Source organism: Corynebacterium sp. KPL2838 (assembly GCF_040225455.1).
GTDB lineage: Bacteria > Actinomycetota > Actinomycetes > Mycobacteriales > Mycobacteriaceae > Corynebacterium > Corynebacterium rhinophilum.
Genome location: NZ_JBEHFT010000005.1, coordinates 55,767 through 112,001, shown reverse-complemented (window position 1 = coordinate 112,001; position 56,235 = coordinate 55,767). Strand labels below are relative to the sequence as shown.

Here is a 56,235-nt window from a genome sequence, read left to right as displayed (position 1 = left end):
CATGGTGACCAACAGGACGGTCAGGGCGATAACGGCTAGCTCGTGGTGGAAGGCGAAGACGCCGGTAGGAATGGATAGAACCAGCGCCAAGGTCACCAGGCCGCGCATGCCGGACCAAGTCATCAGCAGCACCTCCTGCATCCGCAGCGGGGCAACGTGCGGGCGCCCGCGCGAGACGTTGAGGCGGTAGTAGAAGAACATCCACACAAAACGCACCACGAAGGCCACCAGCGAGAGGATCACGCCGACCATGACGGAGTGCCACAAATCCGAGCCGACCTCCGCGATGGCCGTATTAACCGTCAGCCCGATTAGGCCGAACGCGACGCCGGTAAACAGCAGCTCCATGGTCTCCCAGAAAGACTGGCCGGAAAGCCGGTCCTCGGCCTGGATATCAGCGCGCGAGTTGAGCTCGACGGCGGCGATGACCACGGCGATAACACCGGAGGCTTTTAATTCCTCGGCCACGAGGAAGGTGGCGAAAGGAACCACCCAGGTCAGGGCGTTGCGCGCGACCACATCGTGGACGCGGGTAATAAACAGCGCCGTCAGCCGCCCGATGAGCCAACCAATGGCAAGCGCGACAACGGAAGAATAAAGGAAGCTCAGCACACCGCTACCAAAGGAGATATCGCCGCCCTGGGTCACGGCGGCGAGCGCGAGGTGGAAGGCGACGATGGAGGCGGCATCGTTAAACAGCCCCTCCGTTTGCAAGGTGGTGATGATGCGGCGCGGGATGCCGGCGGGCTCGGCCACCGCGTCCACGGCCACGGGGTCCGGCGGGGCGATGGCCGCGCCGATGAGAATGGCGGCGGCGATGCTAATCCCCGGCAGGAATGCGTAGGCGGTCGCGCCCACGGCCAGGGTGGTGGCGACGACAAGCAGCACGGACAGGCTCAGGATGGTCACCCACTGCCCGCGAATCACGCCCCAGGACGTGCGCCGCGCCAGCGCCCACAATAGCGGCGGCAAGAAGATGGGAAGGATGAGCTCGGTGGGGATGTCGAATTGCGGCAGCCCCGGCACGAAAACGGCGCAGGCGGTAATAATCGTCAGCAGCGCGGGCCAGGGCAGCCCGACCCTATCGCCGATCGCAACGACGAAGACGGTCAGCAGCATGAGCCCGATGAGAACCAGTAAAACTTCCATGGGCTCGATAGTATTACGGCCGCCAAATATACGGCTCGCGGCTCAATTCCTCCGGCCGGAATTGCGCGAGGAGCTCGGCGGCGGTCTCTGCCTCATAGCCCAAAGACTGCGCCAGCTGCTTGACGATACCCCTCGGCTCCCCCATCTCCCGCATCGTCACCGCACCATCGCGCTTGGCCAGGCGCTTGCCCGCGGTATTCAGGACCAGCGGCACGTGCACGTAGCTCGGCGGTGCAATCCCCAATAAGGAGGCCAGGTAGGCCTGTCGCGGGGCGGAGGATAAGAGATCATCGCCGCGGACCACCTGGTCGATGCCCTGGTAGGCATCATCAACGACCACCGCCAGGTTATAGGCCCAGCCGCCGTCCTGCCCGCCGCGGCGCAGGATAAAATCATCGACGTCACCGGTGTAATCGCCGTGCAGGGCGTCGTGGATGGTGAAGGTGGAGACGTCTGCGCGCAGGCGCAGCGCCGGCTGACGGTTCTCGGCGGCGAGCTGGGCGCGTTTGGTGGCACGTTGGGCATCGGAAAGCGCGCGGCAGGTGCCCGGGTACTGGCCCGGAATAGCGTGCGGGGCGCGGGAGGCTTCGCGGATATCCTTGCGCGAGCAGTAGCACTCGTAGACCGGCAGCTTCTGGAGCGCCGCGGCATAGGCGGCCTCGCGATCCTGCTGGTAGATGACCTCGCCATCCCACTCCAGCCCCAGGGCCGCAAGGTCCGCAAGCTGGCGCTCGGCCGCCGCGCGGGAGGAGCGCTGCTTATCGATGTCTTCCACCCGCACCACAAACCTGCGCCCCGTCGACCGCGCGTAGAGCCACGCCAGAAGCGCCGTGCGCAGGTTGCCAAAGTGCAGATCGCCAGAAGGGCTCGGGGCGTAGCGGCCCGCCCCGGTGGTCGCGGAATTCATATTCCCAGCATACGGTTTGGCACAATAGTGGGCATGGAAAAATCCCCCTCCTCTCAAGTGCGCTTTATCCCCGTTCATTCCACTCTCTACCCCTGGCTCGTCACGATTTTCGTCGTGACGTTTTTGATTTCTAATATCAACGCCACCAAGGGCGTCCAGCTCGGACCGCTCGTGACCGATGGCGCCTTCTTCCTCTTCCCGCTGGCCTATATCGTGGGCGACGTTTTATCCGAGTGCTACGGCTTCAAGTCCACCCGGCGCGCCATCTACATCGGCTTTGCGATGGCCCTGCTCGCCGTGGTGTGTTTCTACATCGCCATCTGGCTGCCCGCGGCGGATTTCTATGAGGGCCAGGAGGCCTTCGCCGCCACGCTGGGCCTGGTGCCGCGCATCGTTTTGGCCTCCCTAGCCGGCTACCTGGTGGGCCAGCTGCTCAACGCATGGACGCTGACCGCGATGAAGAAGCGCAGCGGTGAAAAGGGCCTTTTCTCCCGGCTGATTGCCTCCACCGTGGTGGGCGAGTTTGGCGATACCTTGCTGTTTTGCGCCATCGCCGCGCCCGTCATCGGCATCGACACCACGGGCGGTTTCATCAACTACGTGGTGGTGGGCTTTGTGTGGAAGACGCTGATTGAGGTCGTCCTCTTGCCCATAACCTCCACTGTTATCAAGCTGGTGAAAAAGCGCGAAGATTACCGCGCCTTCGACGCCGCGTAGTAGCGGCCCAGGAATTCATCGCGGTAGTCCTCGTAGTAGCCGCCGTTGATGGCGGCGCGGATATTATCAACTAGCCGCACCATGAATTCCACATTGTGGATGGTGCACAGCGTGCCGGCCAAAAATTCCTTCGCCTTGAGCAGGTGGTGCAGGTAGGCGCGCGAGTAGTTCTCCGTGACGTAGCCGCCAAATTCCTCGTCGATGCCCTTGAAATCCCGCTTGAACCGCGCATTGGTGAGGTTCAAGCGGCCATCGAGGGTGTAGACGCCACCGCGGCGAGCCAGGCGGGTCGGCGCGACGCAATCGAAGGTATCGGCGCCGGCTTCGACCGCGGTGAAGATGTCATCGGGTTCGGAGATGCCGAGCAGGTGGCGCGGTTTATCGTCCGGTAGTTCGTCGCAGACCCAGCCCACGATGGTGCCCAGGTTCTGCTTTTCCAGCGCGCCGCCGATGCCGAAGCCGCCGAAACCGCGCTGGCCCTTCTCCCGCGCGGCGCGGTCCAGGTCCAAGAGCCCGCGGGTGGCCTGGCGGCGCAGGTCCTCGTATTGCGCGCCCTGCACCACGCCCCACAGTGATTGCTTCGGGCGGTGGTAGCGCTCGCGGGTAAGCCGGTCATGTTCCTCTAGGCACCGCTGCGCCCACCGGTGCGTGCGGGCCACGGATTCTTCCTGGTAGGTGCGCGAATCAATGAGCGTGGTCAGCTCGTCAAAGGCGAACATGATGTCCGCGCCCAGCCCGTGCTGAATCTGCATGGATTTTTCGGGCGTAAAGCGGTGCTTGGAGCCATCGATAATCGAGCGGAAATCCACGCCTTCCTCATCTACCTTGGCCATGCGCTCCCTTTTTGCGGCGCGGATATCCTTCTCGGTGAGATCCGCCAAGTCCATGGCGATGACTTTTTTAAACCCCACGCCCAAAGACATGACCTGGAATCCGCCGGAATCGGTGTAGGTCGGCCCGTGCCAGTTCTCGAATTTCGCCACGCCGCCGGCCTCATCCACGATGTCATGGCCCGGCTGCAGGTAGAGGTGATAGGCATTGGACAAAATCGCCTGCGTTCCGGTGGCGCGAATCTGCTCCGGCGTCAACGTCTTCACCGTGGCCTTGGTCGCCACTGGGGTAAACGCCGGGGTGGCGATATCGCCGTGCGGGGTGTGGATAATACCGCTGCGGCCATGCTTGCCGGGGCCTTCGGGCAGGCGCTTATCGATGTCGAAACTTAAGTCCTTCATTCCTTATTTTCCTCTTCTTCCCTGGTCTTCTGACCGTCATCCGCGTGTTGTGCTTCCCATTCTTCCTCAAGCGCGGTGCCTTCGATGTCTACGGTGGGCAGGATCTTATCCAGCCACTTGGGCATCCACCACGTAGCACGGCCCATGAGGAACATGGAGGCGGGGACGAGGGTCATGCGGACAAAGAAGGCATCGAAAAGCACGCCCGCTGCCAAGGCAAAGCCGAAGATCTGGATGAACGGCAGCGGCTGGTTGATAAAGGCCACGAAGACCGAAATCATGATGATGGCGGCGGCCGTCACCACGCGCGCGCCCTGGGTAAAGCCGGTGATGGTGGCCTCATCGACAGCGCTATAGGGCCCCGCCGTGCCCTTCGGATGCCGCGCGATGTGCTCGCGCATGCGGGTGACCAGGAATACCTGATAGTCCATGGCCAAGCCGAAGGTCACGCCGATGAGGAAGATCGGCATGAACGATAGCAGCGGGCCGGGGCCTGGGACGAGGCCCCACAGGCCGTCTTGCCATACCAGCACCGTGAGTCCAAAGGCGCCGCCGACCGAAAGCAGGAAGCCGAGGCCCGCTACCAGCGGCACCAAGAGGGAGCGGAAGACGACGAGCAGCAGCACGATCGCCAGCCCCACAACAATGCTCAAGTAAGGCGCCATCGCATCGCGCAGGCGCTCGGTAATGTCCAACTGCACGGCAGTCAAGCCCGTCAGGCCGATTTCGGTGCCGGTGGTGCCTTCGATCTCCTTGGTGGCAGAGCGCAGCGCGTGCGCGACATTAATGGTTGCGGCTTCCGTTGGCGAGGTTTCCGGGGTCACCATGATTTGTGCCGCGCGCTGGTCCTCGCTGAGTGCAACGATTTGTGCGTGCTTTACCCCGCCGAGCGTCTTCAGCTGATCCGCGGTGTAGAGGAAGGACGCCAGCGCTGCCTTATCTTCGGCGCTGGTCGGCGCGGCGGCGTCTTCCTTATCCTCGACCTCTGCGACGGGGGCGATTTCCGGCTCCGCTGGCTGTTCGCCGGGCTGATCCGCGGGGTGTTCCGCTGGCTGGTCGCCAGGCTGGTCAACAGGGTGTTCTGCGGGGTGATCACCGGGCTGGTCGGCTGGCAGGTCCGTCGGCTGATCGGGCGCCTCGTCGGGCGCGGGCTCAGGCGCGTTGTCAGGCGCATGATCCTCCGGGTTATCGGCGGGCGGCTCGCCGGCGCCTTTTTCGGGTTCGCCATCTCCGCCCTGGGCCGCCACCAATGGGGCGAGTGCGGCGGAATCGGCGTTGATGGTGTGGGCATCGACAACCGCGAGGAACGGCCCGTTGACGCCGGGGCCGAAGCCCTCGGCCATCAGGTCGGCAGCCTTGCGCTGGGTGGTATCGGGATTCGAGGTGGTATCGGCAGGCAGCGCCAGCTCCATGTGGAGCACGGGGGCGGTCATGGCGCCGAGGGAGAGGACGACGAGGGCCATCGCCAAGCCGGGCACCTTTTGTACCAGTCGTACCCAGCGATGGCCCATGGTTGGGCCGCGGCGCACCTTTCCCTTGCGGGAAGGGTTGCCGGCCACGCCGGGGATGCGGCCGCTAAACGCCTTGTCCCCCAAAAGCCCGAGCATCGCGGGGATGAGCGTGAGGGAGACAAGGACGGCGATAGCCACGGTTGTCGCGGCGGAAAGCCCCATCGCGGTGAGGAATTCGATGCGCGCAATGAGCAGGGCAAAAAGCGCGGTAAAAACGGTGGTTCCGGCAAAGACCACGGAAGAGCCCGCCGTTCCTGCCGCCATACCGGCTGCTTCTGGGGCGGACATGCGGGCCCGCTCGGCACGGTAGCGGGACAGGATAAACAGCGCATAGTCGATGCCCACCGCCAGGCCAATCATGATGGCCAGCACCGGCGTCATATTGTTGAGCTCTATCCAGTGCGTGGTAATCAGCATGCCGCATGCACCCAGGCCGACCCCGATGACGGCGGAAATCAGCGGCATTCCAGAAGCGACCAGGGAACCGAAGGTAAAGATGAGAACAAGGAAGGCCACGCCAAGACCGATGATCTCGGAAGTGGAATTGACCCGAATCTCATCGCCAAACCCGGCGCCGCCGGCCTCAACGGTAAGCCCCTGCTGCCTGCCGATGTCCATCGCTTCCGTCACGATGTCCTTATCGGCCTGATCCACGCTATAGGGCGATTCGGCATCAAAATCGAAGGTGGTATAGGCAATGGTCTCATCCTCATTGACCATGGCGAGGTTATCGGCATCGGCACGCGCGGACGATTCCGGCAGCCCCATCTCCGTGAACTGGTGGACGACCTCATCCTGCAGCCGCGGCGAAACCTCAAGCGGGTTGCCAAAGCGCATGGTATCGCCCATCTCCAGGTTGTCCTCGAGGTGGGAAATGACCGCGTTGATGGCCTTTTCATTGGCGGGATCCGAGAGCTTTTGGCCCTCCGGGGCTTGGAAGACCAAGTTCACCGATGGGGAGTTGGCGGGGTTTCCGCCTTCCGGGAAAAGGTCCATCGTCTTGTAAGTGGCATCGATGGACGGGGTGCCTTTGATAGCGAACTCGCTCGTCATCGGTTTCATCAACAAGGCGGTAGCGCCGCCGGCGGCGGCCAGTAGGACCACCCAGGTGACGATGACCTTCCATTTATTGAGGAATGACCAGCGCCCGAGCCGGTAGAGGAGTTTAGCCACGGGAAAATGTACCTTCGCATTCGCGTAGTCGGACGGATTTAGCTTCGCCCTAGTGTAGTTGCCGTGCCCCTTATTCCCTATTATTTAGCCGCCATACAGCCCGTATTCACAGACGATGCCAAGGCGGCGGACCAAAAAGAACCGTGGCCATTTAATGCAGTCAAGGACTAGATCGGGTGGCCACGGCGGAGCGGCGTAGACAATGCAGCCGCGAGAGAGCGCTCGCTGTTTAAACGAACTTCGACAAGCTCAGACCAGGAAGGACGAGGTCAGAGAAGAAAGCGCTGATTTTCTTTACCCGCTCGATAATAGCCGCGACGGTCTCGCCTAGTGTGCCGAAGGAAGAACCGTGGAAAGAAGAACCATCGGCTGCAGCGTTGTCGCCCGAAGGCTTCTTTTCTGGGGTTACCTGGTCAGATGGTTTAGGGTTTTCGGAGGCACCGTCGAATGCCACGGTGAGATCCGAGTTGGCATCGTCAAGCGGTTGCCCCACCGGGTACTTGCCCAAGAAGATGTCGGAGCCCGTCTGGGTCAGCGAGGTGGGGGCATCAGTTGTGGCATAGGTCTTGCCGGTTTCCGGTACCAAGGACTCAGTTAGCGTGAAGGTAGAGATTGCGGCGTCATCGCCAGACAATTCAACCGGCTTGTTCTTAAGCGGGCCCGAGGCGCCCGTAAGCTTATAGTCCGCAGTGATGGTGGCGTTTTGGCCTGCTACTTCTACCTTGATATCCGAGAATGTGAGATCGACACCGTAGGAACCATTAGGGCCAAAGCCTGGATAGCCCTGAATGTGCACGGTTCCCTGAGTGCCAATAGTGCCGTTTCCCTCAGCATCCAGCGTGGTGTGGGACGCATCGACCGGGAAGGTGAAGTCCTTTCCTATCTTCTCCGCACCGTCGGTGGTATTGATTACGCCTTTGGCAAGCGGGCTGGTGTCCACGTGGTGAATGAAAGACTCCTTGATGGGCCAGTTCAATTGGCCAGATTCCACGGCGGGGACAGTGGCTGGAGCCTCATCGGCAGAGGCTACTGGGGTGGTGACGGCGCCGAATGCAACCGCTCCAGCGGCGATGACGGATATTGTTTTCATGAATTTCTCCTCTTGAGAGCAATGGTGAAGCTTTACCTAAAGGATTAGGCGAGCCTTACCTTAATTGGAAAATTAGAAAAAGTAAATCAGTGGCGCTTATCAAGCTCGGCGAAGATCCCCGAGTTGAAAGCAAATGCGCGCTGCGCCTCCGAGAGCAAAGCCTCGCGCTGTTCCGCGGTCAGCATGAGGCCGTCAAGGCGTTCGCGGTACCCCTTGCGGTACGGCGGAATCTTGCCAATGGCGCTGAAGTCATAAAAGTTCAGCGCATCCGGTTCGATGTCATAAAGGGCGCCGAGGCGCGCGGCAATCACCTGGCCGCCGGAGACGTCACCGAGATACCGAACATAGTGATGGGCCACCACTTCTACCGCACTGCCGGACACCTCTTCTAGGCGGGCAACGTAGGATGCTGTGGCCGGCAGGATCCGGATCTTTTCACGCCAGTCGGCGCCTACGAGCGCCGCCAGATCCGCCTCCAGAGCGAAGCGCCGCTCAAGGCGTGGATCTGCCACCGCACCGGCGATTGGAGTATGTGCCACACTACGGACTGCACGCTCCAGAGACTCATAGACAAACCACAGCTGACCACTTAAATCGGCGGCGGCCCCAGCGCTCAACTGGCCTGACATGAGTCGCTGCATAAACGCCGAGCCCTCCGCATTCTCATGGGCGTGGGCGGTCTCCTCACGCAATGCGACGGATAACGGTTTCTTAAGCGTCACAGTCACTGACTTCCTCCAAAGTAATGCTTACCTAATGTCTCAATATAAATTTAAGGTTAGGCAATCCTTATTTACAAGGCTTGTGGGAAGAAATCAACCAAAAGAACTAACTCCCTACCCCACCGCCTGCGGTGCGCGCGGCTTCGGGATGCGGCTGCCGACACCGCCCGCGCCGCTGACCCCCTATTATCGGATCAGCAGCTTGTTATCGGTGGAGTAGAGCACGCACGCTCTCAAGGGCGCCCGACTTTATAAACGCCTGCCCAAGAATGGCAAACATGCTGCCAATGGTTGCCACGCCCAAGATGTAGTTCCACACCTTGGCGAAACTAGAACCGGAGGGAGTGTCCTTCTCTGGCTTATCAGTTCCCGGCTTCTTAGACTCCGAAGTCTCAGGGCTCTTTGGAGTCTCCGGCTTCTTCGGCGGTGCCGGGGTCTGTGAGGTCGCTGGTGGCTGCGGAGCTGGATTGTCCTTCGGTGGCTGACTTTGTGGCTGCTCTTCCTTTTCCGGCGCAGCTACCGGCGGCTGCAGAGCAGGTTCGTTCTGCGGCATTTCATCCTTCTTTTGGCCGCAACCAGGAGAAACCTTGAGGGTTAGGTGGGCATCATCAAGCTCAGGCTTGTTCTCTGAGCTATACATGCCCATGAAAAGTTGGTCTACGCCCTCGATTTTTCCATCTTTTGTCCCCTGCTGCTCCTTGTACCGCACATCGCTGACAGAAAGGGTCAGCGTGTCTCCCTCCTTGGTCCATCGCGCCGTGCCGTGGCCAAAGATCCCATCCCCAGTGCGCTTATTAGCGTCGATGTGGTCGTCCACGGTGTATTGAAGCATATTCTTACCCTCTACGTGATAGACCTCGTAGCCGGAACCGAGCTGGGCTTCATTACCGGAGGTCTTGATGAAAGGTGCCACTACCGTGGAATGCAGAGCTCCGTGGTGACCGGTGAACGTTATCGAGGAGTCTTTGCTCTCGATATTGGACGACACCACATTGCCCTCCTCATCTACCGTTACCGTAGAGGTTTCAGGATCGACCTCGAAGCCGAAAGAGAAATCCTTCCCCTTAGGATCACCGGTTTGCGTCACTGGGCCACTAGTGGACCAATCACCAGCAGCGAAACCGGTTTTGAGATAGGAACGCCACGAGTACTTGATGCCCCAGTTCAAGGACCCGGATTCGATGGTGCAGGTTTCTTCCGCAGAAGCGTGTGGCACGGTAAGCGCGGTCGCCGCGAGAGCGGTGACCACTACTTTCTTAAACATGGAAATCCTCCAATTTATGCGAGAAGAGTGGGTTAATGGTGGGCGTGGCACGTTGTGGATGTACCTGCAGCCCATCGACGGATATCGGCCAGCCATACACTTGAGACAATGTGGGACTGGTAAAGACCTCATCTACGCGCCCTTGGGCTGCTGCTCCCCCGCACGACAGACATACGAGATGATCGCAATATGCTGCTGCCGCGTTGAGGTCGTGCAGCACCACGAGGACGGCGACGCCTGCCTCGCGAGCAAGGGCTTTCACTGAGCCCAGCAGTTGTTCTTGGTGCCGGATATCCAGCGCGGCCGTTGGCTCATCGAGCAAGATAATCGGGGTGTTTTGAGCAAGCACCCGTGCGAAGGCCGCGCGGGCGCGCTCACCACCAGACAACGTGCTGATGTCTCGGCCCGCTAGGTGCGCGACGCCGGCGGCATCGAGGGCGGCGTCAATAAAGTCATCGTCGAGGTCTGCGTAGGCAGTTCCTTCCCACGGGCGGCGCCCCATCGCAACGACATCGCGAACAAGGAATTCGAAGGACACCGAGACGTCTTGAAGCATCACCGCACGCGTGCGCGCGAGCTCTCGCGCTGGCGCCTTGGGCGATAACCCACCCACGGTGATCTCACCGGAATAGTCGATGTCCCCAGCCACGGCAGCTAGGACGGTGGATTTGCCGGCGCCGTTCGGACCGATAAGTCCTGTAACTTCGCCCGCTTGAGCGGTGAAGGATACCTGGTCCACGAGGGTGTGCTCCCCCACGCGAACGGTTAAGTCTTTAGCGTTTATCATCAGTGCACTCCTTTGCGCATCATGCGACGCAGCAAGATGAAGAACGTTGGCCCACCCACCAGGGCGGTGAAAATGCCGATGGGAAGATCCGCAAAAGGAATCATCGTGCGCGCTGCCACGTCGGCGAAACCAATGAGTACAGCGCCGCCAAGGGCGGAAGCCGGCAGCAGGATGCGGTTTTCTGGTCCGACGATGCTGCGCAGCAGGTGGGGAACGATAAGTCCCACAAAGCCAATGAGGCCGGCGAAGGAAACGGCCGCGGCGGTCAGCACTGCCGATGCCACGATCGCCACGATGCGCAGCCGCGGCACGTTCACGCCGGCATGTGCGGCGGCGCGCTCGCCGAGCGCGAGGACGTCCAACTGCTTGCCCAGGCGCAAGGCCACTGCGAGGCCAACCACCACGATGGGCAGTACCGCCCAGACGTGTTTCCACTGCGAGCCGTTGAGGGAGCCCATCTGCCAGAAAATGATCGCTTCGCGGTTGGCGGTCGGCGCCAAGTACACCATGAAAGAGATGATGGCGTTGCATACCGCATTGATAGCGATGCCGGTGAGAATCAGGTGTACCACGGCCACGCGCCCGTTGTAGCGCGCCAGCTGATAAATGATGAAGGTAACCAGTAACGCGGTCAGGAAGGCTGCCGCGGGAACAGTAAAGGTACCGAAGAACTCGATATTGAAGACAATGACCACGGCCGCACCAACGCCCGCACCAGAGGTAACGCCGATAATGGAGGGTTCTGCCAAAGGGTTGGCGAACACCGCCTGCATCAGCGTACCGGCCACGCCCAAGGCCGCGCCCACCACAAGCCCTAATACCAAGCGCGGTAGGCGGATGTCCCACACCACGCTTGCGGTCAAGGAATCCTCACCGTGCCCGGCTGCCAAAATGGGGAAGAGATCAGACAGCGGTACATAGTATTGCCCCAGCACGACGGAGATGAGCGCCGCGAGCACGGTGAGAATCCCCAGGAGTACGAATACCCAAGTGCGCTGCGTGCGGCGGCGCGCGAAGGTGTCCGTGCCCTTACTCATTGTCCGGGTCATACACAGCCTTTGCTAGCTTCACCAGCGTTTGCCCTGTCATGGGACCAAATGCCAACGATTGGCCGTCCGGGATAGTCACGATGCGCTTCTTCTGGCCGGCGGTGGTCTGAGCAACGCCGGGCCGCTCCAGCAAGCCGTCAATGCCGCCGGTGGATTCCAGGCCATTAGTCATCATGATGATCACCTCTGGATTGATGCGCGCCAGCGCCTCAGCATTAGCAGGTTCTGCATGGGAAAGGTTGTTTTCTGCAGCCAGATCCACGCCGCCGATGCCTTCAATCAGGTCTTGCGCACCGGTACCGTCACCCATGATGAAGAAAACGCCGCCGTTTCCGCGCGCATAGAGAAACGCCATGCGCATCGGATCATCGGGAACCAACTCTTTGATGGCTCCCTTTGCCTCGTCGATTTCCTTGGTAGATCGTTCGGCTAGCTCGCGTGCTTCGTCGGGCAAGCCGAGGGCATCGCCAAGCGTGGTGATGTCCTCGCCCACCGAATCGATGGTGCGCTCAGGTTCCATCACCACGGTGGTGACACCCGCCGCCCGGATTTGATCGATGGCATCGCGCGGGCCAATGGAGTGATCCACAATGACGAGCGTCGGCTGCAGCTCCAGCACCGCCTCCACGTTGATATTGTGGCCGCCTTCGGTCACCACCGGGAGATCCGCCAGGTTGGGCTCGGTAGAAGAAACTGTGCGGCCGACGATATTATCCGCAAGCCCCAAGCCGCTAAGAGTCTTGGTATAGGTGCCATAGATATCCAACGCGAGGATGCGGGAGGCATCGGTGACAGTGACGTCATTACCATCGGCATCGGTAAGCTCCACCGGAAGCGCCGGCTCTGCCTTATCAGTAACCGGCTCGATATCGTCAAAATCCTTGACATCGCTGACACCTTCAAAGGATCTGGGGTCCGAGAGATCGGCGGGATCCGGTAGCTGATCGGTATAGCTTCCCTGCACACCGCACGCGGTAAGGCTGAAGATGCACAGGAATGGCACGAGGAAACGAAGAACGAGTTTCACGGCAATCTTTCTAAGAGTTGTTCATGACAAGCCGGCTGGTGGAGCCACCGGCGATGATCAATCCGACGATGAAGAGCAGTAGATAGGTGGTCGGGTTATCTAGGCCCCCGCCGGGAGACGTCGCGGACTTGACCTTGAATTTGTTCGATCCGTCCTCGTATCCCTGCCCCGAGTCACCGGCTAGCGCTGAGTCCCCGGCTGCGGCATGCGCGCCGCCTTTGGAACCAGAGCTGCCCTTTCCGTTTCCGCCCGCGCCTGATCCGTCGGATCCGGAACCTGAGCTAGAACTGCCGCCACCGGATACGGCGCCGCAATCAGCGCTTCCGCCCAAGGTGGCGTGGAAGCTCAGCGGATCCAACTGGGTGCCTGGTTCATAGAACTCAGCGAGTGCCTGGGAACCGGCCTCAGAAAGCGATACCGCAGCTTCACCGGACACTTCGTCCGTGCCGACGTCGAGGGAATTAAAACTCAAGGTGCCAATAACAGTGCGCCCAAAGTCTTTCTTCTTGCCTTCCATATTGGAAGAGCGCACGTCAGCGATAAGCTCGCCAGAATTGCCGTTGAAGGTGATTTCCAGATTGGCGATGTTGAGGTCCAGCTTGCCGTGGTGCCCGGTGAACTGCATGCTTCCGCCATATTGCACGGAGCCCGCGCCATCTTTTACGGCACCGGAGTTACCCGTGAATTGGAAACGTCCATTGTCATAGCCAACACCAGAGAGATCCCATCGGCCTTGGGCAATGGATCCGGTGATATAGGACTGGAAGGATTTCTTTAACCCCCACTGAGCAGTGGCTTGCGTAACCCCAGTGGCCTCACAGACGGCATCGCCCCCGCCAGATGCTTCCGCACCTGAATTACCTGAGCCCGGGGCACCGGAGTTCGCAGTTCCAGAGTGCGCAGGACCAGATCCCGCTGCTTTGCCAGTTCCTGAGGCACCGCCGCCTCCGCCCGAACCAGAGTTACTCGGTGATGAATTTCCCGCTGCAGAGTTAGTAGAAGCCGAGTTTCCTCCAGTGGAGTTCGACGTACCCGAAGCAGAACCATCCGAATTCGAGTTCGATCCGCCCCGATTGTTGAAAGACTCCAACTCATCCAGGAACGCCTGGGTATTGCCCATGAACGTAGTAATCCCGTTCATCGTGTCATTGGTTTCAGACAGGATGTCCATGGCTTCCTTGTTAAAGCCCGTGAAGGAACCCGTAATGGACGTCAAGGGACGCTTCTCACCGGAACCGGAGCCAGATCCGGAACCAGATCCGGAGCACGAGCCATCAAGCGCAATGCTGCCAGAGGACGGATCTAAGGCTTCGCCTGGCTGGTAGAAACCGGTGAAAAGCTTGGCCCCGCCGGAGGTCAGAGTGGCAGATCCAGACAAATCAACCTTTCCGGCACCATCTTTGACGGGGTTGGCCAGATTAATGGTGGCGATTACCTCATCATTGCCTTGGATCTTTTTACCGCGGCTGAGTTCTTGGCGGTTCATCTCATAGGAGACGTAGTCCACGGAAATCTGCGCTTGCTTACCAGAGGCCTTGACCTTGAAGTCCGACATCGTCATGTCCAAGACCCCATCGTGACCGGTAAAGTTCAGCGTTCCATTGAACGGAATCGTGACGTTTCCACCAGACGCATCGGGCTTTCCTGCAGTAAAGACGAACGCACCATCGCCCTGTTCGTCGCCTGTAAATCCAATGCCGTTGGCACCCCATCCACCGTGGGCGATATTGCCTTTGACGTAGCTGCGGAATGACTGCTTGATGCCCCATTTCCATGTACAGGATTCATCTGCGTGGGCAACCGGGGCAGAAGACAAAAGTGGGGCGAATGCCGCGACGAGGAAAGCAGCGACGATAATACCGAATGCCGACTTCCACAGTTTTCCAATCATGTTGAGAACCTTGTTTTCGTGCCTAAAAATGTTATAGGCTAAGCTTGCCTAAGTGAAGTAAGTGTATCCTGACCTAACTTCTTTTGATTGTCAATAAACCACCCCCTATAAGAAACAAAAATGCACAACGACCCCCGCAAAGACATCTTCAACAGTATCTATCCAGATGTCGATCCCACACAGAACTTCCCACTCACGATCGGTGAACGCTTGTCCTTAGCGCTTTCCGTCGGCGTATTCATGTTCGGCGGCGTAAGCGGCAACCTGCTCATTGCGGGTATCGGTTTGGCCTTTGTGGTCGCCTGTTCCTTGGCGCTTGCACGTAAAACGCCGCGCCGCATCCGTGCAGAGGCGCGCAGCCGATTCCCCCGGGAACCGTGGGCCGAACAACCCAGCCTTCTCGTACCCGCCGTATGGATCGTCATCGCAGTAATCGCTGCCCTGGCGTGGTGGTTCACCCCCGTGAAATACCTCGCGTGGAGCGCGGGCGCCATGGCCGTCATCGCTGCCGTCGTGACGTGGTTCCTCCCCACCCTGCAGCGCCGCCGCGCGCGGGCTGCGCGCACAAAGCACGACGCTTAAGTCACCCCAAAACTCCCCGCCGAAGAAAACTAAAATAAGCCCCAACCTGCATCAACAGGTCGGGGCCTTGCGCGGTGGCGGCGGGATTTGAACCCGCGGTTGGGGGTTACCCAACAATCGCTTTCGAGGCGATCACCTTCGGCCGCTCGGACACGCCACCGCGTTCCAGATTACGGGAGGACCCCCGATGCAACAAAATCGCCGCGCCAGCACTAAGCCAGCGCAGCGATTTCGCTATAAAGGACTATAAAATTAGTCCTTCTTCAGGCCACCGATGATGTCGTTAGCCTTGTCCTTGATGCTGTCAGCAGCATCGGACAGCTTGTCCTTAGCCTCGGAAGCGACCTGATCGGCCTTGCCCTCGTTGGCTACGTCTTCGTTACCGGTTGCCTCGCCGAAAGCTTCCTTTGCCTTGCCTGCGAGGTCGTCCTTCTTGTTTTCCAAATCGCCCATTTTCTCTCTCCTTAAATGAGTCGCTTACAGTGCGACAGCTACTATACCCACTTTTCGCGCAATGTGGTGAAAAATTTTTCTAGCAACGCCACGCAGTCCTCTTCAAGCATGCCGCCGCGGACCTGTGGGGTAAAGGGTGCGGTGGGGGCACGCAGGACATCGACAAGCGAGCCACACGCACCCGTCTTCGGCTCAAAGGCGCCAAAAACCAGCGAGCTCACCCGCGCGGCTTGCAGGGCACCGGCGCACATGGCGCAGGGCTCCAAGGTGACCACGAGCTCGCAGCCGGTCAGGCGCCACCCATCGCCGTGGACGCGCACCGCCTGGCGGATAGCCTCGACCTCGGCGTGGGCGGTGGGATCGCGCAATTGCTCGCGGCGGTTGACGCCGGTGGCGAGCTCGCGGCCGGTGGCATCGTAAAGCACCGCCCCAACCGGCACATCGCCGGCGGGGGTCTGGCGCGCCACTGCGAGGGCGCGCTGCATGCGTTCCTGCGCGCGCTGCAGGGGCTTAGGCGTTATCAATGACGTCTTCTAGCTCATCCCCAAAGCCCAGGTCGCCGGCAATGCGCAGGAGCATATCGGAGGGCCAATCGTCCTCATCGTCGATGATATAGCCCACTTGATCCTCGGATAGGCCCAGATCAGCGAAGATATCGAAGTCGCCCTCGCCGTAGGGTTCGGCCTCTTCCGGGTCCACGTCTGGAATCTCATAGTCATTGAGCTCCATGAAGTCCGCGGCAAAGTCATCGTCAACGCCGTAGGTGGCGTCCGAAATTAGCATTTTCACCCCGCCGGGCACGGGCCGCACGGCAATGAAGTAGGCGTCTTCGACGCAGAGAAGGGCGAAAGCCGCGCCTTCGGAGCGCAGGGCGCGCACCGCGGTGATGGAGGTTTGCGGGTCCTCAAAGTCATCATCGAAGCTGCGCACGACCCATTGTCCCTCGTTGCGGGCGACGGTAACCGCGAAAGAGTAATTTTCGTTGCTCATACCTCGTGAGATTAGTCGTGTTGTGCCACAATTGTCACCGTGAGTTCTCAAGATGTTCAACGCCCCATCTGCATTATCGGCCTCGGCCTCATCGGTGGTTCCTTGCTGCGCGATCTCGCGGGCTATAACCACGACGTATTTGGATACAACCACTCGACGTCCGCCGCTCGCACCGCAGTCAAGCAGGGGTTTGACGTCAATGATGACTTGCCCGCGGTGCTTAACCGCGCCGAGGTTGAAGAGGCGCTCATTGTGATCGCCGTTCCCATGACCGCGGTGGGCAGCGTCTTGGATGCCATTCAGGAACACGCCCCTAGCTGCGGCATTACGGACGTGGTCTCCGTGAAAACCCCCGTGCGCCAGCAGGTCTGTGACCGCGGCATGGAGGATCGCTACGTGGGCGGGCACCCCATGGCGGGTACCTCGAAATCTGGGTGGGATCACTCCCAGACGGGGCTTTTCCGCCGCGCCGCGTGGGGCATTACCTACGATTACGCCGCCGAGTATGAGGCGCGCGGGGAAAAGATCCCTAAGAAATGGATTGAGACTTTTACAGACGTCGTGCGCATGACCCAGATGGTGCATGCAGAGGCCGTGCCCATCCGTGTGGCCAACCACGATGCGGCGGTCGCCCGCATTTCCCACCTGCCGCATATCTTTGCGGAGACCCTGGCCACGGTGGGCGATAATGGCGGCATTTTGGCACAGTCCCTGTCCGCCGGTTCCTTCAAGGATGCGACCCGGGTGGCCGGAACCCGCCCGGATCTCGTGCGGCAGATGTGCGAGACCAATGCCCCGGCCCTGGTAGAGGCCTTGGATGAGGCGCTGGAGCTGCTTCACGATGCCCGGGAGAAGCTCGCCACCCCCGAGCCTTCCATCGCCGAGCTTGCCGATGCCGGCTACCGCGCCCGCACCCGCATCGAGGCCAGGTCGGGCGCGCGCAAGGAATCGGTCTCCCCGGTCAAGATTTCCTCTCGCCCGGTGCTGCGCCTGCACCCCGGTGGCCCGAAGTGGGTGGCGCAGCTGCGCCAGACCGAGTCCTTGGGCGGGCGCATCGAGATTTTTTAGCGGCGCGACTTGCGGGCGGCACCGTTGCCAGCACCGGTAGCGAAGGTGCGCGCGGCCGCCGCGGCACCGATAAGGCCAATGGCCGCTACCGTGAAGTAGATCCACGGGCGGTCGCCGCTGGTCTGCGGCGTTGCCTGCGGGGTAGGCGTGGTCTCCGCGGTCAAGATGGCGTCCTTATCCTTGCCGCTAATCACGCCGTCTACCCAGTCCTTGGTGCCGGCGAGCGTGGTGATAGCCGCGCTTGGGGAGGGCAAATCCGGGTCCGCATTGGAAGTACCCGCGGTAGCTAGGCCCGCAAGCTTTCCACCCACGAAGAACGGTCCGCCGGAATCGCCGCCCTGCATGCCGGCATTACCGGTGGAGTGGACATCGAGGATCGGGCTGCTGATCATCGGGGCCATGCCGCCTTGGCCAGGTTGCATTACTTCCCCACCGTTGCCGTCAGGCTTGACTATCTGCGGCTGCTCGGCGCCCGGCTTGGTGGCACCCGGCGAGACCACCTTGGGCTTATCCGATCCCGAACCAGATCCCGGCATCATGGCGCCGGGCATCGCCTCTTCGGCGGGCACGGATTCGTAGCCTTCAGGAACCTTCATGCCGGCATCCGGCTTGGAGCCGCCCGGCATCTTGAGGCCGGGCATGGCTTCCTCAGCGGGAACGGACTCGTAGCCTTCCGGGGCCTCTTTATCGGCGCCTGGCTTCTGTGCGGCGTCATCGCTTGGCCCGCCGCCTAGAATTTCGGAGACCTTCATCTCTGCCATCGGCAGCTGTCCCTTGCGCGCCATGGAGGAGCTACTGCTCCAGCCATACAGGGCACCAAGGTCGCCGGTCTCTGGAAGATCGGTAGAGATCTTGGCCGGCTTGATATCGGTGACGGGCTCGGTGAGGTGGAGCAATCCGGCGTCGGAAAGCGGGGACAGCGCCCACGAATCCGCGTCATAGACCTTGCCTCCCAGGCGGGCCTGGGTGCCTTCGTTATTGACGGACTCCAGGCAGTGGCGGGCGGTAAGCACCCACTGCTTATCCACCAGCGTGCCGGTGCAGTCACCGAAGTTGCCTATGCGGCCCATCTTGAGCGCGGCGACGGTCTGGGACTCGGCGTTATCGGGGGCGGGTTCGCCGTGCTCAAGGGCGCTGGCGGGGGCCGCCAACATCCCGATGATGCCGGCGGTGGTCAAAGCGGTAGCAAATTTACGCGACATTTTAGTCCTTCTTTCCAGCAGGAACGGCGAGTTTAACGGCGGTGGAGACGGCCTTTTCGAGGGGGCCTTGGCCCAGGAATTTCCGCCAGATGGTGGCGAGCACGAGGAATAGGCCAATAAATGCCCACGCCCACGCGGTGTTGTGCAGTGAGATGTTGCTTTGCCAGTAATAAGCGGAAAGCACGTGCAAGACATAAACGGTCAGGGACATCGTGCCCATTGCGGCCAAGGGGTAGACGAGCTTGGGTACCGCGCTGCCGATGAGCAGGCACAGGTGCAGCACCACTGCTGCCACTGCAACGGAGAGCAGGATTTCGCCCGCTACGCCGGTGTGGCCGGTAAAGCGCAGCCAGCTGGGCATATCCGGCTCGAAGCGGAAGTAGGTGCCAACCGCGGCAATCACCGCGCTGGCTGCGGTAACAATCCACTGCAGCGCTGTGCGGAAGCTACCTGGGCGGATGTAGACCTCAAAGAGCAGCATGCCGGCGATGAAATACGCGATCCATGCCAGCAGCGGATAGACCTGCGGCAGGGTAAACGGCGCGTAGTGCACGGTTGAGGCGATGGCGGCGACGAAGAACAGGGCCAGCTTCCACCACATGTTCAGCGGTGGCACCCAGGAGACCACCATCATGGTGATACCCATAGCAACGAGCACGACCTGAATCTGCCCGCCAACCGGGAGCAGTGCCAGTCCGATAAGCGTAATGATGGCGCCACGGGCAATCAGGCGCAGCAGCGTCTGTACGGAATAGTTCTTGCCGATGAGCATCATCGTCGCGCCGGCGACAATGGCAAATAGGGCGGCCGGAAGGCCCGACAATATGACCTTGGTGCTCCATACCAACGAGGCCATGTGCAAAATAATCATGCCAATAATGGCAAGTGAACGAGCCAAATCCAGCCCGACGATGCGCGATGATGTACTCACCTAGCACTCTCCTTCACGATGTGATGGGACGCAGCGGTCTCCACCACGGCCCATGTTTTTTAACGACTCCCTTTTTCTACAACGGAAGTCTGGGAGGTTGCTGTATCAACACTTTACATGTCCTGTACCTTATAAATGCCGTCATTGGCCCAACCAATCCCGCGAGCCCACTTTCCTGCGAACCACGCAGGATCGCACCCAATCTCCCGGCCTCAACGCGCTCCGGAGGAGCCCGCCGTAGCTCGCATCACTGGCGACTACGCGCAATTAATTCACCCCAGAAACCCGCACCTACCTGCTATTTTGCTATAGCTAATCGATTGCCTCCTCCATACTTATACCCTGATAATTTCTTTCCTGCCAGGACGCTTCCTGGCACCTATGAAAAGCGCACAAACTGTCTGGCAAATGAACACGAAGTTGAGCCACTCTTCGTTTCTCCCTTCTAAGTCAACCGAGGTTCCATCCACTAGTGTGGAGTATCTGTAACCCGTGGTAGGGCCTGACCCTCAGAAATTGGAGACACCACGCTACCGGACGCAACCTACTGGGAGAGGAGCTTGAGGTTTGGAAGATAAAGACCGCGAAAACCGGGCCTCCAATAAACAACCGAGCCGAAAAGCCACTAACCGGATTACTCTCCCTTACGGAGGTTATTGGCCTTGCGCCAGACTGCGTAAGTTCCCGCAAGGAAAATAACCGCTAAAACTCCGGCAACCCTAAAATAAAATAAGCCGTTTTCTAGCCTGCAGAAGATGTCTGACGATGAGGTAGAATCCGTCTCAGCCAAGGTCTTAGCAACATATATCGCATTCAACCCGCCGATAGCATAACCGAGACAGAGCAACAGCGATACACAAATCGTAATCTTTAGCAGAACCTCTAAGGATGAATTACGTGACACTGTTCTCCTTTATATTCTCCCATTACAAGTAGACGTGCACATTCGGCATTGCCCTTAACGTCAAAATTTTGAAATCCGTCATCGTGCGCATGACCGAAGGAACAATCATTGTGAGTTTTACCTTTGCGCGCCACATGGATCCCGTTTTCGTCCCTGTTTTGGCAGTTCCCACCAAAGACAGTTTTGGCCCCTTCTTGTACCCCCTATACTGTTTCCGCTTGAGCCATTCCGGACAAGGCAGGAAGTAGCAGCAGAGAAGACAGAAGAGAAGCGGCAGTATATAAAGTTTTGTCCACAACTACCCTTTCTGTACGCGATGACTTACTTAAAGTAACATAAATTGACTTTCGTGGTAATGATTGTCATTATCTAGATTCTGGCGCACATTACGTTATTGGCAGTTCAGGTCTAGGCTCGGATAATGGACACATCGAAGCTCGGGCCTTTTGCCGCTTAGGCTACACCTTGGATTCTAGGGGTCGTTGCAACGATGATGGTTACTTTGGTGTGATACTACCGGTTTGTGTCAGGGCGTTGGTCATGACTTCGGCTGGGGTGCGCCAGTTGAGTGCTTTGCGTGGCTTGTGATTGTGAATGTTGGCGATCATCTCTAGGTCCTCGGCGCTGTAGATGGACAGGTCGCTGTTTTTGGGAAGGTTTCTCCTGAGCCTGCCGTTGGTGTTTTCGTTGCTGCCTCTCTCCCACGGCGATCCTGGATGGCAGAAGTAGATGGGAATGTCAGTGGCCATGGTAAAGGCTTTATGGCCAGCCATTTCACTTCCTTGGTCCCAGGTAATTGATGACCAGATTGCTTTATCGATCCCAGCAACAGCCTTGTGCAGGGCTGTGAATACTTCTTTGCTGGTATGCCTTCCTGCCAGGTGGCCAAGCACAACAAATCGGCTGACGCGTTCTACTAACGTGATCACCGCGGATTGGTTATTTTTACCGAGGATGAGGTCGCCTTCCCAGTGGCCTGGCAAAAGACGTTCAGTAACCTCTTCTGGCCGGTCGTCGATGAGGATCATGTCGTCAACGAAGCGTTGCTGGGCCGGTGTGGTGGTGCGTGTTTAGCGTTTCTTGCGTTTCTTTCTGCCGGTAGGCAAGTCCAAGCCAAGGTCTTTGAGTCTTCCTTTGGACTGTAGATAAAAGGCGTCATAAATCGTTTCGTGACTAATGCGCATGTCCTTATCTGTGGGGTAGTCGATGGGCAGGCGATTGGAAATCTCCTCCGGGGAGCATTGTGCCCGCAATTGTGCGCATACATAGTCCCATAGCCTTTTGTTGGCTAGCAGTTTCGGTATTTTCGGCCGCAACCTACGCGCACAAGCCTTTAACTGGGCGGTTTCTGCACGGTACGGGCCTTCAGCGCTGTGGTTTCTGCGTACTTCACGCTGAATTGACGAAGCACTTCGCCCTAAACGGCGCCCGATTTCCCGCAGCGGCACATGCTCACGAAGAAGGTCGGCGATAATAACGCGTTCTTCAAAGCAAATATAGCGATCACTGATGCGTTTATACGGATCCACACCGCCAGGCAAGGCAGGACGGCGAAGCCGTCCAGATTCGATAACGTCATGGCGTTGGCGCAGCGCTTTCATGAGTCTTTTATACGTGGTGGCATCCTCGCCGACGGGTATGAACTCTTTACGTGGCCCTCCGGATTTGATGAGTCCTTTTTCGAAATCTAAAGACAATCGACGATCAATTCCTACCCCAGCCCCAGCATCACCAACAGGCAAGCTCGCCAACCGAAGGCGTAAGTATTCCACCCTTAACTGTGTTTGGCGGATTTTCCGGGCATACCTCGATAGCCGGATATGGCACCCAGCTTCTGTAGCAACGGCATACGCGGCGGTGGGATGCACCCCACACGTTTTGGCGGCTTGGTGCACCGAAAGTCCGCCTTGAACTAGTTCTACAAGCTGTAAAGCCTGGCTACCGCGGCGATCAACTCGTTTGGCTATATGTATGACTGGCACTCTGTGAGCATGGCAAAAATTCAAAGCATGCACGTAATGACAGCCAAGCTCACCAGCAGCCGAGCGAACGCTACGCCCACTGCCAACCATGGCCACCAAGCCACGACGATCCGACTCAGACAACGAATGAAACGGGCCAACAACTCCAGACACAACAACACCCTCCTAAGGGAAAGTGTTGCAACGACCCTCTGAACTCAAGCACGCCTCGCCCACCCCCGAAAATAAACCTGGAAATAAAAAATCTCGAGGCACCGCCTTGGGAACGATGTCTCGAGATTCGAAATTTTGTGCGCCCGGAGGGATTCGAACCCCCAACCTTCTGATCCGTAGTCAGATGCTCTATCCGTTGAGCTACGGGCGCAGTCCGTTGTGAAGCAGTGCGTATGCTCTGCTGTGCAACGAGAATTTACTATACCCACGGACCCGAAAACTAACAAATCGCCTGTACAGAGCCGTGTTCGGCGGGATAGCCAGAGGAGTATTGTTCACCCGCCGTTCACGCTTTAGCTCGGCGTAAAGGACGAGAAGGCTATACGAGGGCGGAGGCTTCGGCATCAGAAAGCAGGGCGTCTTGAAAGGCCTGCAGGGTGGATTCGTGATCGAAGTCGACACCGATGAGCACGAGCTCCGTGCCGGGGGTTACGCCATTGGCGGCCCATAAAGAGGCGGGCATGATCTGCAGGTTGGGCCCAGCCTGCTGCCACGCGTGGGCCACGCGCAGGTCGGTATCGATCCAACAGTATCCCTTGGACCGCACGAGGCCCGTACTTGCCCGGAGGGCGGCGATGAGGCGCTCGCGATTAAAGGGGCGATCGGCGCGAAAGACTACCGAGGAGATGCCATATTCCTCGGTTTCTGGAGTGTGTGGGCTCGCAAGCTCTTCAGCGTAACCGTGATAGGCGGCAGCGGTTGCGGTATTAAACAAATGCGCATCGAGAACCAGCCCCGGCTCGATTACCCCGTGGGTCACCGGCACCACGCGAGCCCGGGGATTCATGGCACGGACTGCGGCGATGACGCGCTCGGTTTCGGCAGCATCGACAAGATCGGTCTTGGTAATGAGGATAAGGTCGGCGAATTCGACTTGGTCCACTAAGAGATCAGAAATGGTGCGGTCATCTTGGGGCGTGGCCTCGATGCTTTCGGAGACGAGGCTGCGGCCGCGGCGCAATTGGTTTAAGAAGGTAGAGGCATCGACGAGGGAGACCATGGTGTCGATAGGGGCGGCATCGGCAAGCGTGGTGCCATCGACAAATTCCCACTCAAAGGTGGCAGCCACGGGCATAGGCTCGGAAATGCCGGTGGATTCGATGACAATCTGATCAAAGCGGCCGGAGCGCGCCAGCTTGCCCACGGACTCAATGAGGTCTTCGCGCAAGGTGCAGCAAATGCAGCCATTCGACAGTTCCACGAAACGATCCTCACCGCGCTCGAGGTGGCCTTCGCCAGCAACGAGGGCGGCATCGATATTGACCTCAGAAAAATCGTTCACGATGACCGCCAGCTTGCGCCCCTCCCGGTTCGCGAGCAGGTGGTTAAGTAGCGTGGTTTTTCCGCTGCCTAAAAATCCGGACAGCACGGTAACAGGTGTAGCCATCCTTTAATGGTAACGTTTTTCATTAAAGGATAGCTATTGAGGAGTTTAGCGCCTAGACCGCCAGCCCGAAGATCGGTACCGCCAGCAGGAAGACGGTGAGGGTGATGAGGAAGATACCAATGACGTTGAGGCCAACGCCACCCTTGATCATCTCGCCAATCTTGACGTAGCCGGAACCATAAGCAATGGCGTTCGGCGGGGTTGCCACCGGCAGCATGAAGGCGCAGGTTGCGGCCAAGGCGACCGGGATGGTGAGCAGCAGGACGTTGATATCGCCTTCGGTGGTCAGACCCACGCCCACGGCGACGCCGCCCATGATGGGGATGAAGGTCGCCGCGGTGGCGGTATTGGAGGTGATCTCCGTCAAGAAGAGGACCAGGGCGGCCACGGCCGCGACGATGAGCACGATGGGCAGGGAGCTGAGCCCCTTGGCCATCTCACCAATCCACAGGGATAATCCGGAAGAGTTGAAGGCCGAGGACAAGGAGAGGCCACCACCAAAGAGGAGGAGGACATCCCATGGCATTTCATTGGCGGTCTTCCAATCCAGCAGGCGGATGCGGCGCCCCGAATCGGCCGGCAAGATGAACAAGAGAATACCTGCGGCGATGCCGACGATGGCATCGTCATAGTTATCAAAATCGCCAAGGACGATGGGCAGGGATACCCAGGCCAGGGCGGCCAGGACGAAGATGATGCCGGTCATGATCTGCGGGCGGGTCCACGGGCCCAGGGCCTTGATTTCATCGTTGATGAGCTCGCGGCCGCCGGGAATTTCGGTCATTTCCGGTTTGAAGATGGTAATCAACAGCACCCATGCGATAAGCAGGAAGGTTAGCGCCAGCGGCACGCCGACGGCCATCCAGCGGCCGAAGCCGAGGGTAACGTCCCAGGTATCGGCCATGTACGCATTCAAGAACGCATTGGGCGGGGTACCAATCAGGGTACCCAGCGAACCGATGGAGGCGGAGTACGCGATGCCCAGCATGAGGGCAGTGGCGAATTTCTTCTGCTTATCCCAACCGCCAACGGTCTCTGCGGTAAGCGCCAGCACGGACGTACCAATCGGCAGCATGACGACGGCCGTTGCGGTATTCGATACCCACATGGACAAAAAGCCGGTGGCCAGCATGAAGCCCAAAATGAGGCGGCGCGGCGAGGTGCCGATGAGCTTTACCACATAAAGTGCAAGGCGGCGGTGCAGGTTCCAGCGCTGCAGCGAGAGCGCGATAAGGAAGCCACCCATGAACAAGAAAATGGTGGCAGAGGCATACGGTGCGCCGACTTCCTTAATGGTGCCCACGCTTGCGAGCGGGAAGATGACCAGCGGAATCAGCGCGGTGGCCGCCAGCGGGATGGCTTCAGTCATCCACCACACACCCATGAGGATGGTCACCGCCGCAACGGTGCGGATGGCGCTTAGCGTGTAATCGGCCTCCTCATCCACACCGGTGGACTGCTGGACAGTCTCGATGGCATTTGAAGGGAAGATGAAAAATACGAGGATAGCTAGGGCGAGGCCGATGAAAAGGCCAATGAACTGGCGGCGCCATTCATTGCATGGGGCACCGGGATCCTCAGCGCCCTCTGATTGGGCGGTAGATTCGTGAGTATGCGGGGTGGTCATGCCGCGAACTCCTTTGCTAGAGAGACAATTAGCAGGGCGGGGGTGTGAAAGCTCTGTCAATTACCAGCAATCGAGCCGGATCCTTGGTGCATCCCGAACATCATTCAGTCCGTGCAGAGCATGCTAAGACCCTACAAAACATTTGCATCAGAAACCACAAACTTTACTGAATTCACCCCCACCACTTTCAAAATTCACACACCGCAGCTACTCAAAATGTGAATTCTCCCCCACCGATCTGCCACCCCCGCCCGGCGGACTAGGCCCCATGGGGAAGGAGCCTCTATAGGCCGAGCACCGACTTGGCGATGAGGAAATAGATGATAAGGCCCGTGGCATCGCAGAACGTGGAGATGAAGGGATTGGAAAATACGGCAGGGTCCGCGCCAATGGTCTTTGCAACGATGGGCATCAGCCCGCCCACTGTGGCGGATATGGAACAGATTAGAAACAGCGTCGAGCCAATGACTAGGCCAATATCCACACCGTAGACCACCGTTGCCAGGCCAAGTCCGGCCAAGCCCAATACGGCGCCAAGCAGCATGCCCACGCGGAGCTCGCGCCAGAGGACGGCGAGGAGGTCGCGCCCGCGGACATCGCCAAGCGCCAGCGCACGGGTCACCGTCGTTGCCGCCTGATTTCCCGTATTACCGCCGGTACCGGTCAGCAGCGGGATAAACAGGGATAGCACCACGGCCTGCGCCAAGGTGTCCTCAAAGGCGTCTAGGACCCGCACGGTGAGCAGCGCGGACACCGCCAGAACCAGCAGCCACACGATGCGGGACTTCACCAGTTTCAATAGCGGCGTGGACAGGTACGGCTGCTGCAGGGCCTCGGTACCACCGGCACGCGCGGAGTCCTCGCTATCCTCTGCCTCGACGATGTCAATGGCATCGTCCCAGGTCAAAAGGCCTACCAGGCGGTCTGAATCATCCACGATGGGCAATGCCAAAATATCGAGCGGCAGGAACCACCTGGCGGTGGCTTCCGCATCATCATTGGCATTGGCGTAGATGGGGCTTTGCATGATGTCCCCAATCGTGGTTCCGGCCTCCGCGGTAAAAATTTCCCGCAGCGTCACCACGCCCACCAAGCGGCGATCCGCGCGGGTAATGGGCACCGCATAAATGGTTTCTAGCTCATCGGCCTTCGCGCGCAGGGTCCGCAGCGCTTCCTCCACGCTCATTTCTGGATGGATGCCGGGGACCTCGGGCGACATGCGGCGGCCCACAGAGCCCTTGGTGTAGCCCAAGACAACCCCGGTGACATCCCGCTTCGATTTGGTAAGCGAGCGCAGCAGCCGATCCGCAATCTCCGCCGGCAGCTCATCCAAAAGGGCCACGCGGTCTTCCGGCTCGAGTCCATCGAAGAACTCATAGACATCAGCATTGCCCAGCTCATCAATGATATCGGCCTGGTGCTTGGCGTCCAGGGCATCAAATACCACGATGGATTTACGCCGCGGCAATAAGCGCAGGGCCAGCGCGGCGCGGATGGCATTTTGCCGCTCGACGATGGCGATGAGCTCCTGCAGCGGCACCTCATCAAGCAGCGCCTGCAAGCGGGGCGCTTTTTGCGGGTCAATGGCAGAATCCTGCTTCAACCATGCCTCGACCGTATCGCTGGCCTGCTCAGTAGTATCCGCCATCGCCGTCACCTTGCCCTTCTCGCCCCTCATACCGCGGCGCCGGTGGCCACAGTAATTGATATAGCCTCACATAGATTACGCGTATCCCCCATCAGCACACAGCACTGCGGCGGAAAACTTTGTCTTTAGGCAAAAACACCCCACAAAGCAAAGGCTGCGAGCAGGGAGACCAGCCCCGCACCACCGGCCAGGACGGCGGCGCCGGGGAGGTGGCGGTGGGTGCGCAAGGAGGCATCGACAAGCGATGCCCGCTTCCGCACCGCCACGATCAGCACCAGCACGCCCGCCGCGAGCACCAGCAACGGGAGAAACACGCTGACGCTGACCACCCGCATAACCCCCAGGAGGATTACCGCCAGCGCGAGGATGGTGCGCTGCCACGATAGGCGGGTGCGCTCGGGCTGCAAGCCGGGGTCAAAGAGTTCCCCATGTGGCTGCGGGCTAGACAAGTAACTCTCCTACCAGCAGCACAGCCGCGATAACGACGATGGTGCCTACCAGCACCGGGATGGCGATGCTAAAGGGCAACGGGCACTGTTGCCGCAAGGCGCGCTCGGCCCGCTTCCATTGCACCCACGCGACCACCGGCAGCACAATCGCCACCACCAGCATGAATGCGGAGACCACGGCGCGCAGGGTCGCCGGCAGCGGCACATCGAAAGCCTCCAAGGCCACTCCCCCGGCAATCAGCGCGAGGGAGGTACGAATCCATGCGAGGAAGGTGCGCTCATTCGCCAGCGTAAAACGCGGATCAGGGTCGCTTCCTACCCCAAATACCGAGCGGGGAAACCTCGAATCGCTCATGTCTTCCTACCTTATATTCAATGCATGACTGAGGCCCGATAAGCCCGCGCCCCTACCCAGCGGCCCCAGCCACCTCGTTATGATCGGGGCCATGATTGAAGTCGCAGCCATCGTTTTCCGCAATTCCTTTGGCCATGTGCTTGGCGTACGCAAGGCCACATCCACAAAGTTCCAGCTGCCAGGCGGCAAGCTAGAAGAAGGCGAAAGCCCAGTCAAGGCCGCTGCGCGTGAGGCAAAAGAAGAAATCGGCGTGCAGGTACGCCTACCTGAACTAACCGAGCTCGGCACCTTCACTGCCCCCGCCGCCAATGAGCCGGGCCAGACCGTCCGCGGGCATATCTTTACCTACCCGCGCCCCGTCATCGCCCACGCCGCGGCCGAAATCGCCGAAACCGCCTGGATCGATCCCGCCGCCCCGCAGTGCGAGCTTGCCGATCTCCTGCGCAACGAGGTTTTTCCGGCGCTGTAAAGTGGTCAAGCCCGCGCATCAACAGAGAGCCACGCCTACACCCCGTCACCTGCGCCAGGGCAGAATCATGAACCAGCGATAACGTAAAAGTCACCTTGGGGCTCAACGGGGTGCGGTGTACTACTTATTTCGACTGATGCCCTGCATACTCCGCCCACATGCGTACTCCCACAGAAGCCACGTTCAGAACAACAATAAGGACGGCCAATAAGCCAAGGCCTATTACATCAGTCAGCCACAAAATAAATACCACCAAAGAGGCGACTGCTAAAACGAGCAAAACTCCGATTTTTATTTTCTTCGCTTTATCCATAACTCCATTATCCACGATTGGAGTTTCTCCTTTTTAAAGAAACCTCCTTGATCTCCAAAAGTGCCCGCGGAGAATACTCGTATCCCCGCGTGCAGGATAGGGGCCTAGCTCCAGTTTGGTGGCCACCACATTTTATCGTTTAGGCCATTAAGTGGACAGCCCGTCAAAGCGACAAAACAACGAAATCCCGAGCGCAATTGCCCGGGATTTGTGTGGCGGAGATGAGAGGATTCGAACCTCCGGACCCCAGAAGGGTCAACTCCTTAGCAGGGAGCCCCATTCGGCCGCTCTGGCACATCTCCAAGTTCAGAAAGAACCGTAAAAGACAATACCTGCCGCATGCGCCACGACCAAACTATCCCCCTGGTTTTGTCCCCGGCTTTCTTCCCCGCGCGCAGGAGAGACGACCTAGAGTGGTAGCCATGATTCGCTCCGACTTACGCGCCATCCCCGGCTACGTGCCCGGCGCGCGCCACGATGATGCCCTCAAGCTCTCTTCTAATGAGGCCACGCAGCCACCGCTGCCTGAGGCCGCGGAGGCTATGGCCCGCGCCGCTGCCGAGGCCAATCGCTATCCGGATATCGCGGCCACCGAGTTGCGTGAGGATCTGGCCGAGCACTTAGGCGTGAGCTTTGACCAGGTTGCGGTGGGCACGGGTTCTTCCGCGCTGTGCCAGCAATTGGTGCAGATCACCACCACGCCCGGTGAGGAAGTGATTTTCCCGTGGCGCTCCTTTGAGGCTTATCCCATCTTTGCCCAGGTGGTGGGTGCGCACCCCATTCCGGTTCCGCTCGATGCGGATCAGCGGGTGGATTTGGCCACGATGACGGAAAAGATTACCGCGGATACGCGCCTGATTTTCGTCTGCAATCCGAATAACCCTTCCGGCACCACCGTGACTAAGGCGGAGTTCGCCGAATTTATGGACGCGGTGCCAAGCGATGTCCTCGTTGCCCTCGATGAGGCCTATATCGAATACAACCGGAATGCCGATACCCCGCTGGGCACCGAGCTTTTTGGCACCTATCCCAATGTGGTTTTCCTGCGGACCTTCTCCAAGGCCTATGGTTTGGCCGGCGTGCGCGTGGGCTATGCCTATGGCCCAGAAGACGTCATCGCGGCGCTGAATAAGGTAGCGATTCCGTTTTCCATCAACGCCGTGGCCCAGGCCGGCGCCCGTGCCGCGCTCGCAGCGCAGGATTCGCTGCGCGAGCGCACCGAAGAGACCTGTGGGCAGCGCCAGCGCGTGGAAAAAGAACTGGCAGAGTGGGGTGTTCCCCACTCGGAGGCCAACCACGTATGGCTGCCGGCGGCGAATATTGAAAAGCTAGGAACGCCGCAGGAATTAGCCGCGCGCTTGGCCACACGCGGCGTGCTCGTTCGCGCCTTTAGCGAAGGCATCCGCATTACCATTACAACTAAGGAAGAAACTAACGCCCTGCTTCGGGCGTGGAACGATACCGTAGGAGGCTAAATGCGTTCGTTGACCAATTTTGCCCTCAACGTGGTTGCCATCGCGATTGCGTTCTGGGTCGTAGTGGGCATTATTCCCGGGATTTATATCACCCCGGATAAGCTGGGCAATTTCATTGCCGTGGCCATCGTTTTCATCATCATTAACGCGGTGGTCATGCCCGTGCTGCGTTTTATCGGCGCCCCGCTGACCTGTCTCACCCTGGGTCTATTCGCGCTCGTCATCAATGGCGCCGCCCTGCTGATCGTGGAGTGGACGCTTAATACCTTTGACTTAGGAATTGGCCACCTTGTGGTCAATTCCTGGGGCTCTGCAATCTTCGGCGCCATCATCTTGTCCCTGGTCAGCAGCCTGGTGAATTTCTTTACCAGCCCGCTGCGCAAGCCGGTTTAAAGGAACGGGTTATCCCCCGGCGAAGGGCGGCAGCACGTCAACGCGGGAAACGCCCATGAGCGGCGAGTCCGCTTGGGTGTTCCCGGCGCCGTCGATAAGAAAATTACAGCGCCCCAGCACCTCTTTCATGCTCATGCCGGCCTCGGTGGTGCCGGTGTGGTCCTTGCCCAGCTGCTCAATGAGCTGGCCTAAGGTGGTGGGCGCTTTTACCTGTTCCGAAGCAACGCCGGCCGCGGCACGAGCGGCGGCGAAATAGTGAACGGTCAACATGCTTTCTACTATGCCCGCAGGCTTCGAACGTGTCGAACTCGCGGGTAAACTTGGCTCTATGCGCACTCCCGAAACCCACGCACACGAGGTCGCGGCAGCCCTCGGCCCGCGCGAGGTTATCTCCCGGCCCTTAGGGCAGGCGCAGGAGATGGTCCTTGCCGCCGATGTCTATGCCGCCTTCCCCTCGCCGCGCTTTAGCAATTCCCAGATGGATGGCTACGCGCTGCCCGCCACCGCAGCCGGATCGTACGAGGTCGGCCCCACCATCGCCGCCGGCGCGAATCCCACCGAGCTGCTGGATGGCCCCTTGCGCGCTGCCTGCCCCATCATGACCGGAGCCAAGGTTCCAGAGGGCACGGCATCCATCGTGCCGATTGAAAAATGCCAGCCGCAGGAGTTCCTCCAGCCGGGCGAGACCATTACCGTCCCCGCCACTGAGGAGGGCCAATTCATCCGCGGGACGGGTACGGATCTTGAGCAGGGCGCTCTCCTGGCCGCCAAGGGCCAAAAGCTCACCCCGGTGCGCCTAGCAGCGCTGGCCTCCCAGGGCATCGAGGAGGTCAGCGTTTATCGTCCCGCCCGCATTCTCGTGTGCACCGGCGGCGCGGAAATTGGTACGGGTGTTGCTGCTATTCCCGATGCCAATGCGCCCCTCATCTCCGCTATGGCCCACCGCGCCGGCATCGAGGTCGCCGGATACGTCACCACCGATGACGATCCAGAGGTGCTCACCCGCGCGCTGGAGGAGGCCACGCAGGACTACCGCCCCGATGCCATCGTCACCTCCGGCGGGATTTCCGCGGGCAAATACGAGGTCATCCGGCAGGTGCTCACCGGCTGGTTTGGCCACGTGGACCAGCAGCCTGGCGGGCCACAGGGCATCGCCAGTTTCCATGGCACCCCGGTCATCTGCTTGCCCGGCAATCCGATATCCACCATGGTGAGCTTCCGCCTCTTTGTCGCCCCCACCCTGGGCTGGGCGCCCGCGGCATATCGCGTGCCAATCGCGCACGCCATCGAGGGCCTGCCCCACAAGGATCAATTCCGCCGCGGGTACGCCGGTGCGCAGGCCCGGGTTACCGGCGGCGCTAGCTCCCACCTGCTGGCCCAAGCCGTCGATGCCACCCACCTCATCCGCATTCCTGCCGGTAAGCACCTCAGCGCAGGAGAAAAAGTAAAGGTCTATCCCCTATGAGTTCTGCTCGCACCGCCATTGTTTTGGTCGCCTCCACCCGCGCCGCCGCCGGGGTCTACGAAGATCGCTCGGGCCCCATCGCGGTAGATTTCCTGCGCCGCAAGGGCTTCGACTGCCCTGATGCCCGCGTGGTGCCCGATGCCGATATCGCCGCAGCGGTGGACCAGGCCTTCGCCGAGAAGCCCGCGGTCATCCTCACCTCTGGCGGAACCGGCCTGACCCCGGACGATCTCACCGTCGATGCCGTCCAACCCCACCTCACGCGCGAGCTTCCCGGCATCGCCATGGCCTTTTGGAATAAGGGCCTGGAGACTATCCCCACCGCGGTGGCCTCGCGCGCGGTCGCAGGCGTCAATGACACCACCTTTGCCATGACCCTGCCCGGTTCTACCGGCGGGGTCAAAGATGGGTGCGCCGTGCTAGATGAATTAATCGTCCACATCGTCGATATGTTAGAAGGAAAACATGAGCACTGATCCCTCTTATGTCGCCGCGCAGACCGGGCTCACTGTCGGCACGATGCTGACCGAGCAGCCCCTCGAGCCCCTCCTTGCCGCGGCCAAGGCAGAGGTCATCACCCCAGCCATGGGCGCGGTGGTCACGTTCGAGGGCATCGTGCGCGATCACGATGGCGGCCGGCCCGATGTCACCCTGCTAACCTATACCGCACACCCCAGCGCCCCGGAAAAGCTGCGCGAGGTTGTCGATGAAGTGGCAGGCCAGCACCCCGTGCGCTTGTGGTCGGCCCACCGCACCGGCGATCTGCAGGTGGGCGATCTGGCCTTTACCGTCGTCGCTGCCTCTGCCCACCGCGGCGATGCCTTCCGCGCCGCGGAGGCCTGCGCCGATCGCGTCAAGGCCGAGGTGCCCATCTGGAAGGAACAAAGCCACGGCGATGGCTCCGTTAACTGGGTGGGCCTCGAATGAGCATCCGCTATGCCCGCCAGGAAGCCCTGTGGGGGGAAAAGGGCCAACAGAAATTGGCGGACTCCCACGTCGCGGTCATCGGCGCGGGCGGGCTTGGCTCACCCGCGCTGCTCTACCTAGCAGGGGCCGGGGTAGGCCGCATCTCGCTTTTCGATGACGACCTCGTCTCCCCCTCCAACCTCCACCGGCAGGTCATTCACACCACCGCCTCCATCGGCACTGCAAAGACCGAATCGGCCGCGGCGGCGGTGCGCGCCCTCAACCCTGAGGTGGAGCTCACCTGCCACGGCCGCCTGGAATCCGCCACCGCCCTCGAGCAGCTGCGCGGCTGCGACGTGCTCCTCGATGGGACGGATAATTTCGACGCCCGCTACCTGTGCTCGTGGGCCGCCCACAGCCTGGGCATTCCGCATATTTGGGCCTCTATCCTGGGCTTTGATGCGCAGATGAGCGTCTTTTGGTCCGGCAAGGGCCCTGTATACGAGGATGTCTTCCCCACCGCCCCGGCTCCGGGCGAGGTTCCGTCGTGTTCCCAAGCCGGTGTCCTGGGCCCCATCGTCGGCACGGTGGGTTCCGCGATGGCCTTGGAGGCTTTGAAGATCATTACCGGCGTCGGCACTCCGCTTATTGGCACGCTCGGTTACTTTGAGGCGCTATCTGGAACCTGGGAGTATATCCCCATCCGCCCCACCGGCGCGCAGCCTACCCAGCCAGCCGATGCCCCCGAGGTCCGCGGGATCCCCGCGCACGCCCCGCTTATCGATGTCCGCACCGACGCCGAGCGCGCCCGCTCTGCCATTCCTCATTCGACGCACCTGCCCCTTGACCGCATCCTCGCCGGGGAGAACCCGGACATCGGCCAGCGCGATGCCGCCGTTATCTACTGCGCCAGCGGCATCCGCTCCGCGCAAGCCGTCCACGCGCTGCGCGGCCGCGGCTACGAGCAAGTTGTTTCCCTGCGCGGCGGCATTAACGCGTGGTTGGAACAGCACAATATGTCCTAAACCAGCCGGGTGATGGTCCTTCTAGCGCCTTTGCTTGTCTTCCCTGCCGCGAACAAAGAGGAACCAGATGAGCGGCCCCAAGAAAGGAAGGGCGAAGGTAGCAGCGATAAAGAGCACCTTGGCCGCAATCGTGTACCCAGAAGCGATAATAGAAATAACCGCCGCAATCCAGAACGCGACGAGCAAAATAATGGGAAGGAACCCTAGGAACCACCACGTGTCATTAGGGTTAGTGGATTCTGCTGCTACATAAAGTTCCGAGGTACTCATGATGTCCTTTCGTCGAGCATTTTTATCTCTGGGACAAAGCCAGCACAGAACCACACCTGACTTGCCCTGTACGTTTCCAAGATTAATTCTGCGCCGCACTAGGCTCGTCATCCCCCGGTATGAAATACCGCAGCAAAATCAGACGGATCTAAGAGGTCTTCCGGTGCCCCGTCATCTCTAGGTTCGCTTTGTCGCCGTCCAAGGTGAGGTTTCCCGTCAGTTCCTGCGTGGCCACAGCACCCGATTCGCCTTCCCCATGGGCACGCCACGTTACGGTCACGGTATTGTCAGTCCACTCCAGCTGATTAATATGCCTGCGTGCTGGCTCCATTCCATTACGGGTCCAGCCTTCTACCTGGGTAATGTAATTCAGGTCATTGTCATAAATGAGCAAATTATCTGGCCAAGCCACGCCGCCTTGATCGCAGACATAGGTAATGACAGCTTCATCTTTGCCATCGCCGTTGATGTCGGCGTAAGCACCCTTAGGGGTTCCATCCTTGTTGAGCTTTAGCCCGGCGGCAGCATTGGGATATCCAGTCTTTAAGTGCTCGGGCAAAGTCCCATCCACCAACGTGCCGGCGCCATGGTCACACAACGCTGGTACCCACAGGGAGTACAAGTCTTCTACTGGGATGATCTTATTCTCCCCAGAACCTGCTTTTTCCTGGGCCTTTTCCGTCACTGTCGCGGCGCTCGGTTCTTTCGCGGAATCCTCGTCTCCAGCACCTTTATCATCCGTGTCTGAAGGGGCGGTTTCTTCGCTGGCATCTGAAGTTGCGCTAGATCCGGTGAAATTCGGCTTGCTATCGGCATTATTAGACTCCTCGGAATTAGAACAACCGGAAACAAAAACGACAGCAGTCACTGCAAGGATCGCGCAAGGAGAGGTGAGAGATTTAGGCATAAATGCAGCATACAGTGCTAGGGCGGCTAGGTTCGCGGCAATAGAGGTAAAAATGAGAATTGAGCAATCTGGCCATAACCAGAAGCTACCTAACTATCACCTTGTTGTGAGTGACTTTTGTGGAGGAAGTAGAGGCTGACTACCGGTCAACACTAGCGATACAAACCGCTCCACTACCGCAGCAACAGAATCCCGTTCTGTTCCTACACAAGTTTCTAATGCATATTAGTTTTCCACCATCGCTAGAAATCAAGATGGGTCAGCACATGAATGAACCCCGAGACCATTTGGTCTCGGGGTTCATTCTCTCGGTTCTTAAATCTTAGAAGCCGAGGATGGAGCGGGTAAACTCGTTAACAGCGTCCGGAACCAAGTAAGGCACCTGACGGAAGAACAGGCTTGCCTGCTCAAGAGCGTCCCAACCGGTGGAGACTGCGGAGTGTGCCGCTTCCTGTACGTTGGATACGAGGTCAAGAATCATTTCGAAATTCCTTTCGAGGTTGGAAAAATCTTATACGCGTTTCCGCGCGCAATAATCATTGTATGCGGTGAGGTGCGGTGATGTGCAAATTTTCAGCAGTCAGTTTGTAGATTTGTTAGAAAATAATCGTCCTGGGGTTTAAACGATCTGCGTTACATATTCTTTCTTTCTAAAACTTTCGCGCAATAAATTTTAGTTGCAAAGATAATCAGGGTAGCAGGAAAAGCGTTCCACGATTTTCGCGTTCTAGACAAAAATGAGCCATACAGACAAGACAAAACCCCTAGTCAGTCAGGGCTAGGGGGAATGCTCTCTGCGGAGACGGCGGGATTTGAACCCGCGGAGGAATAAACCTCGCCGGTTTTCAAGACCGGTGCATTCGGCCGCTCTGCCACGTCTCCATCGTGCCGAAGAGGCAACTTGGATAGCTTACTAAATAGTCCCGCGCGAATCACATTGCCCCACGAGGAAATGGACGTGGCACACACCACACCTCCTCCATTACATTGGCGGTATGAGTGCTACACAGATGAAGGCAATCGTTCAGACCGATCCTGATACCCCACGGTCGCTAGAGCTGCAGGACGTAGACGTTCCTGAGCTGCGATCCGGCGAGGTCTTGGTGAAGGTGAAGGCCGCGGGCGTCAACCGTGGCGATATTCTGCAGACGATGGGCGCGTACCCGCCGCCACCAGGAGCATCGGAAATCATTGGCCTAGAGGCCGCCGGCGTGATTGAGGATGCCGGCGATACGGATTGGGAAGCTGGCACCGAGGTGGGCTGTTTGCTTGCAGGCGGCGGCTATGCGGAATACGTCGCCGTCCCGCAGGGCCAGCTGCTTCCGCTGCCCAAGGGATTTAGTTTGGAAGAAACCGCGGCCGTGGTTGAGGTCGGCTGCACCGTGTGGTCCAACCTGGGCATCGAGGCGGGCCTGCACGAGGGCCAGCGCGTGCTCATCCACGGCGGTGGCGGCGGCATCGGCACCTTTGCCATCCAGGTAGCAAAGACGCTGGGCGCTGAGGTGGCGGTTACCGCCGGATCGCAGGAAAAGCTGGAGCGCTGCCGCGAGCTCGGCGCGGATATTCTCATCAACTACAAGGAGCAGGACTTCGTCGAAGAGCTCAAGGGCAGCTGCGATGTCATCCTGGATATCATCGGCGCAAAGTACCTGGAAAAGAACATGAAGTGCCTGGCCAAGGACGGCAAGCTCATCATCATTGGCATGCAGGGCGGCACCAAGGCGGACATCAACCTGGCCCCCATGCTGCCGAAGCGCCTGACCATTCAGGGCACGACGCTGCGCGCGCGTGACTTGGACGATAAGGCGGAGATCGTCGCCGGCACCATCAAGAATGTGTGGCCCATGCTGGAGGATGGACGCGTCAAGCACGCGCTGCATGGCACGTACCCGCTTGCCGATGCCGCCAAAGCCCACACCGCCCTCGACAGCGGCGAGGTCACCGGCACTCTGGTCCTCACGGTGTAGCTTCCCGGCGCGCCTTACTTAAGCGCACTCAGGCAAGCGAGGCAACAACGCGCACGAGGTGCTCGATATCGTGGTGGGTATTAAACGGACCTAATGCCACGGTAACGGCACCACCGATCTCTTCCACGCCCATTTCCGTCAGCAGCGGCGTTTGCGGCGCCAGCGTGGTGACGAGCCCATTATCAAAGAGGCGCTTGTACACCGTCTCCGCGGGCACGCCCTGGACCGCAAAGGTAAGGCGCGGCAAGCGATTATCGGAAGCGCCCGCCGCCGCCTCGCCGGTAACACCCAGGATGTGTACGGCGGGAAGCGTGCTCAAAAATGAGTACAGATCCGCGCGCAAGTCTTCGAGGTAGGCGCTCAAGGCAGTCATGGACTTATTAAGCCGCACCCGGCGCGACCCCTTATCCCCACCGGCCAGGGCCGCCAGGTGGTCTACCAGTGGCCCCACGCCCCCGGCCAATCCAGAAGACACGGGGGTTTCTAGCTTGCGGCAGTCTTCCTTGGAATAGATGGGGTTTAGGGCATCCAAACGGCGGAGCATGCGCGTATCGCGGAAGACCAAGGCGGCCATTTGCGGCCCGCCCAGCAGCCCGATATCGATGCCCACAATATCTGCGCCCAGATCATCGAAGCGGATGGGGCGATAGGGGGCGATAGCGGAGACATCGAGAAGCGTCCAGGCACGCGAGCGCCCCCGCACCGTGTCAATGATCTCCTCAGCCGGGGATACCGTGCCCAGAAGCTCATGCGCGGCGGAAAAGGAGACGAGCCTGGTGGAGCCATCGACAAGCTCCGCGAACTGGAACCCCGGCAATTCGCCGGTGCCAAGATCCGGCTGCGCCCAGCGGATATCGGCGCGCACCTCAGAAAAAGCCGAATACAGCGTGGGCGGATCCAGCTTGGACAGCACCACCGAGGAATTGCTGCCCAATAGCGGGCGTGCCGAGCGCGCTAAGGATTGGTACAGCACGGGCAAAGATGGGCCAAGGACCACGCGGTCCGCCTTGGAACCGGTGAGATCCGCAATTGCCATGCGCGCTGCCGCATAATTGCCATCGCCTGCCAGCCGGCCCGGCTCCGGCGCGGCCGAGTGGGCGCCGCCTGGGCCCTCTTGCGTCGCTACAGCCGTCGCCATCCTGAAGGACCGGGCAACGCCGGAGGTCACACGCTCCGAAATTTGGGGCACCGCGTGCGCGTTGAGGTACGTCCAGCCATCAGATAGCCCGGTGTACAAACCTCGCGCACTAAAGACGTCATAGTGTGCCGAAGCTGCTGGCATTAGGTCCCCTTCTTCATCGCACTGAACAACTGCCACCACGTGGCCGTCGATTCCCTACTGTATACGCGTTTGGCTTCAGTTTCCCAAATCTGAATTTTCCCTGGGCATCACTGTTTTCGCAGGCTAGCGGCGTGTAGTTCCCCGTTTGCCCAGCACGCGCGCTAGGGTGTTGGGCGTGCAAGATAACAATCAACTGCGCGCTGATATCGCCCGCATGACCTCCCAGCCAGAAGGCGAGGCCGTTCCAGCGTCCCAGTCCATGACCCTCAAGGCTGCTTTCGCGGACCTTACGCGGGGTGCACAGCAGCGTGAGCTGTGGTTCAAGCTGGGCCTGCAAGATATCAAGCAGCGCTACCGCCGCTCTGTCCTTGGCCCGTTCTGGATCACCATCGCCACCGGTGTGATGGCGCTTGCCTTGGGCCTGCTGTATTCCATGCTTTTCCAGATTCCCGTCGCGGAATTCCTTCCCCACGTCACCGTGGGCCTTATTATGTGGACCTTTATCTCGGGCTGCATCAAGGAAGGCGCCACGGTCTTTATTGAAAATGAGGGACTGATTAAGCAGCTTCCCGCCCCACTTTCGGTGCACGTGTACCGCCTGGTGTGGCGCCAAACGCTGTTTTTAGGCCATAACCTCATCATCTGGCTCTTGCTCATCATGATCTTCCCGCGCAACCTGGGCTGGGAGTTCTTCCTCTTTATCCCCGGGCTGCTGCTCCTGCTCATTAACGGTGTGTGGGTGACCATGTTCTTTGGCATCATCGCCACGCGCTTTCGCGATGTGGCCCCGCTACTAGAGGCCCTGACGCAGCTATTGTTCTACGTCACCCCGATTGTCTGGATGACCAATACGCTCAAGGACCAAGGCGGTGCGGTGGCAGACCGCGCCCGCATCGCGGAAATCAACCCGCTGTATCACTACCTAGAAATCGTGCGCGCCCCAATGATTGGTGAACCCGTTGCCGCCTACCACTGGTGGATCGTCATCGGCTGCACCGCCATCGGCTTGTTCATCGCCGGGCTAGTCATGCGTAAGTGGCGCTTCCGCGTGAGCTACTGGGTATAGCCTCCCTTCCTTTACTCCCACCCCACCATGAGGCTCGTTGAAAGGATAAAAACTAATGGTCTCAATTGATACGTATAACGCGTGCGTGGACTTTCCCATCTTTGATGCCAAATCCCGCTCCCTAAAAAAGGCCATGCTTTCTACCGCGGGCGGTGCTATTGGGAAAAATGACCACAACACCGTGGTGGTTGAGGCGCTGCGGGATATTAACCTGCACCTGCGCGAAGGCGATCGCGTCGGGCTCGTTGGCCACAATGGCGCCGGCAAGTCCACGCTGCTGCGCCTGCTCTCCGGCATCTACGAGCCCACGCGCGGTACCGCCGATGTCCGCGGGCGCGTCGCCCCCGTCTTTGACTTGGGCGTGGGCATGGACCCAGAGGTATCCGGCTACGACAACATCATCATCCGCGGGCTGTTTTTGGGCCAATCCATCAAGCAGATGAAGAAAAAGATGGATGAAATCGCAGAGTTCTCCGAGCTGGGCGATTACTTATCGATGCCCCTGCGCACCTACTCCACCGGTATGCGCGTGCGCCTGGCACTGGGCGTAGTGACCTCCATCGAGCCGGAAATCCTGCTGCTGGATGAGGGCATCGGCGCCGTCGACGCCGCCTTTATGGCCAAGGCCCGCGTGCGCCTGCAAGAGCTGGTCAAGCGCTCCGGCATCTTGGTCTTTGCCTCCCACTCCAATGACTTTTTGGCGCAGCTGTGCAATACCGCGCTGTGGATCGATCACGGCGAAATCCGCTCCGTGGGCGAGGTATCTGAAGTCGTGGGCCAGTACGAGGGCCCAGAAGTAGGCGAATACGTGCGCGATCTGCGCCAGCGCTTTGAGGGCGAAGACGCCGCTGGGTAGGAGCTAGCGCAGCATCCCCAGCAGCTGCTGGCTCAGCCCGGAGACCTCCACGTGCAGGTCATCCGGGCGCTTGTAATTGGGGGCCTCCACGCGCGCAGTCACGTGCCGCTGCGAACTATTCTCCGGCCCCGCCTTCTCTTCTCCTTCAGAAACCACCTGGTAACCCAGCTTCTGGCTCACCCGCGCCGAGGCCTCATTGTGCGCCACCCAGCTCGTGCTCATCGCCTGCGCGCCTAGGTAATCAAGGCCAAAGGCCACCACCGCATGCCGGATAAGCGTTCCCACCCCTTGGCCTTGGAAACGGTGAAAGACCCAGGAACCGGTCGCAATTTCTCGCGTTGTAGCGAAGTCCTCCGCCCGCGCATCGATAGTACCCAGGATTTCTCCTGAGTGCGCATCGCGCACGATGAAGTCCAAGGACCACTTCTCTGGGCGCAGCTGCGCCCGATTGGTCCACCGGAACTGGGCCGCCGCTGCAGGCGTATTCATCCTGGGATTGAATAACCACGGAAAGGCGTAATCCGGAATGTCTGCGCCGTAGATATCCTCTGGCGCCACACCGGCGATTGCCGCAATATCCTCATCGCGCATCACGCGCAGTTCCACGCCAGGGTGGGTTGTATCGCTCGCGCGAATCGTCAGCCCAAACGGTGGCCACATGCTTTCCATAAGCAGTCAGCTTAGCCCACGCGGAGTGTTTATCCGCGGCAGATCCATTCCCCGGTGGCAAGATGGAACGCATGACTGCCACCCTTGATTCCACCGGTACCACCGCTGCCGTCATTGTCACCCACCAGCGCGCGGAATTGCTGCGCGCCTCGCTCGAAAAGGTAGTCAACCAAACCCACCCCGTGCAGTGGGTTATCGTGGTGGATAATGGCGCCGAGGATGCGGTCCGTGACGTGGTGGAATCCCTGGCAGGAGATCGCGCGGTCTACGTGCCGTCCAAGACCAACCTGGGTGGTGCGGGCGGTTTCGCCCTCGGTTTCCTTACCGCGCTATCACTCGGCGCCGACGCCGTGTGGTGCGCCGATGATGATGGCCGCCCCGCCGATTACGGCGTATTAGAAGAGCTCTACCGCGTGGCAGGAAATAATAACCTGCACGAGGTCTCACCTGCCGTGTGCAATATCGACGATCCCGGCCGCTTGGCCTTCCCGCTGCGCCAAGGGCTGGTGTGGCGCCGCCGCATGGAGGAGCTGGAAGGAGACTTCTTGCCCGGGATCGCCTCCCTGTTCAATGGCGCCCTGATTTCCGCCGCGGCGATGCAGACCATCGGCGTGCCGGATTATCGCCTTTTCATCCGCGGCGATGAGGTGGAATACCACCGCCGCCTGGTCAATTCCGGGCTGTCCTTCGGCACTGCCTTAACCACGAGCTACCTGCACCCGGATGGCTCGGATGAATTCAAGCCCATCCTGGGCGGCAAGATGCATACCCAGTACCCGGAAGGCGAGTTCAAGCGCTATTTCACCTACCGCAACCGTGGCTACCTGCTGTGGCAACGCGGCATGCGCAAACTTTTGCCCCAGGAATTTGCCCGCTTTGGCTGGTTCTTCTTGGTCCAACGCCACGATCCGGCTGGATTCCTGGAGTGGCTCAAGCTGCACAACCGCGGGCGCCGCGAGGATTTCCGCCGCCCCCGGTAATCTCTCCTAAGGCGCGCCGCGGGCCTATTTCTCCTTAAAGATAAAGACCCGCTGGATGGCAAAGTTGGTCACCGTCGCCACGCCCTGGGCAATGACGAAGGCGATGGTGTCTTTCACCGCGCCCTCGAAGCCTAAAGAAATAAGGGGCTCATTGAGCACCCAGTACAGGAAATTCTGCACGGCAAAGGTGGATACGTATAACACGCCCACGGTTGCGGCCGTGCGGCCGGACACCTTCGTGCCAAAGGTCCAGCGCGCATTGGCCAGATAGGCAGCGATGGTGCCAAAGACCCAACCAATCGCCTTCGCCCCAGAGCGGTGCAGACCTAAATGGGTCAATAACAGCGTCAGCCCATAATCAATGACGGCGGCAAAGACGCCTACCGCAATAAATCGCACCAACTGCTGCTTCAAAGAGCTGGAGGGGCGCTTTACTTCTGCAGCATCTTCAAGTGGATTAGTCACAGGCAGTTAGCTTACCCGCGCAGCAGCGCGCGGTACATGTCTAGGCGGTACACCGGCGCGGCGGCGTCCTTACCGTAGGCACCAATCTGGGATAGCTGGTCCAAGGAGGCATCGCACAGCGCGCGAATCTCTGCGCCTTTCAAGGTATTGCCATCATCATTGACCCAGCCCAAGGCATCCATGGTGGTTTCCACCACGGAATCGGTCAGCTCGTCACCGCCCATGCAGGATAGAGCCAAGGCCATGGACCAAAAAGCATCTTTGCCCTCATTGGTGACCTCGCGCGGCAGGTTGGCCAGTGCCTCAGCGGTGGCCGCCGGTAGATCACTTCCGCGATTTAAATCCATGGCTTGTAAGAGGGGAACAAAGTCATAGAGCTTAGTGCGTTCGATTAACGCCCTTACCTGTGGTTTAACCTGTGCCAGGACTTCATCGGTGATCTTTTCACCGGTCAATTCCCGGTTCACCGCAGTAAGTTCAAAGGGCGCAAAGAGATTACCCGAGCCACCCACGCACAGCGCGCTGGGGGTGCCATTATCGCGGGGATAGATTTCCGCGACCACCAGCTCAAAATCCCAGAGGCCCCACACAAAATCGATCTGGTCGCCCTCGCGCCAGAGGAATTCGGATGCCTGGCGCTCTGGGTCAAGGCGCGGGCCGCGGGCATCACTGTGCTCGTAAAAATGCCACGGGGAGTTTTCATCTGGCAGACCGAAACAGATGTGCAGTACTTTCTGCAGCTCATGCAAGGTAAGCGCATCGCTAAAACCGATTTGGCGGTGGACTTCCCCATCCGCACGGATATTGGAGGCTTGGCAGATGACGGTGAGCGGTTCCCGCTTTAATGACAGCAGCGGGTCGGCACGGCGAGCCCGTGCCTGTGAAATATCGGTGACCCCTGCATTCATGGGCCCCACCATACGCAAATTTTAAGAAGCCAGTTTTTCTATATCGCGCGCTTCCAGCTCACTGATGATAAACGTAGTTGCTGCTCCGATTGCTCCCAACAGCGTCCACGGGCGCTTGACGCCGCGCTTGCGCAGGAAAGACACCGCCTTGCGGGATACGGCTACATCGGCCCACAAAGCAAGGCCCACTAGGATAAGCACCGCTGCCAAAATGGCCCAGAGCTTAAGGCCCTTATCCGCAAATTCCTGCGGGGAGCGTGGTTCATCGCCGTCCTCTTCGGCCTGGGCATTGGTATAGGCCACCAATGCGCCAAAACCAATCGTGGACAAAACGTAGGCGGTAATAAGTCCCTTTTTGGATTTAATCCAGTCCGGGTAAGAGGTGACGATACCTTGGGCGGCCGCTTGGGTGATGCGCCCAGCCAAGGTGTCATCGAGGGCGTAATTATCGCGGGATTCTTCTGCTGCTTCGCGGTTGTTTGTCATAGCGACCACTCTAAGCGGCGGTAAGCTATTGCGCATGTACTCGGAAAAGACAGAGCATATGACCCCCGCCCAGCAAGCCGCTCAGGATGAGCGGGCCGAGGACGATAAGCGCAACGGGCACTTTGAAGCAACAGAGCACACCAATCTGCCGCTTAGCCCCTTTATGACGCGCCTGATGGCAGAGGAAATGCCGATTTTGGATTCCACTTCGCGGCGCCGAGTGTACGAGATTTTAGGCACCTACGAAGGGCCCACGATTGAGTCCCAAGCAGGGCTGCCGGAAGAAATCCGCGAGATCATGGATCTCTAAAGCGCCACATTCGGGGCAGACTGTGTGCCCGCGATGTTTTAAATATCACGAACGTCACTCCAGCCACGGCACTATGAGCTAGGTAGGCTGGTACATCGATACAATCCGTCGAGCAAAGAGTAAGAGATGGAACTACATACCACCGAAAAGTCCCTGCACGGCTGGGGCCGCACCGCCCCTACGACCGCCCATGTGCTGTCCACGGAAGACGTGGACGTCATCAAGAATGCAGTGGCACAGGTCGCGGACGATAACTCGGACAAGCCCGCCCACCTGCGCCGCGGCGTCATCGCGCGCGGCATGGGACGCTCCTATGGTGACCCCGCCCAAAATGGCGGCGGCCTGGTCATCGACATGCAAAAGCTGAACAAGATCCACTCCATTGACCCGGAGTCCGCGCTTGTTGATGTCGATGGTGGCGTCACCCTTGACCAACTCATGAAGGCCGCGCTGCCCTATGGCCTGTGGGTTCCGGTCCTGCCGGGCACCCGCCAGGTCACCATCGGCGGCGCCATCGGCCCCGATATCCACGGCAAGAACCACCACTCCGCCGGTTCCTTTGGCAACCATGTGGTCTCCATCGAGCTGCTGGTTGCTGATGGCCGCGTTCTCCACCTCACCCCAGAAGGCAGCGAGGATGACCCGAGCGGTGACCTCTTCTGGGCCACCATCGGCGGCATGGGCCTTACCGGCATCATCTTGCGCGCTACCATCCGCATGACCAAGACGGAGACCGCCTACTTCATCGCGGATACGGATCGCACCGATAACCTGGAAGAAACCATTGCCTTCCACTCGGATGGTTCGGAGCACAATTACACCTACTCCTCCGCCTGGTTCGATGTCATCTCCCCAGAGCCGAAGCTGGGCCGCTCCACCATTTCCCGCGGCTCCCTGGCCACCTTGGCGCAGCTCGAGGAATTGGCCCCCAAGCTGGCGAAGGATCCGCTGAAGTTCAACGCGCCGCAGCTGATGACCGTGCCGGATATCTTCCCGTCCTGGACGCTGAATAAGCTCAGCCTGTCTGCTGTGGGCTTGGCTTACTACACCATGGGCGCGCCGGCGAAGAACCAGGTAAAGAACTTGACGCAGTTCTACCAGCCGCTTGATCTCATTGGCGAGTGGAACCGCGGCTACGGTTCCAAGGGCTTCCTGCAGTACCAGTTCGTCGTTCCCACGGAGGCCGTGGAGCCGTTCAAGGAGATCATTCGCGATATCCAGCGCTCCGGCCACTACTCCGCGCTGAACGTATTCAAGCTCTTCGGCGAAGGCAACCGCGCGCCACTGTCGTACCCGATGCCGGGCTGGAACGTCTGCGTTGACTTCCCCATCCGCCCGGGCTTGGGCAAGCTTCTCGATGACCTGGATCGCCGCGTCATGGAGTTTGGCGGCCGCCTGTACTTGGCTAAGGAATCGCGCACCTCTGCCGAGAACTTCCACCAGATGTACCCGGGCCTAGAAGGCTGGCTCAAGACCCGCAATGACATCGACCCCACCGGGGTCTTTGCCTCCGATATGTCCCGCCGCCTCGAGCTGCACTAATCACTGGACTCATCACCACCCCTCATGAAGGAGACTTTTTAAACCATGCTTAATGCAGTAGGCCAAGCCCAGCACATCCTGCTTTTGGGCGGTACCTCTGAAATCGGCCTCGGCGTCGTCGCCGAATTCCTTGAGCGCGGCCCTGCCAAGGTCACCCTGGCTGCCCGCGCCCAGTCCCCGCGCATCGAAAAGGCGCAGGCTGACCTGGAGGCCCGCGGCGCGGATGTCGAGGTCGTGGACTTTGATGCCACTGACTTTGCCTCGCACCCGGCGGTCATCGAGAAGGCCTGGGAGCGCGGCGATGTCGATATCGCCATCGTGGCCTTTGGCACCCTGGGGGATCAAGAAGAGCTATGGCAAAACCACGGCAAGGCCGTGGCTTCCGCCCAGACCAACTACACCGCGCCAGTATCCTTCGGCGTGCTGTTGGCCGAAAAGTTCAAGCACCAGGGCCACGGCACCATCGTGGCTATGTCCTCTGTAGCGGGCATGCGCGTGCGCCGCTCCAACTTTGTCTACGGCGCCTCCAAGGCCGGCGTGGATGGTTTCTACATCAACTTGGATGAAGCGCTACGCGGCTCCGGCGCCAACGTGCTCGTCGTCCGCCCGGGCCAAGTTCGCACCAAGATGTCAGCCGAAGTCGGCGATGCCCCGCTGACCGTCAACGTCTCTGACGTGGCCAAGGCGACCGTGCAGGCGGTGCTGGATGGCAAGCAGTCCATCTACGTCCACCCGCTGTTCAAGTACGTCTCGCTGGCATTCAAGTTCATTCCGCAGCCCATCTTCCGCAAGCTGCCGTTCTAACCGTTTCCACTGTGCCCTGCGAACTGCAGGGCACAGTGAGTAGCACACAGTGGGTAGCACACAGGGTGTAGCGCGCAGGGTACGCAGGGCCCTTAAAAGGCCCTCCGCCCTGCGCGCTTTGTTAGTTAATAAGCCACAGCTCACACCGCGCCTAATCCCAGAAGAGTGATTAAGGTATGCGAAACTAAAGGGCATGACAAGCCCAGCTACGCCTTCCCAAGCAGCTCCAGTGAGCGAGAAGAAACGCACCACCGCGTATCACGCAGATGCGCTACCCCACCGCTCCACCCTGCTGGGTATCTTCTTTGCCGCCCTCGGCGGCGGCATCGTCATCCTCCTTGGTTGGTATGCCTTCAAGGCGGTATCCCTGCCGTCCTTTAATACCTCCATGGTCACCCGCGCGCTATCTACCGTCGGCGTTGTCATCACCTTGGCGCTAGCGGGTGGGTTTAGCGCGTGGTGGATTTATGACCATTACAAGGAGACTTTCTCTAGGCCGCGGTGGCGCACGTGGGTAACGTATGCCGTGACCTACCTATCACCGGCCCTTTTAACCCTCGCATCCATCGGCCTGCCACTTTCGACCTCCCGCCTCTGGCTCGATGGCGTACAGGTGGACCAGGCATTCCGCACCCAGTTCCTCACCCGCTCGGTGGATCAAATGGGCTATGCGGATATGAACTACCTGGACATGCCCACCTTCTACCCCGTGGGCTGGTTCTGGTTAGGCGGGCGCCTCGGCTCGTTGCTCGGCGTCCCGGGCTGGGAGGTCTACCAGCCCTGGTCGCTGATTTCCATTGCGGTAGCAGGCTGCATCCTCGTTCCCATTTGGCAGCACCTCACAAAATCCCTGCCGGTGGGAACCGCCATTGCGCTTACCACCACCGCCATCACGCTGACCATTGCGGCGGAAGAGCCGTACTCTGCCGTCATCGCCATGGGTATCCCGGCCATTGCGGTCTTGAGCGCTAGGGCTTTCCAGGGATCGCGCTTGTCCACCCTTGCGGTGGCGCTATACCTCGGCATTTCTGCCACTTTCTACACGCTATTTACTGGTGCGGCAGCGCTTACCGTCGTGAGCCTCATTGCAGTATTTACCACATTCTATGAGCGCACGTGGCGCCCCATCGTCCGCCTTATCATCATCGCGGTTATCTCTATAGCCATCGCGCTAATCGCATGGGGCCCCTATCTCTGGAGCGTGCTGCACTCGACCGCACCGTTGCAAACCACCGCGCAGCACTACCTGCCGGAAGAAGGCACGCAGATTCCGGTACCCTTCTTGTCTTTGAGCATCATCGGATTCCTCTGCCTAGTCGGCTTGGTTTATATCGTCATGCGCCTGAAGAACGCGGAGATGCGCGCGCTCGGCCTTGCCCTCATCGGCATCTATGGGTGGATCGTCCTATCCATGGTGGTGACCCTAGCCGGCACCACGCTGCTGAGCTTCCGCCTCGAGGTCATCGTGGTACTGCTCTTTGCCACCGCCGGCATTCTCGCCCTGGGGGAAGTGCGCACCGTCGGCATCCACCGGCTATACCCCGCCAGCTTTTCCAGCGCGGGCAATAAGCGCCTGACCGCCGTCTTTGGTCTCATTTTGACGCTGGCGGGTGTTTTTTATGCCCAGCAGATCCCAGAGGAAAATGAAGATGCCATCGACTACGCCTACAGCGATACCGATGGTTACGGCGAGCGCGCGGATCGCTTTACCAGCGATTCCGCTCATTATTATCTGGATATCCACAACTTCATCCAGGATCAGGGCTATACGGCCAACGAAACGGTAGTCCTCACGGATGAAAAAACCTTCATGGCCTACTACCCATACTGGGGCTTTAACGCCTTTACCAGCCACTATGCTAATCCCCTCGGGGAATTCAAGCACCGCAATGACCAGATTGAAGCATGGGCGGATGAATCGTGGGACTCTACTCCTGCAGAGTTCCAAAAATCCCTCGATTCCGCACCGTGGCGCGGGCCGGATGCCATCATCTTCCGCGGTGACCTCGACAATAAAGATGATGGATTCAAGGTGCACTTGGCTGAAGATATCTATCCTAATCAGCCAAATATTCGCTACCGCGCAGTCTTCTTCAACCCCGAGGTCTTTGCGGAAGGCTGGGAGCTGGAGCAAACGGGTCCATTCGTAACGGCGGTGCGAACCCAGTAAGTTTACCCACACTTCCCCGGGGTTATCGGGGCGTGCATACTGGAACTTGGGCCAGACTGACGTACACTAATCGCCGTGTCAGATAGCCTTAAAACGAAATCAAAAGAAGCACGCCCCTCTGGGCTAAGTATCGCCACAGCCCCTGCCGGGCTGCGCTGGACCGCGATCATCGCCGGGTTAATTGGTTTCCTGTGTTTTATAGCCACCCCGCTATTGCCAGTGAACCAAACCCAGTCTTCCTTTGATTGGCCGCAGAATGATTCGCTGCAATCTATCAATGCACCGCTTATCTCCGTGGCGCCAGAAAACCTGGAGGCCACCATCCCCATGTCCGCGGTGGATGAGCTCCGCGATGGCCAAAACATGGTCTACAGCACCGTCCCACCCGAGTCTAAGAAGGCCTCAAACCGCGGCCTATTTGTCCGCTCCGGCGATGACGGCCTGTCTGTGGTCTCGCTCGATGAGGTCCTGCTGACCTTAAGCGCTAAAGAAGTAGCGCAGCTTTCCGATGACGCCCAGCTGCACATCTCCGCCACCGGTGACGGCACCACCGTCAGCATCGGCAAGCACAAAAAGACCACCGAGGATGACCTGCGCCCACAGGTCACCGGCGTGTATACCGAGCTCAAAGATGATGCCAATGTGCAAAGCTTGGTCGATGACGGGCTGAATATCCACGTCGATATCAACTCGCGGTTTACTTCTTCTCCCTCGCTGATTAAGTCCATCGCGATGTGGCTCGGCGTCGCTATGGTGATTGTCTCGCTGTTCTGCCTGTGGCGCATTGACCGCCTTGATGGTCAAAAGCTGCGCTTCATGCCAGAGACGTGGAAGAAGATTCGCCCCCTCGATGGCGTCGTCGCCGCCGTCTTGGGTTTCTGGTATGTCTTCGGTGCCAATACCTCTGACGATGGGTTCATCTTCTCTATGAGCCGCGTCTTCGATAACGCCACGTACATGGCCAACTACTACCGGTGGTACGGCGTGCCGGAGGCGCCATTTGGCTCACCGTACTATGACCTCGTCGCGCTTCTATCGCAGATTTCCACGGCATCGGTCTTCGTCCGCCTGCCCGGACTGATTTCGGGGCTCATTATCTGGTTCATCCTTTCGCGGGAAATGCTGCCGCGCTTTGGGGACATCGTTGATGCCCGCCGCGTCAGCCACTGGACCGCCGCACTGATGTTCCTAGCCTTCTGGCTGCCGTATAACAACGGCACCCGCCCAGAGCCGATTGTGGCCCTAGGCGTGATGGTGACGTGGGCATCCTTTGAGCGCGCCATTGCCACCCACCGGTTGCTGCCGGCCGCCGTGGGCACCATCGCTGCCACGATTACGCTCGCCGCCGGCCCCACTGGCCTTTTTGCGGTTGGTGTATTCCTCGTGAGCCTGCCACACCTATTCCGTGCCATGGCCGCGCGCGTGCCCGCCATCGGCGGCGGCGCGACCGGTTGGCTTAGCCTGGTTGCCCCATTTTTGGCCTCCGGCACTGCCATCATCGTCGCCGCCTTTGGGGATCAAACCTTGGCCAGCGTTGCCGAATCCACCCGGGTGCGCTCGGAGGTCGGCCCGTCACTGTCGTGGTATTCCGAATACGCCCGTTATTCCACGCTCTTCCAAGAATCCGTGGATGGCTCGCTGACCCGCCGCTTCGCCGTACTCACCATGCTGTTTTGCTTGGTGCTCATCCTGGCTGCTTTTATCAAGGATCGCCGCGTTATTGGTGCCGCAGTCGGCCCCACCCAGCGCCTGCTCATCATCGTGGCGCTGTCGATGTTCTTCCTCATGTTCACCCCGACCAAGTGGACGCACCACTTTGGTATCTATGCCGGTGTTGCTGGAGTGATCGCTGCGCTGGCTGCCGTAGTGCTATCCCGGTTTGCGTTGCGCTCCCCGCGCGCCCGCACCTTTAGCATCGCCGCGGTGCTCTTTTTGCTCGCCATCTCCTTCGCGGGTTGGAATGCATGGTGGTATGTGTCATCCTTCGGCATCCCGTGGTGGGATCGCACGGTGCAGTTGAAGGGCGTTGAGGCCAACTCGATCCTGCTCGCCATCTCCTTGGTCGTTCTCGCGGTCGGCGTGGTGCAATCCTTGCGCCACAGCCATCGCAAATTGCAGGCCCAAGAGGAGGGCACGGAAAAAGAATTCAAGCAAGAAGCTGCCGCGAAGGTATCGCGCTCGGCCGGCATCATGTCCGCGCCCATCGCGGTAGCCTGCGCCATTGTGGTGGCTTTTTCGATGGCTTCTTTTGCCAAGGCCACCGTCGCCCAGGCGGATTCCTACTCAGTGGGCAAGGGCAACCTAGCATCCTTGCGCGGTGATACCTGCTCGCTGGCAAATGAAACCTTGGTAGAAACCAATACCAATGACTCCTTCCTCACCCCAGTAGATGGTGACTTAGGCGATTCCTTGGTAGATAAGGATGAAACCAGCAATGGATTCGGGCCAAATAATATCCCCGAATCCATCGAGCCTGAGGATCAGGATTCTGCTTCTGTGGGTGCCATTGGAGATAGCTCCCAAGATTCCGACTCCACCAGCCAAGACGATGCCACCGCTGGGACGGATAAGGACTCCGGCGGGGATTCTTCTGATGATTCGCAGGAGACCCGCCGCGCTGGGAAAAAGGCTTCAGAAAGCACCGATACTTCTGAAGGCGGTGTCCGCGGCACGAAGGGCGTCAATGGCTCGACCATGCACCTGCCCTTCAACTTGGATTACACCACCGTGCCAGTCTTGGGCTCCTACACCGAAAGCCAAGAGTCGCTGTCCCAGGTAACCACGAAGTGGTATCACCTGCCGGAGACCACAGAAAATACCCCGGTTCTGGCTGTCAGTGCCGCGGGCAAGATTTATCACCACGATGTCAATGATGTGGAACAAGAGGGCATGGAGCTCACCTTGGAATACGGCATCATCGATGAGGATGGCAAGGTCACCGATAAGGGAGAAAAAGAGCTTTCCGATGTCGGCGCCACCCCCAAGTGGCGCAACCTGCGCCTGCCCATGGATGAATTGCCGGAAGAAGCCAATGTCGTGCGCCTAGTGGCCGAGGATGATTCCACCGATGAAGACGACTGGCTAGCCTTCACCCCGCCGCGCGTGCCGGAATTAGACAGCATCAATAACCAGTTCCCTGCGGAAAAGCCCGCGCTCTTGGACTGGGCTGTGGCTCTGCAGTTCCCCTGCCAGCGCACCTTTGACCACTACGCCGGCGTAACCGAGATTCCGGAGTATCGCATCCTTCCAGATGCGGCGGCACAAACCTCCCTGACGGATTTCCAATCCTTCTCTGGCGGCGGTGCTATGTCCACTGCGGAAGCGGTGAACTACTCCTACGAAATCCCGAGCTACCTCAATAACGATTGGGCCCGCGACTGGGGTGCCATTGAAAAGTACGAATTGCGTACCGATTCACAGGGCAATACCCCGGCCAAGGCAGAAATCGATTATGAGGACGTTTCTCGTTCTGGACTGTGGAAAGAATCCGAGATGAAGATCCGGCCAGAGGGCGAGCAATAGCAACCACCCCCTAGCTGTGCAGCCAGCCGCAGCCGGTTTTATTGCGTCAGCTCACCGCGCAAAAAATCGGCGGCGTCCTGCACGCGCTGGCGCGCCACGGCCGGGGTGGACACGCGGTGGGTGGAGACATAATCGCGCTCTTTAGCTTGGGGGATGTGGACGCGATCGGCTATCTCATCCTCGGTCGCGGTCTGCACGAAGGTCTCGGGGAATTGCGCGGGCAGTTCATAGCCCACGCGGTAATCCTCCGGCAGGTTGGCCAGGGCGCCGAAGTCGGGGAAGGTGAGCAAGAGGGCATCGGCAGGCGCGAGTGCTGCTAACGCGCCGCCAGAAGAATATCCCCACGTGGTGACGTGGGAGGCGCCCTGCTCGCGGGCGTAATCAATGGCGCGGTCGACCGCCGTAACCATGTCTTTAACCGTATGTTTCGGCGCGAGCGGATAATCCACGTCAATGATCGTGGTGCCGGAAAGCTGCGCGGCGGCGGCGACCTCGGGGCGCCACTGCATTTCCAGTGCCTTGCCATCGCCGCGCCACCAGCCACCGGAATGCAGTGATACCGCCCACCGGCCGGTGGGCTCGGACGGACGGAAAATGGTGCCGACCTCGGCTGATTCTACGGTAATGCCGTCTGTAAACGCCGTGCCTGGAAGCGCGTGATTAACCCCGGTGCCCAAAACCATCATGGCGGCGTGGGTGATGCGGTCTGGCAGCAGTGCGCAATACTGGTCTGCCTCCGGCGAACCACCGCCGGCCCAGGGCGGGCGGAAATCCGGCGTCTCATAATGGGCGTCGATATAAGAAACTAGCTGCTCTAGCTGCTCTTCTTCGCTCATCTGGCGGTCTTGCCCGCCGATGCGCCATTCTTGGCCAGGCTCTAGCGGCCGGTGGGGATCTTTATCGTGTGCATCAGTCATATCCCCGAGCCTACGCGTGTACATAACGCGCACAAGGCCGGCTCGGGGAAGAACTGATTTACCAGATGGTCACCCGGTCCTCTGGGGCCAGGTACATTGCGGAGTCTTTGTCTACGTCGAAGGCCTCGTAGAACTCAGCGATATTCGCGGCGATGAGGTTGCAGCGGAACTCCGCGGGCGAGTGCGGGTCAATGGCCAGGTACTGGGTCGCCATCTCCGGGCGGATGGCCGTGCGCCAGACGCGGGCCCAGGACAAGAAGAAGCGCTGCAGGCCATTGTAGGTGTGCTCGGCCAATTCCGGCTCGGCGCCGTCAACCACAAATTCTGCTTCTTGGCCCAGCAGGTCAATGCCCTTATCAGCGCAGTAGTTCTTGTAAGCCACCACGGAAATGCCCAGTCCGCCCAGGTCACCAATGTTTTCGCCCAAGGTGAATTTGCCGTTGACGCCGGCGGATTCGGTGCCAGCCTCCTTCAGCACCGTGGGGACCTGGCCATCGAATTGCTCCACCAGCTTTGCCGTAAGCGCTTCAAAGTCCGCGCGGTCTTCATCGGACCACCAGGAGTTCAGGTTGCCCTGGCCATCGAATTGCGAGCCCTGGTCATCAAAGCCATGCCCGATTTCGTGCCCGATGACAGAACCAATGGCGCCGAAGTTCTCTGCGGCATCCGCATCAGGGTTATAAAACGGCGGGCGCAGGATGGCGGCCGGGAAGGTGATGTCATTGACCACCGGGTTATAGAAAGCATTGACGGTCTGCGGAGTGGTGACCCACTCATCGCGGTTGGCGGGTTTGCCAATCTTCGCCAGCTCATAGTCGTGGGAAAAGGCGGACCCGGCGCGGGCATTGGCAATCAGATCCGCGCCCTGGTCAGAAATCTCCAGCCCGGAGTAATCACGCCAGGTATCGGGGAAACCAATCTTGGCCTTGAACTGGGAAAGCTTTTCTAGGGCGCGCTCGCGGGTCTGCGGAGTCATCCACTCCAACTGGGAAATGCGCTCGCGGTAGGCGGCGATGAGGTAGTCCACCAGCTCATCCATCTCGCGCTTGGAGGATTCTGGGAAGTGCGCGTCTACGAACTCTTTGCCAATTTCCTCTCCTACCAGGCTTTCTGCTAGGCCTACCGCGCGCTTCCAGCGGTCGCGCTGCTGGGTGGCACCAGATAGCCGGGTGCCATAGAACTCGAAGTTCTTGGCGCCTACTTCTTCCGGCAAAAGGGCCGCGCGGGAGCGCAGAATGTGCCAGGTGGCCCACAGCTGCCAATCGGCCATGCGGTCAGCGGTAAAGAGCTTTTCCAAGTGCTCCAGGTAGGACGGCATCATATTGACCACGCGGTGCTCCGGCAGCTTTCCACCAGCGAGCAAGGCTTGGGTGATGGAAGGCAGCTCAGAAAATTCGCACGGGTTATTGGTCTTTACCGCATCGCGGGTAGAAACCACATCCCAGTGACCCGCCGCCAGTTCCTTTTCCAAGCCGACGATGCGCTCGGCGGCTACCTCGGTGCCGAGGCCAAATAGGCGGGTGGGCTCGATAAAGCCCAGCATCTCCGCCACGTGCTTTTCGTAGGCGGCCAGCGTTTCTGCGTGCGCTTCTTCGCGGTAGTAGGCCTCATCCGGCAGACCCAGCCCGGATTGCACGATATAGGCAACGGCCTCTTCCGAGCCCGAGTCTTTTTCCACCCAGAACGTCGCCGGCGCCCCCACGCCCTCGCGCTCGAGCTCGCCCAAGCGGTGCGCCAATTCCGTGGGATCGGCCGCACTCAGGCGGTCAAGGTCCGCATCCAGCGGGGCCATGCCGGCATTGTTGACGCCCGCGGTATCCATGAAGGATGCATACAGCTTGCCGGGGCGACCATCGTTGTCTTTAACGATGTCATGAACTAGTTCTTCTGCTTCATCGCGCAGGGCGTGGAAGGTGCCATCCACACCGCGGTCATCTGGGACAACGTGATTTTCTACCCAAGGTCCGTTGACTAATTGATAAAGATCTTTCATGGTTGCCACTGTAGGCCAAACCTTCCAGTTAAGGTATGGACTATGGAAAAATTCCGCTTTCCACCAGCCCGGCCGCGCGTCCTATTTATCGCTGTCCTTGCCTTTGTGACGTTGGTCCTCGCCTTGCCCGCCATCGTCCACGCAGTGCTACCGCCACACCACGCCGATGTGGAGCAGGTAACCCTGTCTGATCCCAGCCAGGACTGGGATATTACCGTGTCCGATCTGTACTGCGAGCGCGACTATACTTCGCTGGCTAGCGTTGGCTGGACCTGCGGTGACGCCTCCGTGCAGGCGGTCATCGTGGAAGATACTGACGACGACGAGCACACCCTGCGCCGTATGGTCCGAGCCTATGGCATGGCTCCGGGTCTTCCAGAGGGCGAGGTATATGAAGGAAAAGACGGTGCCCTCGCGCTTGCCGATGCCCCCTCCTCCACCGCCGCCATCTCCATCAATGGCACCGGCGCGGACGAGAATAAGGACTGGGTGGTCACCGTCACCGGGGATTCCGCGGCAACGCGCACGACCACTGAACGCCTCTGGAAAGCCTTTGGGCAAGAGGAGCTACCAGAAGAAGTCACTGCTGATATCGCAGAGTTTTCTGGAAAGGCCTTGGTATAAATGTCTAAACTTTTTCGCACCGCGTTGTGGATTTTCTCCGGCCTGGGACTTATCGGTTTTATCTCCCAGACGGTCATCACCCTATTGATCTCACCGCTGATGGGCATTATCAGCATCCTCATCGCAACGGTTCTTGTGGCA

The 56,235-nt window shown here is 59.6% G+C and carries 55 protein-coding genes, 4 tRNA genes and 1 pseudogene (2 of these 60 running past the window's edge); 21 read left to right on the top strand and 39 right to left on the bottom strand.

Going from position 1 to position 56,235, the window contains the following annotated elements:
• Nucleotides 1-1,149 carry the 5' portion of a cation:proton antiporter gene (locus ABRP98_RS03290; RefSeq protein ID WP_284771133.1) on the bottom strand. It extends 444 nt beyond the left edge of the window, so only the first 1,149 of its 1,593 coding nucleotides appear in the window; it begins with the start codon at nucleotides 1,147-1,149; its stop codon lies beyond the left edge, outside the window.
• 13 nt (nucleotides 1,150-1,162) lie between these two features.
• Nucleotides 1,163-2,056 (bottom strand): tRNA glutamyl-Q(34) synthetase GluQRS, encoded by an 894-nt coding sequence (gene gluQRS, locus ABRP98_RS03285; RefSeq protein WP_502878780.1) that lies wholly within the window; start codon nucleotides 2,054-2,056, stop codon nucleotides 1,163-1,165.
• A 33-nt stretch (nucleotides 2,057-2,089) separates the two neighbouring features.
• On the opposite strand from gluQRS, the gene ABRP98_RS03280 reads away from it, so the two are divergent.
• Nucleotides 2,090-2,773: a queuosine precursor transporter gene (locus ABRP98_RS03280; RefSeq protein WP_284796865.1), complete on the top strand. Its 684-nt coding sequence runs from the start codon at nucleotides 2,090-2,092 to the stop codon at nucleotides 2,771-2,773.
• Here ABRP98_RS03280 and tgt read toward each other — a convergent pair.
• From tgt to ABRP98_RS03235, 9 genes are all read right to left on the bottom strand, one after another.
• Entirely contained in the window at nucleotides 2,749-4,005 is a 1,257-nt protein-coding gene (gene tgt, locus ABRP98_RS03275) for a tRNA guanosine(34) transglycosylase Tgt (RefSeq protein WP_349857471.1), read from the bottom strand. The two genes, ABRP98_RS03280 and tgt, sit on opposite strands and share 25 nt — an antisense overlap.
• Nucleotides 4,002-6,689, bottom strand: coding sequence for an MMPL family transporter (locus ABRP98_RS03270; protein WP_349857469.1), 2,688 nt, complete (start codon nucleotides 6,687-6,689; stop codon nucleotides 4,002-4,004). The genes tgt and ABRP98_RS03270 overlap by 4 nt, the downstream gene beginning before the upstream one ends.
• Nucleotides 6,690-6,918: 229 nt before the next feature.
• Nucleotides 6,919-7,779, bottom strand: coding sequence for an HtaA domain-containing protein (locus ABRP98_RS03265; RefSeq protein WP_349857467.1), 861 nt, complete (start codon nucleotides 7,777-7,779; stop codon nucleotides 6,919-6,921).
• An 86-nt stretch (nucleotides 7,780-7,865) separates the two neighbouring features.
• Nucleotides 7,866-8,507: a biliverdin-producing heme oxygenase gene (locus ABRP98_RS03260; protein ID WP_349857465.1), complete on the bottom strand. Its 642-nt coding sequence runs from the start codon at nucleotides 8,505-8,507 to the stop codon at nucleotides 7,866-7,868.
• Between the two features lie 199 nt (nucleotides 8,508-8,706).
• Complete coding sequence (locus ABRP98_RS03255; protein WP_349857464.1) at nucleotides 8,707-9,765, bottom strand: HtaA domain-containing protein; 1,059 nt, start codon at nucleotides 9,763-9,765, stop codon at nucleotides 8,707-8,709.
• Entirely contained in the window at nucleotides 9,758-10,552 is a 795-nt protein-coding gene (locus ABRP98_RS03250; protein ID WP_284819645.1) for a heme ABC transporter ATP-binding protein, read from the bottom strand. Before ABRP98_RS03250 ends, ABRP98_RS03255 begins: the two co-directional genes overlap by 8 nt.
• On the bottom strand, nucleotides 10,552-11,601 hold the full coding sequence (locus ABRP98_RS03245; RefSeq protein WP_410757365.1) for a FecCD family ABC transporter permease: 1,050 nt from the start codon (nucleotides 11,599-11,601) through the stop codon (nucleotides 10,552-10,554). The genes ABRP98_RS03250 and ABRP98_RS03245 overlap by 1 nt, the downstream gene beginning before the upstream one ends.
• Entirely contained in the window at nucleotides 11,582-12,628 is a 1,047-nt protein-coding gene (locus ABRP98_RS03240; protein WP_284819641.1) for a heme/hemin ABC transporter substrate-binding protein, read from the bottom strand. Before ABRP98_RS03240 ends, ABRP98_RS03245 begins: the two co-directional genes overlap by 20 nt.
• A gap of 10 nt (nucleotides 12,629-12,638) precedes the next feature.
• Nucleotides 12,639-14,519, bottom strand: a complete 1,881-nt coding sequence (locus ABRP98_RS03235; RefSeq protein WP_349857461.1) for an HtaA domain-containing protein — start codon at nucleotides 14,517-14,519, stop codon at nucleotides 12,639-12,641.
• Between the two features lie 120 nt (nucleotides 14,520-14,639).
• Between ABRP98_RS03235 and ABRP98_RS03230 the strand changes: the two genes are divergently transcribed.
• Complete coding sequence (locus ABRP98_RS03230; RefSeq protein WP_296090278.1) at nucleotides 14,640-15,101, top strand: hypothetical protein; 462 nt, start codon at nucleotides 14,640-14,642, stop codon at nucleotides 15,099-15,101.
• Nucleotides 15,102-15,173: 72 nt separating this feature from the next.
• Here the strand turns inward: ABRP98_RS03230 and ABRP98_RS03225 are convergent.
• The 4 genes from ABRP98_RS03225 to ABRP98_RS03210 form a co-directional block, all read right to left on the bottom strand.
• Nucleotides 15,174-15,261 (bottom strand) — tRNA-Ser (locus ABRP98_RS03225).
• A 92-nt stretch (nucleotides 15,262-15,353) separates the two neighbouring features.
• Nucleotides 15,354-15,554 (bottom strand): CsbD family protein, encoded by a 201-nt coding sequence (locus ABRP98_RS03220; RefSeq protein WP_005276418.1) that lies wholly within the window; start codon nucleotides 15,552-15,554, stop codon nucleotides 15,354-15,356.
• A 41-nt stretch (nucleotides 15,555-15,595) separates the two neighbouring features.
• Nucleotides 15,596-16,078: a nucleoside deaminase gene (locus ABRP98_RS03215; protein WP_349857458.1), complete on the bottom strand. Its 483-nt coding sequence runs from the start codon at nucleotides 16,076-16,078 to the stop codon at nucleotides 15,596-15,598.
• Nucleotides 16,065-16,544 carry a tRNA adenosine deaminase-associated protein gene (locus ABRP98_RS03210; RefSeq protein WP_023029959.1) on the bottom strand — a complete coding sequence of 160 codons (480 nt, stop codon included), beginning with the start codon at nucleotides 16,542-16,544 and terminating at the stop codon, nucleotides 16,065-16,067. The genes ABRP98_RS03215 and ABRP98_RS03210 overlap by 14 nt, the downstream gene beginning before the upstream one ends.
• Nucleotides 16,545-16,583: 39 nt before the next feature.
• Between ABRP98_RS03210 and ABRP98_RS03205 the strand changes: the two genes are divergently transcribed.
• Nucleotides 16,584-17,612: a prephenate dehydrogenase gene (locus ABRP98_RS03205; protein WP_349857456.1), complete on the top strand. Its 1,029-nt coding sequence runs from the start codon at nucleotides 16,584-16,586 to the stop codon at nucleotides 17,610-17,612.
• On the opposite strand, the gene ABRP98_RS03200 is transcribed toward ABRP98_RS03205, so the two are convergent.
• From ABRP98_RS03200 to ABRP98_RS03155, 10 genes and pseudogenes are all read right to left on the bottom strand, one after another.
• Entirely contained in the window at nucleotides 17,609-18,814 is a 1,206-nt protein-coding gene (locus tag ABRP98_RS03200; protein ID WP_349857454.1) for a trypsin-like serine protease, read from the bottom strand. The genes ABRP98_RS03205 and ABRP98_RS03200 overlap by 4 nt on opposite strands.
• Before the next feature lies 1 nt (nucleotide 18,815).
• Nucleotides 18,816-19,745 carry a DUF418 domain-containing protein gene (locus ABRP98_RS03195; RefSeq protein ID WP_349857452.1) on the bottom strand — a complete coding sequence of 310 codons (930 nt, stop codon included), beginning with the start codon at nucleotides 19,743-19,745 and terminating at the stop codon, nucleotides 18,816-18,818.
• A 1,401-nt stretch (nucleotides 19,746-21,146) separates the two neighbouring features.
• Nucleotides 21,147-21,695, bottom strand: a pseudogene (locus tag ABRP98_RS03190) (IS30 family transposase); the annotation flags it as partial.
• A 24-nt stretch (nucleotides 21,696-21,719) separates the two neighbouring features.
• Nucleotides 21,720-22,421: a helix-turn-helix domain-containing protein gene (locus ABRP98_RS03185; RefSeq protein WP_349857450.1), complete on the bottom strand. Its 702-nt coding sequence runs from the start codon at nucleotides 22,419-22,421 to the stop codon at nucleotides 21,720-21,722.
• 501 nt (nucleotides 22,422-22,922) lie between these two features.
• Nucleotides 22,923-22,995: transfer RNA gene (locus ABRP98_RS03180), tRNA-Arg, on the bottom strand.
• 168 nt (nucleotides 22,996-23,163) lie between these two features.
• Nucleotides 23,164-24,231, bottom strand: a complete 1,068-nt coding sequence (locus ABRP98_RS03175; RefSeq protein ID WP_349857449.1) for a GTP-binding protein — start codon at nucleotides 24,229-24,231, stop codon at nucleotides 23,164-23,166.
• 52 nt (nucleotides 24,232-24,283) lie between these two features.
• Nucleotides 24,284-25,858, bottom strand: coding sequence for an SLC13 family permease (locus tag ABRP98_RS03170; RefSeq protein WP_349857448.1), 1,575 nt, complete (start codon nucleotides 25,856-25,858; stop codon nucleotides 24,284-24,286).
• A 283-nt stretch (nucleotides 25,859-26,141) separates the two neighbouring features.
• Nucleotides 26,142-27,506: a magnesium transporter gene (mgtE, locus tag ABRP98_RS03165; RefSeq protein WP_349857447.1), complete on the bottom strand. Its 1,365-nt coding sequence runs from the start codon at nucleotides 27,504-27,506 to the stop codon at nucleotides 26,142-26,144.
• A gap of 125 nt (nucleotides 27,507-27,631) precedes the next feature.
• A complete protein-coding gene (locus ABRP98_RS03160; RefSeq protein ID WP_284771281.1) occupies nucleotides 27,632-27,955 on the bottom strand; it encodes a DUF202 domain-containing protein in 324 nt (107 codons plus the stop codon).
• Nucleotides 27,948-28,310, bottom strand: coding sequence for a YidH family protein (locus ABRP98_RS03155; protein WP_349857446.1), 363 nt, complete (start codon nucleotides 28,308-28,310; stop codon nucleotides 27,948-27,950). Before ABRP98_RS03155 ends, ABRP98_RS03160 begins: the two co-directional genes overlap by 8 nt.
• Nucleotides 28,311-28,401: 91 nt before the next feature.
• Between ABRP98_RS03155 and ABRP98_RS03150 the strand changes: the two genes are divergently transcribed.
• Nucleotides 28,402-28,779 carry an NUDIX hydrolase gene (locus tag ABRP98_RS03150; protein ID WP_349857444.1) on the top strand — a complete coding sequence of 126 codons (378 nt, stop codon included), beginning with the start codon at nucleotides 28,402-28,404 and terminating at the stop codon, nucleotides 28,777-28,779.
• A 124-nt stretch (nucleotides 28,780-28,903) separates the two neighbouring features.
• Here the strand turns inward: ABRP98_RS03150 and ABRP98_RS03145 are convergent, their stop codons facing one another.
• Together ABRP98_RS03145 and ABRP98_RS03140 are read right to left on the bottom strand one after the other, a co-directional pair.
• On the bottom strand, nucleotides 28,904-29,107 hold the full coding sequence (locus ABRP98_RS03145) for a hypothetical protein (protein WP_349857442.1): 204 nt from the start codon (nucleotides 29,105-29,107) through the stop codon (nucleotides 28,904-28,906).
• 198 nt (nucleotides 29,108-29,305) lie between these two features.
• A tRNA-Ser gene (locus tag ABRP98_RS03140) sits at nucleotides 29,306-29,394 on the bottom strand.
• Between the two features lie 120 nt (nucleotides 29,395-29,514).
• Between ABRP98_RS03140 and hisC the strand changes: the two genes are divergently transcribed.
• A complete protein-coding gene (gene hisC / locus ABRP98_RS03135) occupies nucleotides 29,515-30,567 on the top strand; it encodes a histidinol-phosphate transaminase (RefSeq protein ID WP_349857440.1) in 1,053 nt (350 codons plus the stop codon).
• A complete protein-coding gene (locus ABRP98_RS03130) occupies nucleotides 30,568-30,960 on the top strand; it encodes a phage holin family protein (RefSeq protein WP_005276365.1) in 393 nt (130 codons plus the stop codon). It begins immediately after the preceding gene.
• Between the two features lie 9 nt (nucleotides 30,961-30,969).
• On the opposite strand, the gene ABRP98_RS03125 is transcribed toward ABRP98_RS03130, so the two are convergent.
• Nucleotides 30,970-31,230: a MoaD/ThiS family protein gene (locus tag ABRP98_RS03125; RefSeq protein ID WP_005276363.1), complete on the bottom strand. Its 261-nt coding sequence runs from the start codon at nucleotides 31,228-31,230 to the stop codon at nucleotides 30,970-30,972.
• Between the two features lie 58 nt (nucleotides 31,231-31,288).
• On the opposite strand from ABRP98_RS03125, the gene ABRP98_RS03120 reads away from it, so the two are divergent.
• Genes ABRP98_RS03120 through ABRP98_RS03105 form a run of 4 tightly spaced genes read left to right on the top strand, consistent with a single transcriptional unit; the run spans nucleotide 31,289 to nucleotide 34,356 of the window.
• Complete coding sequence (locus ABRP98_RS03120; protein ID WP_349857438.1) at nucleotides 31,289-32,425, top strand: molybdopterin molybdotransferase MoeA; 1,137 nt, start codon at nucleotides 31,289-31,291, stop codon at nucleotides 32,423-32,425.
• On the top strand, nucleotides 32,422-32,901 hold the full coding sequence (locus ABRP98_RS03115; protein ID WP_349857437.1) for a MogA/MoaB family molybdenum cofactor biosynthesis protein: 480 nt from the start codon (nucleotides 32,422-32,424) through the stop codon (nucleotides 32,899-32,901). Before ABRP98_RS03120 ends, ABRP98_RS03115 begins: the two co-directional genes overlap by 4 nt.
• Nucleotides 32,891-33,352, top strand: coding sequence for a molybdenum cofactor biosynthesis protein MoaE (locus ABRP98_RS03110; RefSeq protein WP_349857435.1), 462 nt, complete (start codon nucleotides 32,891-32,893; stop codon nucleotides 33,350-33,352). The genes ABRP98_RS03115 and ABRP98_RS03110 overlap by 11 nt, the downstream gene beginning before the upstream one ends.
• On the top strand, nucleotides 33,349-34,356 hold the full coding sequence (locus tag ABRP98_RS03105; RefSeq protein ID WP_349857433.1) for a ThiF family adenylyltransferase: 1,008 nt from the start codon (nucleotides 33,349-33,351) through the stop codon (nucleotides 34,354-34,356). The genes ABRP98_RS03110 and ABRP98_RS03105 overlap by 4 nt, the downstream gene beginning before the upstream one ends.
• Before the next feature lie 21 nt (nucleotides 34,357-34,377).
• Here the strand turns inward: ABRP98_RS03105 and ABRP98_RS03100 are convergent, their stop codons facing one another.
• From ABRP98_RS03100 to ABRP98_RS03085, 4 genes are all read right to left on the bottom strand, one after another.
• Nucleotides 34,378-34,626 (bottom strand): hypothetical protein, encoded by a 249-nt coding sequence (locus ABRP98_RS03100; RefSeq protein WP_284771271.1) that lies wholly within the window; start codon nucleotides 34,624-34,626, stop codon nucleotides 34,378-34,380.
• Nucleotides 34,627-34,774: 148 nt separating this feature from the next.
• Nucleotides 34,775-35,494 carry a hypothetical protein gene (locus ABRP98_RS03095; RefSeq protein ID WP_349857431.1) on the bottom strand — a complete coding sequence of 240 codons (720 nt, stop codon included), beginning with the start codon at nucleotides 35,492-35,494 and terminating at the stop codon, nucleotides 34,775-34,777.
• Between the two features lie 361 nt (nucleotides 35,495-35,855).
• Nucleotides 35,856-36,014, bottom strand: a complete 159-nt coding sequence (locus ABRP98_RS03090) for a hypothetical protein (RefSeq protein WP_284852358.1) — start codon at nucleotides 36,012-36,014, stop codon at nucleotides 35,856-35,858.
• A gap of 316 nt (nucleotides 36,015-36,330) precedes the next feature.
• Nucleotides 36,331-36,415, bottom strand: a tRNA-Ser gene (locus tag ABRP98_RS03085).
• Between the two features lie 128 nt (nucleotides 36,416-36,543).
• On the opposite strand from ABRP98_RS03085, the gene ABRP98_RS03080 reads away from it, so the two are divergent.
• Nucleotides 36,544-37,500 carry an NAD(P)H-quinone oxidoreductase gene (locus tag ABRP98_RS03080; protein ID WP_349857478.1) on the top strand — a complete coding sequence of 319 codons (957 nt, stop codon included), beginning with the start codon at nucleotides 36,544-36,546 and terminating at the stop codon, nucleotides 37,498-37,500.
• A 28-nt stretch (nucleotides 37,501-37,528) separates the two neighbouring features.
• On the opposite strand, the gene ABRP98_RS03075 is transcribed toward ABRP98_RS03080, so the two are convergent.
• Entirely contained in the window at nucleotides 37,529-38,782 is a 1,254-nt protein-coding gene (locus ABRP98_RS03075) for an aminotransferase class V-fold PLP-dependent enzyme (RefSeq protein WP_349857428.1), read from the bottom strand.
• Between the two features lie 214 nt (nucleotides 38,783-38,996).
• Between ABRP98_RS03075 and wzm the strand changes: the two genes are divergently transcribed.
• Nucleotides 38,997-39,848, top strand: coding sequence for a galactan export ABC transporter permease subunit Wzm/RfbD (gene wzm / locus ABRP98_RS03070; protein ID WP_042404151.1), 852 nt, complete (start codon nucleotides 38,997-38,999; stop codon nucleotides 39,846-39,848).
• A 55-nt stretch (nucleotides 39,849-39,903) separates the two neighbouring features.
• Complete coding sequence (gene wzt, locus ABRP98_RS03065) at nucleotides 39,904-40,704, top strand: galactan export ABC transporter ATP-binding subunit Wzt/RfbE (protein ID WP_284771267.1); 801 nt, start codon at nucleotides 39,904-39,906, stop codon at nucleotides 40,702-40,704.
• Between the two features lie 3 nt (nucleotides 40,705-40,707).
• Here wzt and ABRP98_RS03060 read toward each other — a convergent pair whose 3' ends face one another.
• Nucleotides 40,708-41,373 (bottom strand): GNAT family N-acetyltransferase, encoded by a 666-nt coding sequence (locus ABRP98_RS03060; protein WP_349857426.1) that lies wholly within the window; start codon nucleotides 41,371-41,373, stop codon nucleotides 40,708-40,710.
• Nucleotides 41,374-41,435: 62 nt separating this feature from the next.
• Here ABRP98_RS03060 and glfT1 point away from each other — a divergent pair, with 62 nt between their 5' ends.
• Nucleotides 41,436-42,353: a galactofuranosyltransferase GlfT1 gene (gene glfT1, locus ABRP98_RS03055; protein ID WP_349857424.1), complete on the top strand. Its 918-nt coding sequence runs from the start codon at nucleotides 41,436-41,438 to the stop codon at nucleotides 42,351-42,353.
• Between the two features lie 24 nt (nucleotides 42,354-42,377).
• On the opposite strand, the gene ABRP98_RS03050 is transcribed toward glfT1, so the two are convergent.
• The 3 genes from ABRP98_RS03050 to ABRP98_RS03040 are packed head-to-tail and all read right to left on the bottom strand — an operon-like array spanning nucleotide 42,378 to nucleotide 44,212.
• Nucleotides 42,378-42,818, bottom strand: coding sequence for a GtrA family protein (locus ABRP98_RS03050; RefSeq protein WP_005280656.1), 441 nt, complete (start codon nucleotides 42,816-42,818; stop codon nucleotides 42,378-42,380).
• A gap of 11 nt (nucleotides 42,819-42,829) precedes the next feature.
• Nucleotides 42,830-43,738, bottom strand: coding sequence for a plasmid pRiA4b ORF-3 family protein (locus tag ABRP98_RS03045; protein WP_349857422.1), 909 nt, complete (start codon nucleotides 43,736-43,738; stop codon nucleotides 42,830-42,832).
• Nucleotides 43,739-43,747: 9 nt separating this feature from the next.
• A complete protein-coding gene (locus ABRP98_RS03040; protein WP_349857421.1) occupies nucleotides 43,748-44,212 on the bottom strand; it encodes a hypothetical protein in 465 nt (154 codons plus the stop codon).
• 34 nt (nucleotides 44,213-44,246) lie between these two features.
• On the opposite strand from ABRP98_RS03040, the gene ABRP98_RS03035 reads away from it, so the two are divergent.
• From ABRP98_RS03035 to ABRP98_RS03015, 5 genes are all read left to right on the top strand, one after another.
• Entirely contained in the window at nucleotides 44,247-44,522 is a 276-nt protein-coding gene (locus tag ABRP98_RS03035; RefSeq protein WP_349836864.1) for a hypothetical protein, read from the top strand.
• A 126-nt stretch (nucleotides 44,523-44,648) separates the two neighbouring features.
• Nucleotides 44,649-46,064 (top strand): decaprenylphosphoryl-beta-D-ribose oxidase, encoded by a 1,416-nt coding sequence (gene dprE1, locus ABRP98_RS03030; protein ID WP_349857420.1) that lies wholly within the window; start codon nucleotides 44,649-44,651, stop codon nucleotides 46,062-46,064.
• Between the two features lie 45 nt (nucleotides 46,065-46,109).
• Complete coding sequence (gene dprE2 / locus ABRP98_RS03025; RefSeq protein ID WP_349857418.1) at nucleotides 46,110-46,868, top strand: decaprenylphospho-beta-D-erythro-pentofuranosid-2-ulose 2-reductase; 759 nt, start codon at nucleotides 46,110-46,112, stop codon at nucleotides 46,866-46,868.
• Between the two features lie 193 nt (nucleotides 46,869-47,061).
• Nucleotides 47,062-49,038, top strand: a complete 1,977-nt coding sequence (locus ABRP98_RS03020; RefSeq protein ID WP_349857416.1) for a galactan 5-O-arabinofuranosyltransferase — start codon at nucleotides 47,062-47,064, stop codon at nucleotides 49,036-49,038.
• A 75-nt stretch (nucleotides 49,039-49,113) separates the two neighbouring features.
• Complete coding sequence (locus ABRP98_RS03015) at nucleotides 49,114-52,560, top strand: arabinosyltransferase domain-containing protein (RefSeq protein WP_349857414.1); 3,447 nt, start codon at nucleotides 49,114-49,116, stop codon at nucleotides 52,558-52,560.
• Between the two features lie 38 nt (nucleotides 52,561-52,598).
• Here ABRP98_RS03015 and ABRP98_RS03010 read toward each other — a convergent pair whose 3' ends face one another.
• Both ABRP98_RS03010 and ABRP98_RS03005 read right to left on the bottom strand, forming a co-directional pair.
• Nucleotides 52,599-53,477, bottom strand: coding sequence for an alpha/beta hydrolase (locus ABRP98_RS03010; RefSeq protein ID WP_349857412.1), 879 nt, complete (start codon nucleotides 53,475-53,477; stop codon nucleotides 52,599-52,601).
• A gap of 58 nt (nucleotides 53,478-53,535) precedes the next feature.
• Nucleotides 53,536-55,470: a M13 family metallopeptidase gene (locus tag ABRP98_RS03005; protein WP_349857410.1), complete on the bottom strand. Its 1,935-nt coding sequence runs from the start codon at nucleotides 55,468-55,470 to the stop codon at nucleotides 53,536-53,538.
• A gap of 42 nt (nucleotides 55,471-55,512) precedes the next feature.
• On the opposite strand from ABRP98_RS03005, the gene ABRP98_RS03000 reads away from it, so the two are divergent.
• Nucleotides 55,513-56,094: a hypothetical protein gene (locus tag ABRP98_RS03000; protein WP_349857409.1), complete on the top strand. Its 582-nt coding sequence runs from the start codon at nucleotides 55,513-55,515 to the stop codon at nucleotides 56,092-56,094.
• A protein-coding gene (locus tag ABRP98_RS02995; RefSeq protein ID WP_284783317.1) for a PrsW family intramembrane metalloprotease crosses the window boundary here: on the top strand, nucleotides 56,095-56,235 show its beginning. It continues 711 nt past the right edge of the window; 141 of the gene's 852 nt are visible here — the first part of the coding sequence; it begins with the start codon at nucleotides 56,095-56,097; its stop codon lies off the right edge, out of view.

Coding starts and splice junctions, on each gene's coding strand:
- ABRP98_RS03060 (WP_349857426.1), bottom strand. CDS start 41,373: ATGGAAAGCATGTGGCCACCGTTTGGGCTGACGATTCGCGCGAGCGAT.
- ABRP98_RS03170 (WP_349857448.1), bottom strand. CDS start 25,858: ATGACCACCCCGCATACTCACGAATCTACCGCCCAATCAGAGGGCGCT.
- glfT1 (WP_349857424.1), top strand. CDS start 41,436: ATGGAACGCATGACTGCCACCCTTGATTCCACCGGTACCACCGCTGCC.
- tgt (WP_349857471.1), bottom strand. CDS start 4,005: ATGAAGGACTTAAGTTTCGACATCGATAAGCGCCTGCCCGAAGGCCCC.
- ABRP98_RS03120 (WP_349857438.1), top strand. CDS start 31,289: ATGCGCACTCCCGAAACCCACGCACACGAGGTCGCGGCAGCCCTCGGC.
- gluQRS (WP_502878780.1), bottom strand. CDS start 2,056: ATGAATTCCGCGACCACCGGGGCGGGCCGCTACGCCCCGAGCCCTTCT.
- ABRP98_RS03200 (WP_349857454.1), bottom strand. CDS start 18,814: ATGTCGCGTAAATTTGCTACCGCTTTGACCACCGCCGGCATCATCGGG.
- ABRP98_RS03220 (WP_005276418.1), bottom strand. CDS start 15,554: ATGGGCGATTTGGAAAACAAGAAGGACGACCTCGCAGGCAAGGCAAAG.
- ABRP98_RS03075 (WP_349857428.1), bottom strand. CDS start 38,782: ATGCCAGCAGCTTCGGCACACTATGACGTCTTTAGTGCGCGAGGTTTG.
- wzt (WP_284771267.1), top strand. CDS start 39,904: ATGGTCTCAATTGATACGTATAACGCGTGCGTGGACTTTCCCATCTTT.
- ABRP98_RS03125 (WP_005276363.1), bottom strand. CDS start 31,230: ATGTTGACCGTTCACTATTTCGCCGCCGCTCGTGCCGCGGCCGGCGTT.
- ABRP98_RS03115 (WP_349857437.1), top strand. CDS start 32,422: ATGAGTTCTGCTCGCACCGCCATTGTTTTGGTCGCCTCCACCCGCGCC.
- ABRP98_RS03045 (WP_349857422.1), bottom strand. CDS start 43,738: ATGGTGGGGCCCATGAATGCAGGGGTCACCGATATTTCACAGGCACGG.
- mgtE (WP_349857447.1), bottom strand. CDS start 27,506: ATGGCGGATACTACTGAGCAGGCCAGCGATACGGTCGAGGCATGGTTG.
- ABRP98_RS03100 (WP_284771271.1), bottom strand. CDS start 34,626: ATGAGTACCTCGGAACTTTATGTAGCAGCAGAATCCACTAACCCTAAT.
- ABRP98_RS03250 (WP_284819645.1), bottom strand. CDS start 10,552: ATGATAAACGCTAAAGACTTAACCGTTCGCGTGGGGGAGCACACCCTC.
- ABRP98_RS03245 (WP_410757365.1), bottom strand. CDS start 11,601: ATGACCCGGACAATGAGTAAGGGCACGGACACCTTCGCGCGCCGCCGC.
- dprE2 (WP_349857418.1), top strand. CDS start 46,110: ATGCTTAATGCAGTAGGCCAAGCCCAGCACATCCTGCTTTTGGGCGGT.
- ABRP98_RS03175 (WP_349857449.1), bottom strand. CDS start 24,231: ATGGCTACACCTGTTACCGTGCTGTCCGGATTTTTAGGCAGCGGAAAA.
- ABRP98_RS03110 (WP_349857435.1), top strand. CDS start 32,891: ATGAGCACTGATCCCTCTTATGTCGCCGCGCAGACCGGGCTCACTGTC.
- ABRP98_RS03230 (WP_296090278.1), top strand. CDS start 14,640: ATGCACAACGACCCCCGCAAAGACATCTTCAACAGTATCTATCCAGAT.
- ABRP98_RS03040 (WP_349857421.1), bottom strand. CDS start 44,212: ATGACAAACAACCGCGAAGCAGCAGAAGAATCCCGCGATAATTACGCC.
- ABRP98_RS03280 (WP_284796865.1), top strand. CDS start 2,090: ATGGAAAAATCCCCCTCCTCTCAAGTGCGCTTTATCCCCGTTCATTCC.
- ABRP98_RS03000 (WP_349857409.1), top strand. CDS start 55,513: ATGGAAAAATTCCGCTTTCCACCAGCCCGGCCGCGCGTCCTATTTATC.
- wzm (WP_042404151.1), top strand. CDS start 38,997: ATGACCTCCCAGCCAGAAGGCGAGGCCGTTCCAGCGTCCCAGTCCATG.
- ABRP98_RS03235 (WP_349857461.1), bottom strand. CDS start 14,519: ATGATTGGAAAACTGTGGAAGTCGGCATTCGGTATTATCGTCGCTGCT.
- ABRP98_RS03035 (WP_349836864.1), top strand. CDS start 44,247: ATGTACTCGGAAAAGACAGAGCATATGACCCCCGCCCAGCAAGCCGCT.
- ABRP98_RS03155 (WP_349857446.1), bottom strand. CDS start 28,310: ATGAGCGATTCGAGGTTTCCCCGCTCGGTATTTGGGGTAGGAAGCGAC.
- ABRP98_RS03105 (WP_349857433.1), top strand. CDS start 33,349: ATGAGCATCCGCTATGCCCGCCAGGAAGCCCTGTGGGGGGAAAAGGGC.
- ABRP98_RS03090 (WP_284852358.1), bottom strand. CDS start 36,014: ATGATTCTTGACCTCGTATCCAACGTACAGGAAGCGGCACACTCCGCA.
- ABRP98_RS03010 (WP_349857412.1), bottom strand. CDS start 53,477: ATGACTGATGCACACGATAAAGATCCCCACCGGCCGCTAGAGCCTGGC.
- ABRP98_RS03265 (WP_349857467.1), bottom strand. CDS start 7,779: ATGAAAACAATATCCGTCATCGCCGCTGGAGCGGTTGCATTCGGCGCC.
- ABRP98_RS03005 (WP_349857410.1), bottom strand. CDS start 55,470: ATGAAAGATCTTTATCAATTAGTCAACGGACCTTGGGTAGAAAATCAC.
- ABRP98_RS03255 (WP_349857464.1), bottom strand. CDS start 9,765: ATGTTTAAGAAAGTAGTGGTCACCGCTCTCGCGGCGACCGCGCTTACC.
- dprE1 (WP_349857420.1), top strand. CDS start 44,649: ATGGAACTACATACCACCGAAAAGTCCCTGCACGGCTGGGGCCGCACC.
- ABRP98_RS03080 (WP_349857478.1), top strand. CDS start 36,544: ATGAAGGCAATCGTTCAGACCGATCCTGATACCCCACGGTCGCTAGAG.
- ABRP98_RS03210 (WP_023029959.1), bottom strand. CDS start 16,544: ATGAGCAACGAAAATTACTCTTTCGCGGTTACCGTCGCCCGCAACGAG.
- hisC (WP_349857440.1), top strand. CDS start 29,515: ATGATTCGCTCCGACTTACGCGCCATCCCCGGCTACGTGCCCGGCGCG.
- ABRP98_RS03130 (WP_005276365.1), top strand. CDS start 30,568: ATGCGTTCGTTGACCAATTTTGCCCTCAACGTGGTTGCCATCGCGATT.
- ABRP98_RS03150 (WP_349857444.1), top strand. CDS start 28,402: ATGATTGAAGTCGCAGCCATCGTTTTCCGCAATTCCTTTGGCCATGTG.
- ABRP98_RS03020 (WP_349857416.1), top strand. CDS start 47,062: ATGACAAGCCCAGCTACGCCTTCCCAAGCAGCTCCAGTGAGCGAGAAG.